Source organism: Wenzhouxiangella limi (assembly GCF_010499265.1).
In the GTDB taxonomy this organism is placed as follows: domain Bacteria; phylum Pseudomonadota; class Gammaproteobacteria; order Xanthomonadales; family Wenzhouxiangellaceae; genus Wenzhouxiangella; species Wenzhouxiangella limi.
The window spans coordinates 371,998-425,610 of record NZ_JAAGSC010000044.1; the positions used below are offsets into that span (position 1 = coordinate 371,998).

Annotated in this window: 66 protein-coding genes and 6 tRNA genes (2 of these 72 cut by a window edge); 52 read left to right on the forward strand and 20 right to left on the reverse strand. The window is 64.5% G+C overall.

Translation table 11 applies throughout. The features are described from left to right. From G3I74_RS15210 to G3I74_RS15295, 18 genes are all read left to right on the forward strand, one after another. Positions 1–175, forward strand: the end of a protein-coding gene (locus G3I74_RS15210) for an ATP synthase subunit C (protein WP_164212443.1). Its footprint begins 179 nt before the window's first position; 175 of the gene's 354 nt are visible here — the last part of the coding sequence; its start codon lies off the left edge, out of view; the stop codon is at positions 173–175. 33 nt (positions 176–208) lie between these two features. After that, on the forward strand, positions 209–490 hold the full coding sequence (locus G3I74_RS15215; protein ID WP_203594799.1) for a V-type ATP synthase subunit F: 282 nt from the start codon (positions 209–211) through the stop codon (positions 488–490). Beyond that, positions 487–1,098 carry a hypothetical protein gene (locus G3I74_RS15220; protein ID WP_164212445.1) on the forward strand — a complete coding sequence of 204 codons (612 nt, stop codon included), beginning with the start codon at positions 487–489 and terminating at the stop codon, positions 1,096–1,098. Before G3I74_RS15215 ends, G3I74_RS15220 begins: the two co-directional genes overlap by 4 nt. Next, on the forward strand, positions 1,095–2,852 hold the full coding sequence (locus G3I74_RS15225; RefSeq protein ID WP_164212446.1) for a V-type ATP synthase subunit A: 1,758 nt from the start codon (positions 1,095–1,097) through the stop codon (positions 2,850–2,852). The genes G3I74_RS15220 and G3I74_RS15225 overlap by 4 nt, the downstream gene beginning before the upstream one ends. After that, positions 2,842–4,233, forward strand: coding sequence for a V-type ATP synthase subunit B (locus G3I74_RS15230; RefSeq protein ID WP_164212447.1), 1,392 nt, complete (start codon positions 2,842–2,844; stop codon positions 4,231–4,233). The genes G3I74_RS15225 and G3I74_RS15230 overlap by 11 nt, the downstream gene beginning before the upstream one ends. 6 nt (positions 4,234–4,239) lie before the next feature. Next, entirely contained in the window at positions 4,240–4,851 is a 612-nt protein-coding gene (locus tag G3I74_RS15235; protein ID WP_164212448.1) for a V-type ATP synthase subunit D, read from the forward strand. A 41-nt stretch (positions 4,852–4,892) separates the two neighbouring features. Further along, positions 4,893–4,969, forward strand: a tRNA-Pro gene (locus G3I74_RS15240). A gap of 242 nt (positions 4,970–5,211) precedes the next feature. Next, on the forward strand, positions 5,212–5,622 hold the full coding sequence (locus tag G3I74_RS15245; protein WP_164212449.1) for a group I intron-associated PD-(D/E)XK endonuclease: 411 nt from the start codon (positions 5,212–5,214) through the stop codon (positions 5,620–5,622). Between the two features lie 190 nt (positions 5,623–5,812). Beyond that, positions 5,813–5,888: transfer RNA gene (locus tag G3I74_RS15250), tRNA-His, on the forward strand. Between the two features lie 6 nt (positions 5,889–5,894). After that, positions 5,895–5,970 (forward strand) — tRNA-Lys (locus G3I74_RS15255). Between the two features lie 40 nt (positions 5,971–6,010). After that, positions 6,011–7,294, forward strand: a complete 1,284-nt coding sequence (gene tig, locus G3I74_RS15260; RefSeq protein ID WP_164212450.1) for a trigger factor — start codon at positions 6,011–6,013, stop codon at positions 7,292–7,294. Continuing rightward, entirely contained in the window at positions 7,294–7,914 is a 621-nt protein-coding gene (gene clpP / locus G3I74_RS15265) for an ATP-dependent Clp endopeptidase proteolytic subunit ClpP (RefSeq protein WP_164212451.1), read from the forward strand. The genes tig and clpP overlap by 1 nt, the downstream gene beginning before the upstream one ends. A 115-nt stretch (positions 7,915–8,029) precedes the next feature. Continuing rightward, entirely contained in the window at positions 8,030–9,292 is a 1,263-nt protein-coding gene (gene clpX / locus G3I74_RS15270) for an ATP-dependent Clp protease ATP-binding subunit ClpX (protein WP_164212452.1), read from the forward strand. A gap of 157 nt (positions 9,293–9,449) precedes the next feature. Further along, a complete protein-coding gene (lon, locus tag G3I74_RS15275) occupies positions 9,450–11,873 on the forward strand; it encodes an endopeptidase La (protein WP_164212453.1) in 2,424 nt (807 codons plus the stop codon). 85 nt (positions 11,874–11,958) lie between these two features. Next, positions 11,959–12,351, forward strand: a complete 393-nt coding sequence (locus G3I74_RS15280) for an HU family DNA-binding protein (protein WP_275401571.1) — start codon at positions 11,959–11,961, stop codon at positions 12,349–12,351. A gap of 15 nt (positions 12,352–12,366) precedes the next feature. Next, positions 12,367–12,442: transfer RNA gene (locus G3I74_RS15285), tRNA-Val, on the forward strand. Positions 12,443–12,450: 8 nt separating this feature from the next. Then, a tRNA-Asp gene (locus G3I74_RS15290) sits at positions 12,451–12,527 on the forward strand. Positions 12,528–12,590: 63 nt separating this feature from the next. Next, positions 12,591–14,495, forward strand: a complete 1,905-nt coding sequence (locus tag G3I74_RS15295) for a SurA N-terminal domain-containing protein (protein WP_164212455.1) — start codon at positions 12,591–12,593, stop codon at positions 14,493–14,495. Positions 14,496–14,513: 18 nt separating this feature from the next. Here G3I74_RS15295 and G3I74_RS15300 read toward each other — a convergent pair whose 3' ends face one another. The 9 genes from G3I74_RS15300 to flgA all read right to left on the reverse strand — a co-directional run bounded on the left by G3I74_RS15300 (position 14,514) and on the right by flgA (position 21,207). After that, positions 14,514–15,299, reverse strand: a complete 786-nt coding sequence (locus tag G3I74_RS15300; protein ID WP_164212456.1) for an enoyl-ACP reductase FabI — start codon at positions 15,297–15,299, stop codon at positions 14,514–14,516. Positions 15,300–15,330: 31 nt separating this feature from the next. Then, positions 15,331–15,406: transfer RNA gene (locus tag G3I74_RS15305), tRNA-Arg, on the reverse strand. 349 nt (positions 15,407–15,755) lie between these two features. After that, positions 15,756–16,865 carry an HRDC domain-containing protein gene (locus G3I74_RS15310; RefSeq protein ID WP_164212457.1) on the reverse strand — a complete coding sequence of 370 codons (1,110 nt, stop codon included), beginning with the start codon at positions 16,863–16,865 and terminating at the stop codon, positions 15,756–15,758. A 35-nt stretch (positions 16,866–16,900) separates the two neighbouring features. Further along, on the reverse strand, positions 16,901–17,335 hold the full coding sequence (locus G3I74_RS15315) for a tetratricopeptide repeat protein (protein ID WP_164212458.1): 435 nt from the start codon (positions 17,333–17,335) through the stop codon (positions 16,901–16,903). Positions 17,336–17,343: 8 nt separating this feature from the next. Next, the gene (locus G3I74_RS15320; protein ID WP_164212459.1) at positions 17,344–18,615 is read right to left on the reverse strand and encodes an EAL and HDOD domain-containing protein; all 1,272 of its coding nucleotides are present in this window, start codon (positions 18,613–18,615) and stop codon (positions 17,344–17,346) included. Between the two features lie 39 nt (positions 18,616–18,654). Further along, positions 18,655–19,362: a flagellar brake protein gene (locus G3I74_RS15325; protein WP_164212460.1), complete on the reverse strand. Its 708-nt coding sequence runs from the start codon at positions 19,360–19,362 to the stop codon at positions 18,655–18,657. Continuing rightward, positions 19,359–19,850, reverse strand: a complete 492-nt coding sequence (locus G3I74_RS15330; protein ID WP_164212461.1) for a flagella synthesis protein FlgN — start codon at positions 19,848–19,850, stop codon at positions 19,359–19,361. The genes G3I74_RS15325 and G3I74_RS15330 overlap by 4 nt, the downstream gene beginning before the upstream one ends. 5 nt (positions 19,851–19,855) lie before the next feature. Further along, positions 19,856–20,182: a flagellar biosynthesis anti-sigma factor FlgM gene (flgM, locus tag G3I74_RS15335; protein WP_164212462.1), complete on the reverse strand. Its 327-nt coding sequence runs from the start codon at positions 20,180–20,182 to the stop codon at positions 19,856–19,858. A gap of 107 nt (positions 20,183–20,289) precedes the next feature. Next, positions 20,290–21,207: a flagellar basal body P-ring formation chaperone FlgA gene (flgA, locus tag G3I74_RS15340; protein ID WP_164212463.1), complete on the reverse strand. Its 918-nt coding sequence runs from the start codon at positions 21,205–21,207 to the stop codon at positions 20,290–20,292. 54 nt (positions 21,208–21,261) lie between these two features. Here flgA and flgB point away from each other — a divergent pair, with 54 nt between their 5' ends. The 17 genes from flgB (at position 21,262) to G3I74_RS15425 (ending at position 34,682) form a co-directional block, all read left to right on the forward strand. Beyond that, entirely contained in the window at positions 21,262–21,663 is a 402-nt protein-coding gene (gene flgB, locus G3I74_RS15345) for a flagellar basal body rod protein FlgB (RefSeq protein ID WP_164212464.1), read from the forward strand. After that, positions 21,660–22,076, forward strand: coding sequence for a flagellar basal body rod protein FlgC (gene flgC / locus G3I74_RS15350; RefSeq protein WP_164212465.1), 417 nt, complete (start codon positions 21,660–21,662; stop codon positions 22,074–22,076). Before flgB ends, flgC begins: the two co-directional genes overlap by 4 nt. 18 nt (positions 22,077–22,094) lie before the next feature. Then, positions 22,095–22,766, forward strand: coding sequence for a flagellar hook assembly protein FlgD (locus tag G3I74_RS15355; protein ID WP_164212466.1), 672 nt, complete (start codon positions 22,095–22,097; stop codon positions 22,764–22,766). Between the two features lie 40 nt (positions 22,767–22,806). Then, entirely contained in the window at positions 22,807–24,108 is a 1,302-nt protein-coding gene (gene flgE, locus G3I74_RS15360; RefSeq protein ID WP_164212467.1) for a flagellar hook protein FlgE, read from the forward strand. A 91-nt stretch (positions 24,109–24,199) separates the two neighbouring features. Beyond that, positions 24,200–24,940 carry a flagellar basal body rod protein FlgF gene (locus G3I74_RS15365; RefSeq protein ID WP_164212468.1) on the forward strand — a complete coding sequence of 247 codons (741 nt, stop codon included), beginning with the start codon at positions 24,200–24,202 and terminating at the stop codon, positions 24,938–24,940. An 80-nt stretch (positions 24,941–25,020) separates the two neighbouring features. After that, complete coding sequence (flgG, locus tag G3I74_RS15370; RefSeq protein ID WP_164212469.1) at positions 25,021–25,803, forward strand: flagellar basal-body rod protein FlgG; 783 nt, start codon at positions 25,021–25,023, stop codon at positions 25,801–25,803. 8 nt (positions 25,804–25,811) lie between these two features. Beyond that, entirely contained in the window at positions 25,812–26,504 is a 693-nt protein-coding gene (gene flgH / locus G3I74_RS15375; RefSeq protein ID WP_164212470.1) for a flagellar basal body L-ring protein FlgH, read from the forward strand. 52 nt (positions 26,505–26,556) lie between these two features. Beyond that, entirely contained in the window at positions 26,557–27,690 is a 1,134-nt protein-coding gene (locus G3I74_RS15380) for a flagellar basal body P-ring protein FlgI (protein WP_164212471.1), read from the forward strand. A gap of 16 nt (positions 27,691–27,706) precedes the next feature. Further along, positions 27,707–28,687 carry a flagellar assembly peptidoglycan hydrolase FlgJ gene (gene flgJ / locus G3I74_RS15385; protein WP_164212472.1) on the forward strand — a complete coding sequence of 327 codons (981 nt, stop codon included), beginning with the start codon at positions 27,707–27,709 and terminating at the stop codon, positions 28,685–28,687. A gap of 108 nt (positions 28,688–28,795) precedes the next feature. Continuing rightward, positions 28,796–30,679, forward strand: a complete 1,884-nt coding sequence (gene flgK, locus G3I74_RS15390; protein WP_164212473.1) for a flagellar hook-associated protein FlgK — start codon at positions 28,796–28,798, stop codon at positions 30,677–30,679. A 5-nt stretch (positions 30,680–30,684) separates the two neighbouring features. Beyond that, positions 30,685–32,205, forward strand: a complete 1,521-nt coding sequence (flgL, locus tag G3I74_RS15395; RefSeq protein ID WP_164212474.1) for a flagellar hook-associated protein FlgL — start codon at positions 30,685–30,687, stop codon at positions 32,203–32,205. Positions 32,206–32,354: 149 nt separating this feature from the next. Continuing rightward, entirely contained in the window at positions 32,355–32,798 is a 444-nt protein-coding gene (locus G3I74_RS15400; RefSeq protein ID WP_164212475.1) for a flagellar protein FlaG, read from the forward strand. A gap of 402 nt (positions 32,799–33,200) precedes the next feature. Further along, the gene (locus tag G3I74_RS15405; RefSeq protein WP_164212476.1) at positions 33,201–33,440 is read left to right on the forward strand and encodes a ribbon-helix-helix domain-containing protein; all 240 of its coding nucleotides are present in this window, start codon (positions 33,201–33,203) and stop codon (positions 33,438–33,440) included. 62 nt (positions 33,441–33,502) lie between these two features. Beyond that, complete coding sequence (locus G3I74_RS15410) at positions 33,503–33,733, forward strand: type II toxin-antitoxin system HicB family antitoxin (RefSeq protein ID WP_164212477.1); 231 nt, start codon at positions 33,503–33,505, stop codon at positions 33,731–33,733. Positions 33,734–33,739: 6 nt separating this feature from the next. Next, entirely contained in the window at positions 33,740–33,832 is a 93-nt protein-coding gene (locus G3I74_RS15415) for a type II toxin-antitoxin system HicA family toxin (RefSeq protein WP_164212548.1), read from the forward strand. 290 nt (positions 33,833–34,122) lie between these two features. Then, complete coding sequence (locus G3I74_RS15420) at positions 34,123–34,347, forward strand: DUF433 domain-containing protein (RefSeq protein WP_164212478.1); 225 nt, start codon at positions 34,123–34,125, stop codon at positions 34,345–34,347. Continuing rightward, positions 34,344–34,682, forward strand: a complete 339-nt coding sequence (locus G3I74_RS15425) for a DUF5615 family PIN-like protein (RefSeq protein ID WP_164212479.1) — start codon at positions 34,344–34,346, stop codon at positions 34,680–34,682. The genes G3I74_RS15420 and G3I74_RS15425 overlap by 4 nt, the downstream gene beginning before the upstream one ends. 6 nt (positions 34,683–34,688) lie before the next feature. On the opposite strand, the gene G3I74_RS15770 is transcribed toward G3I74_RS15425, so the two are convergent. Next, positions 34,689–34,865, reverse strand: coding sequence for a hypothetical protein (locus G3I74_RS15770; RefSeq protein ID WP_203594800.1), 177 nt, complete (start codon positions 34,863–34,865; stop codon positions 34,689–34,691). A 24-nt stretch (positions 34,866–34,889) separates the two neighbouring features. Beyond that, positions 34,890–35,120, reverse strand: a complete 231-nt coding sequence (locus tag G3I74_RS15430) for a type II toxin-antitoxin system ParD family antitoxin (RefSeq protein ID WP_164212480.1) — start codon at positions 35,118–35,120, stop codon at positions 34,890–34,892. Positions 35,121–35,420: 300 nt separating this feature from the next. Between G3I74_RS15430 and G3I74_RS15435 the strand changes: the two genes are divergently transcribed. Both G3I74_RS15435 and G3I74_RS15440 read left to right on the forward strand, forming a co-directional pair. Next, on the forward strand, positions 35,421–35,678 hold the full coding sequence (locus tag G3I74_RS15435; RefSeq protein WP_164212481.1) for an AbrB/MazE/SpoVT family DNA-binding domain-containing protein: 258 nt from the start codon (positions 35,421–35,423) through the stop codon (positions 35,676–35,678). Positions 35,679–35,684: 6 nt separating this feature from the next. Beyond that, positions 35,685–36,089, forward strand: coding sequence for a PIN domain-containing protein (locus G3I74_RS15440; protein WP_164212482.1), 405 nt, complete (start codon positions 35,685–35,687; stop codon positions 36,087–36,089). A gap of 320 nt (positions 36,090–36,409) precedes the next feature. On the opposite strand, the gene G3I74_RS16245 is transcribed toward G3I74_RS15440, so the two are convergent. Both G3I74_RS16245 and G3I74_RS15450 read right to left on the reverse strand, forming a co-directional pair. After that, positions 36,410–36,781, reverse strand: a complete 372-nt coding sequence (locus G3I74_RS16245; RefSeq protein ID WP_338063123.1) for a PIN domain-containing protein — start codon at positions 36,779–36,781, stop codon at positions 36,410–36,412. Then, positions 36,685–36,927, reverse strand: coding sequence for a hypothetical protein (locus G3I74_RS15450; protein ID WP_164212483.1), 243 nt, complete (start codon positions 36,925–36,927; stop codon positions 36,685–36,687). The genes G3I74_RS16245 and G3I74_RS15450 overlap by 97 nt, the downstream gene beginning before the upstream one ends. 427 nt (positions 36,928–37,354) lie before the next feature. Here G3I74_RS15450 and G3I74_RS16140 point away from each other — a divergent pair, with 427 nt between their 5' ends. The 5 genes from G3I74_RS16140 (at position 37,355) to G3I74_RS15475 (ending at position 42,218) form a co-directional block, all read left to right on the forward strand. Then, positions 37,355–39,148 carry a flagellin N-terminal helical domain-containing protein gene (locus G3I74_RS16140; protein ID WP_164212484.1) on the forward strand — a complete coding sequence of 598 codons (1,794 nt, stop codon included), beginning with the start codon at positions 37,355–37,357 and terminating at the stop codon, positions 39,146–39,148. Between the two features lie 111 nt (positions 39,149–39,259). After that, positions 39,260–39,652, forward strand: a complete 393-nt coding sequence (locus G3I74_RS15460; protein WP_164212485.1) for a flagellar protein FlaG — start codon at positions 39,260–39,262, stop codon at positions 39,650–39,652. Between the two features lie 62 nt (positions 39,653–39,714). Then, on the forward strand, positions 39,715–41,097 hold the full coding sequence (gene fliD, locus G3I74_RS15465) for a flagellar filament capping protein FliD (RefSeq protein ID WP_164212486.1): 1,383 nt from the start codon (positions 39,715–39,717) through the stop codon (positions 41,095–41,097). 72 nt (positions 41,098–41,169) lie between these two features. Beyond that, positions 41,170–41,577 (forward strand): flagellar export chaperone FliS, encoded by a 408-nt coding sequence (gene fliS / locus G3I74_RS15470; protein WP_164212487.1) that lies wholly within the window; start codon positions 41,170–41,172, stop codon positions 41,575–41,577. Between the two features lie 311 nt (positions 41,578–41,888). Beyond that, positions 41,889–42,218 (forward strand): flagellar protein FliT, encoded by a 330-nt coding sequence (locus G3I74_RS15475; protein WP_164212488.1) that lies wholly within the window; start codon positions 41,889–41,891, stop codon positions 42,216–42,218. A 19-nt stretch (positions 42,219–42,237) separates the two neighbouring features. Here G3I74_RS15475 and G3I74_RS15480 read toward each other — a convergent pair whose 3' ends face one another. The 6 genes from G3I74_RS15480 to G3I74_RS15505 form a co-directional block, all read right to left on the reverse strand. After that, positions 42,238–42,513: a CopG family antitoxin gene (locus tag G3I74_RS15480; RefSeq protein WP_164212489.1), complete on the reverse strand. Its 276-nt coding sequence runs from the start codon at positions 42,511–42,513 to the stop codon at positions 42,238–42,240. Continuing rightward, positions 42,510–42,788: a BrnT family toxin gene (locus G3I74_RS15485; RefSeq protein ID WP_164212490.1), complete on the reverse strand. Its 279-nt coding sequence runs from the start codon at positions 42,786–42,788 to the stop codon at positions 42,510–42,512. Before G3I74_RS15485 ends, G3I74_RS15480 begins: the two co-directional genes overlap by 4 nt. Positions 42,789–42,867: 79 nt before the next feature. Further along, the gene (locus G3I74_RS15490) at positions 42,868–43,287 is read right to left on the reverse strand and encodes a PIN domain-containing protein (protein ID WP_164212491.1); all 420 of its coding nucleotides are present in this window, start codon (positions 43,285–43,287) and stop codon (positions 42,868–42,870) included. Further along, positions 43,284–43,526, reverse strand: a complete 243-nt coding sequence (locus G3I74_RS15495) for an antitoxin (RefSeq protein ID WP_164212492.1) — start codon at positions 43,524–43,526, stop codon at positions 43,284–43,286. The genes G3I74_RS15490 and G3I74_RS15495 overlap by 4 nt, the downstream gene beginning before the upstream one ends. A 93-nt stretch (positions 43,527–43,619) precedes the next feature. Then, the gene (locus tag G3I74_RS15500) at positions 43,620–43,958 is read right to left on the reverse strand and encodes a type II toxin-antitoxin system PemK/MazF family toxin (protein WP_338063124.1); all 339 of its coding nucleotides are present in this window, start codon (positions 43,956–43,958) and stop codon (positions 43,620–43,622) included. Further along, complete coding sequence (locus G3I74_RS15505; protein WP_164212494.1) at positions 43,955–44,206, reverse strand: AbrB/MazE/SpoVT family DNA-binding domain-containing protein; 252 nt, start codon at positions 44,204–44,206, stop codon at positions 43,955–43,957. Before G3I74_RS15505 ends, G3I74_RS15500 begins: the two co-directional genes overlap by 4 nt. A gap of 84 nt (positions 44,207–44,290) precedes the next feature. Between G3I74_RS15505 and G3I74_RS15510 the strand changes: the two genes are divergently transcribed. The 3 genes from G3I74_RS15510 to G3I74_RS15520 are packed head-to-tail and all read left to right on the forward strand — an operon-like array spanning position 44,291 to position 45,619. Beyond that, entirely contained in the window at positions 44,291–44,590 is a 300-nt protein-coding gene (locus G3I74_RS15510) for a nucleotidyltransferase domain-containing protein (protein WP_164212495.1), read from the forward strand. Further along, complete coding sequence (locus tag G3I74_RS15515) at positions 44,587–45,081, forward strand: hypothetical protein (protein ID WP_164212496.1); 495 nt, start codon at positions 44,587–44,589, stop codon at positions 45,079–45,081. Before G3I74_RS15510 ends, G3I74_RS15515 begins: the two co-directional genes overlap by 4 nt. Further along, positions 45,074–45,619, forward strand: coding sequence for a PilZ domain-containing protein (locus G3I74_RS15520; protein WP_164212497.1), 546 nt, complete (start codon positions 45,074–45,076; stop codon positions 45,617–45,619). The genes G3I74_RS15515 and G3I74_RS15520 overlap by 8 nt, the downstream gene beginning before the upstream one ends. Positions 45,620–45,685: 66 nt before the next feature. On the opposite strand, the gene G3I74_RS15775 is transcribed toward G3I74_RS15520, so the two are convergent. Then, positions 45,686–45,919: a hypothetical protein gene (locus tag G3I74_RS15775; RefSeq protein WP_203594802.1), complete on the reverse strand. Its 234-nt coding sequence runs from the start codon at positions 45,917–45,919 to the stop codon at positions 45,686–45,688. A gap of 68 nt (positions 45,920–45,987) precedes the next feature. Between G3I74_RS15775 and rpoN the strand changes: the two genes are divergently transcribed. From rpoN to fliG, 7 genes are all read left to right on the forward strand, one after another. Then, positions 45,988–47,364, forward strand: coding sequence for an RNA polymerase factor sigma-54 (rpoN, locus tag G3I74_RS15525; protein ID WP_239056937.1), 1,377 nt, complete (start codon positions 45,988–45,990; stop codon positions 47,362–47,364). Further along, positions 47,361–48,455, forward strand: coding sequence for a sigma 54-interacting transcriptional regulator (locus tag G3I74_RS15530; protein WP_164212498.1), 1,095 nt, complete (start codon positions 47,361–47,363; stop codon positions 48,453–48,455). The genes rpoN and G3I74_RS15530 overlap by 4 nt, the downstream gene beginning before the upstream one ends. A 163-nt stretch (positions 48,456–48,618) precedes the next feature. Beyond that, on the forward strand, positions 48,619–49,839 hold the full coding sequence (locus G3I74_RS15535; RefSeq protein WP_164212499.1) for a sensor histidine kinase: 1,221 nt from the start codon (positions 48,619–48,621) through the stop codon (positions 49,837–49,839). After that, positions 49,836–51,212 carry a sigma-54-dependent transcriptional regulator gene (locus G3I74_RS15540; protein WP_164212500.1) on the forward strand — a complete coding sequence of 459 codons (1,377 nt, stop codon included), beginning with the start codon at positions 49,836–49,838 and terminating at the stop codon, positions 51,210–51,212. The genes G3I74_RS15535 and G3I74_RS15540 overlap by 4 nt, the downstream gene beginning before the upstream one ends. A gap of 41 nt (positions 51,213–51,253) precedes the next feature. Beyond that, a complete protein-coding gene (gene fliE, locus G3I74_RS15545; RefSeq protein ID WP_164212501.1) occupies positions 51,254–51,574 on the forward strand; it encodes a flagellar hook-basal body complex protein FliE in 321 nt (106 codons plus the stop codon). A gap of 34 nt (positions 51,575–51,608) precedes the next feature. Next, positions 51,609–53,234: a flagellar basal-body MS-ring/collar protein FliF gene (fliF, locus tag G3I74_RS15550; RefSeq protein ID WP_164212502.1), complete on the forward strand. Its 1,626-nt coding sequence runs from the start codon at positions 51,609–51,611 to the stop codon at positions 53,232–53,234. After that, positions 53,227–53,613 carry the 5' portion of a flagellar motor switch protein FliG gene (gene fliG / locus G3I74_RS15555; RefSeq protein WP_164212503.1) on the forward strand. The gene runs 618 nt beyond the window's last position, so the window shows 387 of its 1,005 coding nt (coding positions 1–387); its start codon is at positions 53,227–53,229; the stop codon falls past the right edge of the window. Before fliF ends, fliG begins: the two co-directional genes overlap by 8 nt.

Below are 53,613 nucleotides of genomic sequence, written 5' to 3' on the forward strand. Positions count from 1 at the left end.
CGGTCTGGCCGCGGCCGGGGCCGGCTATGCCGTGGCTCACGTCGGCAGCGCCGCGGTCGGTGCCCTGGCCGAGAAGCCGGACCTGATGGGCCGGGTGCTGGTCATCGTCGGCCTGGCCGAAGGCGTGGCCATCTACGGCCTGATCATCGCCATCCTGATTCTCAACCAGCTCTAGACGATGGACCGTCCGGCCGTCACTCGCCCCGTCGTGATCAGCGACCGCTTGACCGCCGCCGGCTTCCGGTTGGCGGGTCTGGAAACCGCGGTGGCCACGCCCGAAGACGTGCGCGAGCAGCTGCGCGCTGCCCTGCGCGGTCACCGTCCCATCCTGCTGACCGCCGACCTGGCCGAGCACCTGCCGCCCGACGAACTCGCCGGCATCATCCGCCGGGCGCGGCCACCGCTGGCCGTGGTGCCTGACGTCAGCGGCCACGGGCGCAGTCCGGATCTGGCCGGCAGGGTGCATCGAGCGCTCGGAGTCGAGACATGAACAAGAACGGATTACTGAATCTGCTTGAAACGTCCGGCGAACAGCAGTGCCGCGACCTGCGCTCGGAAGGGGCAACAAAGGTCGCCGAGCTGCGCCGCAAGGCTTTCGCCCGGGCGCGACAGCGGGTCAGCGCGGCCATTGCCGAGGAGCGCAAGCGCATGGACCAGGCGATCGGCCGGGTCGAGGCAGAAGTCGAGACCACCCTGCGCCAGCGCCTGCTCGCCCACGATGCCGCACTGGTCGAGCAAGGCCGCCGCGTGCTGATCGAGAATCTGCAGCGGCGCTGGCAGGATCCCGACGCGCGCAGCGCCTGGGCCGCCACCCTGGTGGACGAGGCGGCGAACGTGGTGATTGCGCGCGATTGGCGGGTCGAATGTCCAAACGGCTGGCCCGGAGAAGAGCAGGCCGAGCTCGCTCGACGCGCGGCCGAGGCGCACGGTGCGCGCGTCGAGATCGTTCCCTCCGACTCGCTCGAGGCCGGACTGAAGCTGGTCAGCGGTGGCCTGGTCGTGGACATGAGCCTGGCTGGCCTGCTGGTCGATGAGGATTTCATCGACGGCGCCCTGCTCGATCTGGTCGGACGGGCGAGTGCGGGAGAAGCGTCATGACGCAAGCGGTGATTCAGTGGATCGGCGGGCCGGTCCTCAAGGCCCGGGTCAGCGAGCCGTTCCAGATCCACGAAGCGCTGGCGGTCGGTGAACAACGCCTGCTGGGCGAGGTCATCCAGCTGTCAGGCGATCTGCTCACCGCCCAGGTCTACGAGGACACCACGGGCTTAAAGCCGGGCGATCCGGTGGTCGGTAGTGGTCTGCCGCTGTCGGTGGCGCTGGGTCCCGGAATCCTGGGCAATATCTTCGACGGCCTGCTGCGGCCGCTGAGCGAGGCCAGCGGGCACTGGTTCCAGCCCGGTCTGGCCGCCGCCCGCAGCGGCCAGTTCCGGTTCGAGCCCGGCGTAGGCGAGGGCGACGAGCTTGCCGGCGGCCAGGTCTTCGGCCAGGTCGACGGCCCGGGCCCGGGCCGAGCCTGCCTGGTCCCGCCGCTGCTGTCCGGACGGGTGCGCTCGATTCGGCCGGCCGGAACCTATGCCGAAGACGAGCCCGTTCTCGAAATCGAAGACGCCGGCGGCCGGGTCCACCGCGTGGCCATGCAGCACGACTGGCCGGTACGCCGGCCGCGGCCGGCCGCCGAGCGCCTGAGCGCCGATGCGCCCATGGTCACGGGTCAGCGCATTCTCGACACCCTGTTTCCGGTCGCCCGCGGCGGTCGCGCGGCCCTGCCGGGCGGTTTCGGGACCGGCAAGACCGTGCTGCAGGAAAGCCTGGCCAAGTGGTGCGATGCCGATGTCATCGTCTACGTCGGCTGCGGCGAGCGCGGCAACGAGATGGCCGACGTGCTCGACGAGTTCCCGCACCTGGAAGACCCGCGCACCGGCCGCCCGCTGATGGAGCGCACGGTCATCATCGCCAACACCTCCAACATGCCGGTGGCCGCGCGCGAGGCCTCGATCTACACCGCCATCACCGTGGCCGAGTATTTCCGCGACCAGGGCCTGCACGTGGCCCTGATGGCCGACTCCACCAGCCGCTGGGCCGAGGCCCTGCGCGAAGTTTCGGGTCGGCTGGGCGAGCTGCCGGGCGAGTCGGGCTACCCGGCCTACCTGGCCTCGCGCCTGGCCGATTTCTACGAGCGCGCCTCGCGCGTCAAGGCGCTCAACGGCGAGGAAGGCTCGGTCACCGTGATCGGCGCGGTCAGCCCGCCGGCCGGGGATTTTTCCGAGCCGGTCACCAGCCACACCAAGCGTTATGTGCGAAGCTTCTGGGCGCTGGACCGCGGCCGGGCGCAGGCGCGCTCCTACCCGGCCATCCACCCGCTCAAAAGCTACGCCGAGGACGTCGACACCCTGGCGCGCTGGTGGCAGCTGCAGGGCAACAGCGAGTGGCGCGAGTACCGCCGTCGCCTGCTCGGCCTGCTCGAGTCCCAGGCGCGGCTGGAACGCATGGCGCGGATCGTCGGCAAGGACTCGCTGCCGCCCGAGCAGCAGCTGACCCTGCTGGCCGCCGACCTGATGAACGAAGGTTTCCTGCGCCAGAGCGCGTTCTCCGAGGTCGACCGCTTCTGCTCGCCCAAGCGCCAGACCGCGATGCTGCGCCTGATGATGCAGTTCATCGATTTGGCCGGCGAGGCGGTGGCCGCCGGCACGCCGCCGGCCGAGATCGCCGCCATGCCCATCCTGCGCACCCTGCAGCGGCTGGGCGAGGAGTTCGGCGAAGACGACCTCGAGCGGCAGTCGGAGGTTGCGAGCGAGATCGGTGCGGCCTTCAACGCACTCAATGACCACAAGGAGGCCGCCGATGTCGGCTGATGTCATCCTCAGCGGCGCCCTGACCGGGCTGGAAGGCCCGTTGCTGTTTGCCCGCCGCGAAGCCAACGTGGCCTTGAACGACGCCGTCGAGGTCATCGGTCGCGAGGGCCGGGGGCGGGTCGGCCGGGTATCGGCGCTGGACGAGGAAGCCATGGTCATCGAGGTGCTTGAATCGACCACCGGGCTGGACCTGGACGGGACCCGCATCCGCATCCGCCAGCGGCCGCTGGAAATGGCGCTGGGCCCCGGTCTGCTGGGTCGGGTGTTCAACAGCGTCGGGGCGCCGATCGACGGCGGTCCGGCGCTGCCGGCCGAGCGCCGCCAGCGCGTCGACGGCATGGCCATCAACCCGGCCGCGCGCGACCTGCCGCGCGATTTCATCGAGACCACGGTCTCGACCATCGATTTGATGAACAGCCTGGTCCGGGGCCAGAAGCTGCCGCTGTTTTCCTGCGGCGGCCTGCCGCACGATCGCCTGGCCACCCAGATCGCCCAGCGTGCCCGGCTGCGCGACGCCCAGGCCGGCGAGTTCTGCGTGGTCTTCGTCGGCATCGGTGTGCCCTACGACACCGCCGAGAACTTCCGCTACGCGATGGAGAAATCCGGCGCCCTGGCGCACACGGCGATGTTTCTCAACCACGCCGACGAGCCGTCCACCCAGCGCCTGCTGACCCCCAGGTTCGCGCTGACCGCGGCCGAGTACCTGGCCTTTGTCGAAGACCGGCACGTGCTGGTGGTGATGACCGACATGACCAACTACTGCGAAGCCCTGCGCGAGGTCTCGGCCAGCCACGGCGAGATCCCCAGCCGCAAGGGCTATCCCGGCTACATGTACTCCGACCTGGCGACCATTTTCGAGCGCGCCGGCTGCATCAAGGGCCTGCCGGGAACCCTGACCCAGCTGCCCATTCTGACCATGCCCGGCGACGATATCGGCCACCCCATCCCGGACCTGACCGGCTACATCACCGAGGGCCAGATCGTGCTCGGGCGCGAGCTCGACCGCAAGGGCGTCTACCCGCCGGTCGAGGTGCTGCCCAGCCTGTCGCGTCTGATGGACGCCGGCACCGGCAAGGGCTATACCCATCCCGACCACCCGGCGCTTTCGAATCAGCTGTTCGCCTGCTACGCGCGCGCCAGCCGGGCGCGCGTGCTGGCTTCGGTCATGGGCGTCGACGGACTGCCGGAAACCGACCGCCGCTTTCTCGAATTCGGCGATGCTTTTGAGGAACGCCTGGTCAGCCAGCAATACCCGCGCACGCTCGAAGAAAGCATGGCGCTGGGCTGGGAGCTTCTGCGCGCTCTGCCGGTGTCAGAGCTGACGCGGCTGTCGGGCGAGCAGCTGGCCTGCTACATTGAAGCCCCGGCCGAGGCCGGCTAGCGCGCCGTGGCCGGGACCGAGACCAGCCCGACCCGCAGCGCCTTTCTCGAGCTGCAGGACGAGCGCCAGGTCGTGCGCGAGGGCTTCGAGTTCCTCGACGAGAAGCGCGTCATCCTGGCCCAGGAAATGCTGCACCGGCTGGAAGTCTTTCAGCTTGATCGAGGCCGCTACCAGGCCCTGCACGCCGAGGCCGTGGTCGCCGTGGCCCGCGCCCTGGGCCGACACGGGCTCGATGGGCTGGAAGTCCAGCCGCCGCAGGTGCTCAAGTCAGCCAGGCTTGATCTGCGCGAGCAGCCTTTTCTCGGCGTGAGTCTGGTCGATGCCGAACTGGACCTGGAGCCGGGTGCGGCTGAACCGGCAGTCAATCCCTCGCCGGAGGCCAGGCGCTGTGCCGCAGCCTTTGGCGAACTCACCCGGCTGGCGCTGGCCATGGCGGTCCAGCGATCCTGCCTCGAGCGCCTGATTGACGAATACATCCGCACCGAGCGCCGCGCCCGCGCGCTGGAAAACGTGGTCCTGCCTGAAATCACCGAATCGCTGGAATTCATCAACGAGCAGCTCGAAGCGGTTGACCAGGAAGAAGCCATCCGCGTCAGGACCGCGCGCAAAAGCGATTGACCGGAACCAGGCCAGCGCCTACAATCGACCGGCTATATGTTCGGGGTGTAGCGCAGCCTGGTAGCGCAACTGCTTTGGGAGCAGTAGGTCGCAGGTTCAAATCCTGCCACCCCGACCAAAAATGACTTGATTTTGCGCCCGTAGCTCAACTGGATAGAGCATCGGCCTTTGAGCAGCGCAGCCTTCGGGTTGCGTGACAAAAGGAGCCCCTGTCGGGAAACGGAACCGGCAGGGTGGACTGCACTGTAACGGGGAAACCTTAGCGGCGGCCGCGGCCGGCCGATGGCAATCCCGTGGAAACCGTCGGTTGCCCTATCCGATGGAGTAAGATGTGTGGCGGGTTGGTTTTGGCCTTCTGCCATGCATCACACCAAGGAAAAAGGTGACCTGGGAGTCTTGAAGGCTCAGGTGGATTTGTTCGAGCAGGGATTTACGATCCTGCAGCCGCTGACCGAGCACGCCCCGTTTGATCTGGTGGCGTATCGAGGAGGACGCTTCGTTCGGATACAGGTCAAATATCGCAGATTGGACCGCACGGGAAAATTGGAAGTCAAGTTCTGGACTTCCTGGGCCGACAGAAATGGAACCCATAGCGTGCCAGTCGACAAGAACGAGGTCGACGTCTACTGTGTTTATTGCCCGGATACGGATGAATGCTATTACCTTGATCCTGGTCAATTTGGCTACTCGGCCTGCCTGAGGGTAAGGGCGACCAAGAATCGTCAATCGCGCGGCGTTCGTTTCGCGAGCGACTTTCGACGGGTTCCGTAGAGACTATACGTGCAGCACCTGAGAAGGTGAAGAGATAGTCCAGACCACAAACCCGGCCCAGGGCCGGGGCCGCGAAAGCGGTAGTTGGTAAGCTAAGCCGGCGGTTGCAGGTTCGAGTCCTGCCGGGCGCGCCATGACATTCGGTCCGGGTTACAATACCGGGCTCGGAAAAATAAAAGTTTTGCCTGTGGTGGGCGTAGCTCAGTTGGTAGAGCACTGGATTGTGGCTCCAGAGGTCGCGGGTTCAACCCCCGTCGCTCACCCCACCCATCGGGCCATTAGCTCAATTGGTAGAGCAGCTGACTCTTAATCAGTAGGTTCAAGGTTCGAGTCCTTGATGGCCCACCAAATTCCCTTATCGATTCACGGATACACGAGACGATCGAGCATGCAGGTAAGCGTAGAGAAAACCGGTGACCTCGAGCGCCGGATGACCGTCCAGGTGCCCGGCGACGACATCACCTCGAAGGTGAACAGCCGGCTCAGCGAGTTGCGCCGCCAGGTGCGCCTTAAAGGTTTCCGGCCGGGCAAGGTGCCGCTGAACGTCGTGCGTCAGCGCTACGGCAAGCAGGTGCGCGAAGAGGTTCTCGGCCAGGTCATGGAATCCAGCCTGCAGGAAGCCATCGGACAGGAAGAAATGCGCGTAGCCGGCGTTTCGCGGCTGGAGCCCGCCAGCGGTCCGGACTTCGAGGGCGATTTCGAGTTCATCGCCGAACTCGAGGTCTTTCCCGAAATGCCCGAAATCGAGATCGCCGACCTGGCCTTCGAGCGCCCGGTGGCCGAGGTGGCCGATTCCGACGTCGACGACATGATCGACACCCTGCGCCAGCAGCGCCGCGAATGGGAGACGGTCGAACGGCCCGCGGCCATGGACGACCGGGTGCGTTTGACTTACGTCGCCGACGCCGAGGGTGAGCGCGTGCCGGAAGTCGGTCACCACGAACTCGCGCCCACGCTCGGCAACATGACGACCTTCCCCCAGCTCGAGGAAGCGCTCACGGGCATGTCGGCAGGTGAAAGCAAGGAGGTCGAGCTGACCTTCCCCGAGGATTACCGCTACCAGGCCCTGGCCGGCAAGACCGCCAAGGTCGAACTCAGCGTCCAGGAAGTCCAGGCCTCGGAGATGCCCGAGGTCGACGATGCCTTCGCCGATTCTTTCGGCGTCGATGGCGGGGTGGAACAACTGCGCGCCGACGTGCGCCGCAACCTCGAGCGTGAGCTGCGCCAGGCGGTTACCAACCGCCTCAAGACCGCGGTGACCGACGCACTGAGCGAGAAATACGCCGATCTTGCGCTGCCGCGTTCCAGCGTCACCCAGGAGGCGCGTCAGATGGTCCAGCAGATGCAGCAGCAGTCCGGCCAGCAGGCCGACCTGCCGCTGGAGCAGTTCATGCCGATGGCTGAACGACGTCTGCGCCTCGGCCTGCTGATGGGCGAACTGGCCCGCCAGAACGAAATCAGCATCGATCAGGGCCGGGTCCAGCAAAAGCTCGAGGAGGTCGCCGATACCTACGAAGATCCCTCGCAGATCATTGAAATTTACCGCGCCGACAAAAACTTGATGGACCAGCTGGAGAATCTGGTGCTTGAAGAGCAGGTGATCGATCTCGTGCTGGACAAGGCCGAGGTCGCCGACAAGACAATGAGCTTCAAGGAAGCGCTGGAGACGTAATGGACGAAAAAGCCCTCAATCTGGTGCCGATGGTGGTCGAGCAGTCGGCCCGCGGCGAACGTGCCTACGATATCTACTCGCGCCTGCTCAAGGAGCGGGTCATTTTCGTGGTCGGACCGATCGAGGACTACTCGGCCAACCTGATCGTCGCCCAGCTGCTGTTTCTGGAGTCGGAGAATCCGGAAAAAGACATCAATATCTACATCAACTCGCCGGGTGGTTCGGTCACCGCGGGGATGGCGATCTACGACACCATGCAGTTCGTCAAGCCCGATGTGGCCACGATGTGCATCGGCCAGGCCGCCAGCATGGGCGCGCTGCTGCTCGCCGCCGGCGCGGCCGGCAAGCGCTACTGTCTGCCCAATTCACGGGTGATGATTCATCAGCCGCTGGGCGGATTCCAGGGCCAGGCCTCCGACATCGATATCCACGCCCGCGAAATCCTCAAGCTCAAGGACAAGCTCAACCGGATTCTGCAGCACCACACCGGGCAGGATCTCGAGGTCATCGAGCGCGACACCGATCGCGACAAGTTCATGTCCGGCGAGGACGCCTGCGAGTATGGCCTGATCGACGAAGTCCTGAGCTCGCGTCAGCCGCCCAAGGCAGTCTCCGAATAAAACCGGGGGAAGCCGGCCATCCGGGCCGGCGCCGGGCTCTGACGTTTTCCTCGGCTTTCATGCTTTCGGGTACACTGTTTTCCTCAACGAATCAGCGGAAACCCCAGACAGTCCCATGAGCGATTCGAGCAGCGACGGCAAGATCCTGTACTGTTCCTTCTGCGGCAAGAGCCAGCACGAGGTCCGCAAGCTGATTGCCGGTCCCAGCGTCTACATCTGCGACGAATGCGTCGAGTTGTGCAACGACATCATTCGCGAGGAACTGGAGGAATCCAGCCTGGCCGAGCGCGAAGAATTGCCGACCCCGCGTGAAATCCATTCCTTCCTCGACAACTACGTCATCGGTCAGCAGCCGGCCAAGAAGGTGCTGTCGGTGGCCGTCTATAACCACTACAAGCGGCTGGAATCGCACAAGCATCGCGATGACGTCGAGCTCAACAAGTCCAATATCCTGCTGATTGGTCCGACCGGTTCGGGCAAGACGCTGCTGGCCGAGACGCTGGCGCGCATGCTCAATGTCCCGTTCACCATCGCCGACGCCACCACGCTGACCGAGGCTGGCTACGTCGGCGAGGATGTTGAAAACATCATCCAGAAGCTGCTGCAGAAGTGCGATTACGACGTCGAAAAGGCCCAGAGCGGCATCGTCTACATCGACGAAATCGACAAGATCTCGCGCAAGGCCGAAAACCCGTCGATTACCCGGGATGTCTCGGGTGAAGGGGTACAGCAGGCGCTGCTGAAACTCATCGAGGGCACTTCCGCCTCGGTTCCGCCCCAGGGCGGGCGCAAGCATCCGCAGCAGGAGTTCCTGCAGGTCGACACGCGCAACATCCTGTTCATTTGCGGCGGTGCCTTCGCCGGGCTTGAAAAGGTCATCCAGGCGCGTTCAGAGTCGGCCGGTATCGGTTTCCGGGCCGAGGTGCGCTCAGCGGAAACGGACAACACCTCCGAACTGCTGGCCCGCGTCGAGCCGGAAGATTTGATCCGCTTCGGTCTGATCCCGGAATTTGTCGGCCGCATGCCGGTCATCGCCACCCTGGGCGAGCTCGACGAGGAAGCGCTGGTGCGCATTCTCATCGAGCCCAAGAACGCGGTCGTCAAGCAGTTCCAGAAGCTGTTCGAAATGGACCACTGCGAGCTCGAGGTCCGCGAGGACGCGTTGCACGCCATCGCCCAGAAGGCCATGGCCCGCAAGACCGGCGCCCGCGGTCTGCGCACCATCCTTGAAAACGTGCTGCTGGAGAGCATGTATGACCTGCCGTCGCTCGACGATGTCTCCAAGGTGGTCGTGGACGAGGCGGTGATCAACGGCGAATCCGAGCCCTATCTGATGTACGAAAGCAGCCGCAAGCAGCGCGCCGGGGCCGAAAACTGAGCGCGTCCTGATCCCCGTGGGCCGGTTTTTCACGCCGGCCCGGCTTGCCTTGCTATCCTCCCCGGGGTGCCAGCCGCCCGGGCCGCGCTTGAATCCGGTACCGGCAAGGCCAATATCTCTGGCCAGCAACCCTTCTTTCTTCAATATTCAGGAATCTATGGCTACGCAAGCATCAAGCAGCGCTTCAGACATCACCCCACGTCAGCCCACGCCGGTCTTGAGCCTGCGCGACGTGGTGGTCTTCCCGCACATGGTGATCCCGCTATTCGTCGGCCGCGAGCGTTCGGTTCGCGCGCTGGAAGAAACCATGAACGTCGACAAGCAGATCCTCCTGGTAACCCAGAAAAACCCGGAAACCGAGTCGCCGGACGCCGAGGATCTTTTCGACTGCGGAACCCTGGCGACCATTTTGCAGATGCTGCGCCTGCCGGACGGCACCACCAAGGTGCTGGTCGAAGGCGTCGAACGGGTCAGCATCGACGAGATGTCCGAGACCGACGGCTATCTGGCAGGGCGCTGGCATTATCTCGAGCCGGCCGAGGCCGAAGACGAGCGCGTGCTCGAAGTCACCATGCGCAGCCTGGTTGGACTGTTCGAGCAGTACGTCAAGCTCAGCCGCAAGATTCCGCCCGAACTGCTCACCACGCTGGCCGGTATCGAGGATCCCAGCCGGCTGGCCGATACCATCGCCGCCCACCTGGGAATCCGGATCGAAGACAAGCAGCAAATCCTGGAAACCGCCTCGATCCTGGAGCGCATGGAGCGACTGATGGCGCTCGTGGAAGGCGAGATCGACGTACTCAAGCTCGAAAAGCGCATCCGCGGCCGGGTCAAGACCCAGATGGAAAAAAGCCAGCGCGAGTACTACCTCAACGAGCAGATGAAGGCCATCCAGAAAGAACTGGGCGATCTCGACGAGTCGGGCAACGACCTGGGCGACCTGGAAGCCAAGATCGAGAAATCCGGGATGCCGGCCGAGGCCATGGAAAAGGCCAAGACCGAGTTCAACAAGCTCAAGATGATGTCGCCGATGTCGGCCGAGGCCACGGTGGTGCGCAACTACCTCGACTGGATGCTGATGATGCCGTGGAAAAAGCGCAGTCGCATCCGCAACGACATCCGTGCTGCCGAGGAAATTCTCGAGGCCGATCACTTTGGCCTGGAACGGGTCAAGGAACGGATTCTCGAGTACCTGGCCGTCCAGCAGCGGGTCAAGAAGCTTAAAGGTCCGATCCTGTGCCTGGTCGGACCGCCGGGCGTGGGCAAGACCTCGCTGGGTCGCTCGATTGCGCGCTCCACCAACCGCGAGTTCATCCGCATGAGCCTGGGCGGGGTGCGCGACGAGGCCGAAATCCGCGGTCATCGCCGCACCTATATCGGCTCCATGCCGGGTCGGGTGCTGCAGAACCTGGGCAAGATCGGTACCCGCAACCCGCTGTTCATGCTCGACGAGCTCGACAAGATGTCGATGGATTTCCGCGGCGATCCGTCCTCGGCCCTGCTCGAGGTGCTCGATCCCGAGCAGAACAACACCTTCGGCGATCACTACCTGGAAGTCGATTTCGACCTCTCGGAGGTGATGTTCGTGGCCACGGCCAACTCGCTCAACATCCCGCCGGCGCTGCTGGACCGGATGGAGATCATCCGCATCCCCGGCTACACCGAAGATGAAAAGCTCAATATCGCCACGCGCTACCTGCTGTCCAAGCAGATCAAGCAGCACGGCCTCAAGGAAGACGAGATCTCGATCAGCGAGGGCGCGATCACCGACATTATCCGCTACTACACCCGCGAGGCCGGGGTCCGCAACCTGGAGCGCGAGCTGGCCAAGATCTGCCGCAAGGTGGTCAAGGAGCTCAGCGTGGACAAGGCGCTTGAATCGCGCCAGGTCACGGTGCGCAATCTCGACAAGTACCTGGGCGTGCGTCGTTTCCGCTACGGCCGGGCCGAGGAAGAAAACGAGATCGGCCAGGTGACCGGGCTGGCCTGGACCGAGGTCGGCGGCGAGCTGCTGCAGATCGAGGCCGCGGCCGTGCCGGGCAAGGGCAAGCTGACCCATACCGGCCAGCTCGGCAACGTGATGCAGGAATCGGTCCAGGCTGGGCTGTCGGTTGTCCGCTCCCGGGCCAAGGCGCTGGGCATTGCCGAAGATTTCCACCAGAACCGCGACATCCACATCCACGTGCCCGAAGGCGCCACCCCCAAGGACGGTCCAAGCGCCGGTGTGGCCATGGTCACCGCGCTGGTCTCGGTGCTGACCGGCGTCGCCGTGCGCGCCGATGTGGCCATGACCGGCGAGATCACTCTGCGCGGCAAGGTATTGCCCATCGGCGGACTGAAGGAGAAACTGCTGGCGGCCCTGCGAGGCGGCATCCGTCTGGTGCTGATCCCGCAGGAAAACGAAAAGGACCTGGCCGAAATCCCGCAGCGCATCAAAAAAGGCCTGGACATCCGGCCGGTGCAGTGGATCGATGAGGTGCTCGAACTTGCTCTGGAGCACCTGCCCGAAGCCAGTCCGGACGACGATGCGGCCCCGGCCACGAAAGGCGAGAGCAACGAGGCGGCGATCCGGGCACATTGAGCCCCAGCCGGTCCGCGAATGCGTTTAAAATAATGTCAATTCGCGGTCTCGGCCTTCGCCGGGCGCCTTTTCGAGTTGCCGGCGGATGTCGGCTGAGATAGTATCAACAAGGCACGCTTTGCCGTCCGCTGGCACTTTCGGTACCGAGGGGGATGCAGACCGACAGGGCGGTTTCTTTTCACTGGAATCTTTGGAGCAAGACAGAATGAATAAATCGGAATTGGTTGACGCGGTCGCTGAGGAAGCGGGACTGACCAAGGCGGACGCGCAGCGCGCGCTGGACGCGACCACCACGAGCATTGCCAAGGCGCTCAAGAGCGGGGACACCGTTTCTCTGGTTGGTTTTGGCACCTTCTCGGTCAAGGAGCGGGCCGCCCGCAGCGGCCGGAACCCGGCAACGGGCGAGACCATCAAGATCAAGGCGTCGAAATCGCCCTCCTTCAAGGCTGGTAAAGGTTTCAAAGACGCGATAAAATAGCGGGCTTGTTGCCCGGGGTGCTTAGCTCAGCTGGGAGAGCATCGCCCTTACAAGGCGAGGGTCGGCGGTTCGAGCCCGTCAGCACCCACCAGGTTTTTAGGAGTGGTAGTTCAGTTGGTTAGAATACCGGCCTGTCACGCCGGGGGTCGCGGGTTCGAGTCCCGTCCACTCCGCCACCACGCTGCAGGGCGCCTTCGGGGCGCCCTGTTTGTTTTGAGAATAGGGTATTCTAATACGTCATGCTTCAGGCCATTCGCGAACGCGTTACCGGAATCGTCGCCATCTTCATCCTGGGTCTGCTGGCCATTCCTTTCCTGTTTTTCGGCATGGAGAGCTACATCAGCGCCGTCCCCCAGGACGCCGTGGCCACCGTGGCTGATGAAGAGATCACCACCACCGAATTCCAGTCCAGCTTCGCCCGCCATCGCGCCGAGCTGCGCCAGCAGCAGGGCGATGACTACGACGAGATTGCCACCAACCAGCCCGCCGCCCGTCGCCAGCATCTCGAGCAAATGATCGACGAGCGCCTGCTGCGACACCACGCCGAGTCCATGGGCCTGACCATCAGCGCCACCATGCTGCGCGACATCATCGCCCAGATTCCCGCGTTTCAGATCGACGGAAACTTCGACGGTGAGTCCTACCGTCAGGCGCTGCGCGCATCCGGGCGCACGCCGCGCGGGTTCGAGCAGGAACTGCGCGAGGATCTGCTCACGCGCATGCTGCCGACCACGCTCTCGTTCTCGACCGTCGTGACCGAAGCAGAAATCGACCGCATGCTCAGTCTCGAGAATGAAACCCGCCAGATCAGCCTGGTCGATGTGCCGGTCGCGCCCTACCGCGACCAGGTCGAGGTCACCGAACAGGCCGTGGCCGAGTATTACGAGGCCAACCAGGATGACTTCCTGACCACCGAGGAAGTCAGCATCCGCTACATCGAGCTCGACGCCCAGGCGCTGACCAGCGACCTGACCCTGACCGAGGACGAATTGCGCCAGCGCTACGAGGCTGCCAGCCAGCGCTACCTCACACCCGAGGCGCGCCAGGCGTCGCATATCCTGATCGAAACCGACCACGAAGGCAGCGACGAGGAGGCCCGGGCGCTGGCAACCCAGCTCTACGAGCGTGCGCTGGAAGGCGAGGCCTTCGAAGACCTGGCCCGGGAGTTTTCGGACGATCCCGGCTCGGCCGAGATCGGCGGCGAGCTCGGCTGGATCGAGCCCGGCGACATGGTCGAAGCGTTCGAAGATGCGCTGTTTGACCTGACCTTCAGCGGAGAAATCGGCGAGCCGGTCCGCAGCCCCTTCGGGTGGCACGTGATTCGCCTGGATGAAATCCGCGAGCCCGAGGGTAAGAGTTTTGAAGAAGCTCGCGAGGAGATCCTGGCCGAGTACCGCGAGCGCGAGGCCGAGGCGCTGTACATCGAACTGTCCGACCGGCTCGTGGATCTCGTGTTTGCCGACGACAGCAGCCTGGACCCGCTCGCCGAAGAGCTGGCGCTTGAGATCGAGCGCACCGAGCCTTTTTCGCGCGCCGGAAGCGAAGAAGGAGTGGCCTCGAACCAGAGGGTCGTTGACGCCGCGTTTTCAGACAGGGTGTTGCTCGATGGCACGGTGTCGGATCCGATCGAGCTGGATCGCAATCAGCTGGTGGTGGTCGAGGTCGAGGAGCATTTCCCCGCCGAACCCCAGCCGCTGGAAGCGGTGGCCGACCGGATTCGCGAACGTCTGATCGCCGATGGGGCTCGCGAAATGGCGCGTGAGCGGGCCGAATCGCTGAAGGAACAGGCCGCCGGTTCAAGCGACCTGGCCGAGTTGGTCGCCGGCGATGAAAACCTGTCCTTGAACGAATATCCCGCCGTGGGCCGCTACGATTTCCAGCACGGTCCGCAGCTGCTCGACGAGCTGTTCCGTCTGCCGGCCCCGGGTGACGAGCCCACCCTGCACGTGCTGCCGCGCGCCCAGGGCTTCGCGCTGGTGCGGCTGGAAGGCGTGCAGCCGGGCAACCCGGTCGAGGCTGCGCAAGAAGAGCGCGATCTCATGCGCCAGCAGATCCGTTTCCGGCAGTCCAACGAAGAGGTGCTGGGGCTGCTCGCCTACCTGCGGGAAAACACCGACATTCAGGTGGTCGAAGACCGGCTTTGAGCTTGAACCGGGGGTCGGTCAGTCGATCCCGGCCATGCCGACGATGCTGTAGCCGCCGTCCACGTAGGTGATTTCGCCGGTGATCCCGGCTGCGAGGTCCGAGCACAGGAAGGCGGCGGCGTTGCCGACATCCTCGATGCTGACGCTGCGCCGCAGCGGTGCGGTGTGCTCGACGTGGTCCAGCATCGCCCGGAACCTTGGAATGCCGGCTGCGGCCAGGGTCTTGATCGGACCGGCCGAAATCCCGTTGACGCGAATGCCTTCCGGCCCCAGCCCGTGGGCCAGGTAGCGCACGGCGGCTTCCAGCGAGGCTTTGGCCAGTCCCATGACGTTGTAGCTGGGCATGGCCCGGACCGCGCCCAGGTAGCTCAGCGTCAGCAGGGCGCCGTTGCGTCCTTTCATCAGCGAGCGCCCGGCCCGCGCCAGCGCGGCGAAGCTGTAGGCCGAGATGTCGTGGGCAATGCGGAACCCCTCGCGATCGACGACGTCGGCAAACTCGCCCTCCAGCTGCTCGCGCGGGGCAAAGCCCACGGCGTGGACGATGATGTCCAGGCCGTCCCAGTGCTCGGAGATTTCATCGAAAACGGCGGTGATCTGCTCGTCGCTGGTCACGTCCAGCGGCATCACCAGCTTCGAGCCCGTTTGCTGGGCGATCTTGTCGACCCGGCTTTTGAGCTTTTCATTCTGGTAGGTAAATGCCAGTTCGGCGCCTTCCCGCGCCATGGCTTCGGCAATGCCCCAGGCGATGGAACGCGGGCTGGCGACGCCGACGATGAGGGCTTTTTTTCCGGTAAGCATTCCCATTTTGGAAATCCTGATTGAGTGGTTATGGTTTTGGTGCCCCGGGCAGGATTCGAACCTGCGACCTGCCGCTTAGGAGGCGGCTGCTCTATCCCCTGAGCTACCGAGGCGACTTCAAGCTCAAGATGGTAGCAGACGGGGGGCCGGGCAGGATTGCTGCGCAGCCTGCGGCTGCTTGCCCTTCGGGCTGTCGCAAAGAGCGACAGCGAGCTCCGCTCTTCGAGCTCCGGTTGCTGCGCAGCCTGCGGCTGCTTGCCCTTCGGGCTGTCGCAAAGAGCGACAGCGAGCTCCGCTCTTCGAGCTCCGGTTGCTGCGCAGCCTGCGGCTGCTTGCCCTTCGGGCTGTCGCTTACGCTCCAGCGATTGTGCGCGGCCGCGCACAATTCGAACCTGCGACCTGCCGCTTGAGGTGAGCGGCTGCTCTATCCCCTGAGCTACCGAGGCCATAGTCTGGCTTGGGTCAGGATTCTAGCAGTTCGGACAGCAGCGGGCCGCGCCAGCCTTGCAGCCAGTCAGGACGCTCACCGCGGGCAATGCGGGTCAGCTCGCGCTTGCTGGCGATCAGGGCGGGCTCGATGTTGAGCGCTTCGGCGATCCTGCGCACGGCCTGCTGGGCGTTGCCGATCCAGTCGCGCTGATCGGGGCTCAGCGCCGTCAGCGCGGCCGGGCGGTTGAAATCGCGGCTTCCATCGACGGCCAGCATCTCGACCAGTTGGTCGCGGTAGCGTCTGCGGACCGGGTCGGGCAGGGCGCGCAGGGCGTCATCCAGGCGCCCCTTGACGGCGCTTTCGGCCAGCCGCAGCAAGTCTTCGTCGCGAATTACGAAGCTGCGCGGCAGGTCGCGATCGCGGGCCGTCTGCTCGCGCCATTGCGCCAGATCCGCCAGCGCTGCGAGCGCGTCGTCCGAGAGCCGGCCGGCGCCCTTGACCCGCAGCAACGCGGGTGCCGCATCGTCGGCGCGCGCGGACTCGACGAGGCGCGCGCAGTCCTCCAGCAGCCACGCCAGCCGGCCCGCCTTGTCCAGGCGTTCGGCCAGGTGCTGCTGCAGTCGCGGCAGCCAGATCACGTCCTGGGCGGCATAGCTGAGCAGGTCGCGGGTGAGCGGGCGCTTGCACCAGTTCGAGCGGGCTTTTCCTCCGGCCAGCTCGACGCCCAGCGTATCGGCCACCAGCTGTTCATAGCGAACCTGCAGGGGCTGGCCCAGCATGGCCGCGGCAATCTGGGTGTCGAACAGCGGATCCGGCACCGTGCCGGTCAGGATGCGGAAGATCTCCATGTCCTCGCCGACGCTGTGCAGGATCTTGATTCGTTCGCGGTCGTCGAGCAGCCCGGCCAGCGGTGCCATTTGCGGCAGCGCCACGGCATCGAGCAGCCAGACCTGGCGTCCCTCGCTGGCCTGGACCAGGCCGGGACGGGGAAAGAAGGTTCGTTCGCGCACGAATTCGGTATCCAGGCCGACGGTCGCCGCGTGCTGCCACTGGGCGCTTGCTGATTCCAGTTCGTCTGCGCGCGAGATCAGGGCCGCCTGCGATACCGCCTGATCGGCGCGTTCGCGCTCGGCCTGGGGCACCGATTGGGCTTTGGTTGAATCAGACGGATCCAAGGTCAACGCTGGGGCCCGTCCTTATCGGGGTCCTGCCCGCTGAGTTCTTCGCGGGGCGTGGGCAGATCCGCGGCGTCCAGCGAGAACTCCGCGACGCTATGGCTGGCCGCCAGCGTGCCCGGATCTACCGTGAGCAGGCCCAGGCGCCGGCCTTCCTCGAGGACCTTGGCGGCATCATCGGCATAGCCGGCCTGCATCAGGGCCTGGACCAGGTTCTTCCAGATCGCCGGATCTTCGGGCTGGCGCTGCAGGGCCTGGTGCAGGAGCCGCGCGGCATCCTCGAAGTGGCCGGTGCGATAGGCGATATCGCCGAGACGTCCATGCACCTCGGCGTGGTCCGGGTCGTCGGCCAGGATGGCGCGATAGAGCGTTTCTGCCTCGGGCAGGCGGCCGTCCTGGTGCTGTTCGATCGCTTCTTTCAGTCGCGGGTCGGGCATGGTGTTCCTTATTCAGTCAGGGCCAGGTACTGGTCGGTGGCCCAGGCAACGGCCTCCAGGTAACTGCGGCGCAGGTCTTTGACCGCAAACAGCCCGTCCTGGATCTGCTCCCATTCGCCGCGTTCGTAGCTGACCACGGTCTGCAGCAGACGTCCGTAGGGGCCTTCGCGCTCGACCAGCGCGCTGACCAGGTCGTCCTCAAGGGGAAGCAGGGCGATGACCTCTTTCATGGGTGCGTCCATGAGCGCGTCGAGCAGCGAAAACAGGCCGGCGGTGAACGCCATGTCCCGGGTTTCCTTGGCCATCTCCCCGGTCATCAGTTCGCACATGCGCGCCCGGATCAGGGCCAGTCGCATGAGTTCGCTGGGACGATCATCCACGCCGGCCATGACCTGCAGCCGGGCCCAGCTGCGGATCGTCGGGATCCCCAGGTAGACAATCGCGTGCTGGATTGACTTGATCTTGACCGACAGCCCGTAATAGGCCGAATTGACGGTCCGCAGCAGCCGATAGTGCAGGGCGACGTCGTTGCGGATGATCGCTTCGAGTTCTTCGGGCGTCACGTCCGGATCCTGCAGCTGCTTGACCAGGCGCATGACGTTGATCTTGCTTTCCGGCAGCCGCTTGGCCGTCATGGTGGTGGGACGGCACAGGAAGAACCCCTGGAAATACTTGAAGCCCAGGCGGCGGCACTGCTCGAACTGGGCCCGGGTTTCCACCGATTTGGCCACCATGATGATGTCGTGGTCCTGAAGCTTCTTGATGATTTCGATCTGGGCCATGACATCGTGGGCGAGGATGTCGATCTTGACCAGGCGGGCGTGCTCCAGAAAGCGTTCGACGCTGTCCCGCCAGGTGAAATTGTCGAGCGCAATGGTGTAGCCGAGCATGTTCAGCTGGGCCACGGCGGCGACGGTCTCGTCGTTGACGGGCACGTCTTCCATGATCTCGATGCCGACGTGTTCGCTGCCGAAGGGCAGGTCGGTGCCGGCGAGCAGGAACTGGTGGTCGAGATTGAAAAACGCGAGCCGATCACCGACCAGCCGGCCGAGATCGAGTTCCATCATGGTGTTGAGCATGACCTTGGAGGTCGCGCTGGCGCCGTCGGTGTCGAGATCGGCGCGGTTTTGACGGGAGTCACGAAACAGCAGTTCGTAGCCGTAAATCCCCTGCTCGTCGTCGAAGATGGGCTGACGAGCCAGATAGATCAGGGCCTCGGGGCCGTTCTCGTGGTCAGCGGGCTCGCCGGGGGGCGTTGCCGCCGGATACTTTGTCATCATTCCTGACCAGCCTGCCGTAGAAGTCGTTTTACCCTCCGACTAAAGTCCCCGGCTGTGCTGGATCGATTGCCGCTCCAATTCCAGCACGAGTTTGCTCAGTCGGCGTTCCTGCACGGGCTCCAGCTCGGTGAATCGCGCGCCCAGCCGCCAGAACCTCGTTTCGGGTAGATCGTCGAAACTCTGAACGGCCGCCTTGACGACCAGCTGCTGACCCTGCAGGTCCAGCAGGCAGTCTAGCACCTCGCCCGGGCTCAGTTGCGCCTCCGGGCCGATGAGCGCCCCGAAGCCGCCGACGGACAGGTCAACGAGTCGAGCACGATGGCGTTCGCCGGCATCCTCGAGTTCCAGCGTGACGTCGGCCTGTCCGCCGGTCATCCGGACGCGAAAGGCCATGCGCCGCTCGTAGTGGTGTACTTCGTCGGGCCACTCGCACAGCAGCGCCGGGTAGCTGTCGTAGCGGCTGTGCAACTGCAGGCGGGTACGGAAGCGGACTTCGGTGCCGTCGAGCTGCGAGCGCACCTGCAGCGCATCGCCCGGTCGATACAGGTCGATCACCGATGCCGGCGGTGCATCGAGATAGATGCCGCTGACCGGTTTGAGCCCGACGATGGTCGAGAGATGGCCTTCCTGGCCGTTGGGGTGCCAGAGGTTGATCAGCGATCGGGCCTCGATCAGCCGGCGCAGCAGGGCCTGAACCCGCTTGGGTTCCCGAATCGGTTCCGGGGTGGAATCTGGTTCGGGCGTCAACCCGAGGCCAGCAGGCGTGAGGAAGAGGGATTGCTGGTCCGGCCGTCGGGGCCGTAGACTCCGCCGGTACCGGCGGGCTGCCCGTTGAGGACATCCAGGGCGCGCCGAACATAGCCCAGTCGATACTGGACGGTCAGACCGTTGCGCTCGTTGAGTTCGCGGCAGCGCTGGAGGCGCTGGCCGATGCGCTGCTGTTCGCTTTCGAGTTCGGCGCCGGGATCGCACCAGGCCAGGGCCTGCTGCATGCCGCTGTCGTTGACGTCGAACTGAAGTTCCGACAGCAGGCGGATCTGGTCGCGACCGAGATCGTCGAGCTTGCGCAACAGGTCGGTCTTTTCCCGGGTCAGGAGGTCGAGCCGATCGGCATCACCGGATTCCAGCGCCGAGCGCTCGGATTCCAGCGTGCCGAGCAGCTCGCTTGCGCACTCGCCCTGGGTGTGCAGCAAGCGTTTCAGCGCGTCACGAAACTGTCCCGGGCCCTGAAGCATGCGGTCTAGCCTTCTCCGAGGCCGTCATCCAGGGCCAGCAAACGCTCGGCGATCTGGCGCGGATCGATTTCGTAGACACCCTCTTCGAGCGCCTGGCGCGCGGATTCGACGCGGCCGATGTCGACGGCTTCGCCGGCTGCGGCCTCGCTGGCGAGTTCGCTCAGGCGCCGCGCCGACTCGGTCAGGCTGACCGAATCCGTCGGCTGCGTGCCCGAAGATCTCGCTTCGGTGTCTGTCGAAGACGCTTGGCCCGGCGACGTTTCCTGCCGACCGATGCGCGAATCGGACTGGGTGTTGGGTGGCCTGATCAAGCCGTCAATTCTTTCAGGCATGGTGCCTTCTCCGCTATAAGCGTGTGTCCAGTATAAGGGATAGCGACCGTCGCGCCCAATTCTTGAGCCCCGGCGGTACAAAAATATGCTTCAGGTCACGTTTCGGCTCAGGGCACATGAACCGCAACCTCTCCGGGGCCCCGCACGACCCCTTCCACGACTGTTTCCGACGACAGGTTTCGAACCTGGATGATATCGCCGATCTGCGCATCCTTCAGCGCTCGCCCGGGTGCGCGGATGGCGATACCGGCGCGCTCGGCCAGCAGCGTGACCTGTTCGTCCTTGCGGATCGTCGGTGGGACCGCCACCAGCGCCGGCGTGATCACGGTCCCGGCGGCCGCCGCTCGACGCAGGGTCTGACCGGTCACCCGTTCCAGGTCTTCGTAGTAGCCAAACCCCAGCGTACTGGTGTCCAGGCGCTGCATGCGAACCGCCTTTGAGTCCAGCGCCGCGCCGCGCGGGAGGCTGCGCGCCAGCACCGCGACCTCGACTTCCCGACTGACCTTGACCGGCACGTAGATCTTCCACGGCCGCTGACCGGTGCAGCGGATGCCCACGCTGGTATTGCCGCCAAGCCGGCTGCCGGCCGCGTTGAAGGCTTCCAGCGGCTGTTCGCATGCCGACAGGCGCAGCCGCCGGTCCAGCCGGCCGGCTTCGGCCACGACCCCGGGCCCTTTGGCCTCGAGCTGGGCCAGCACGAACGATTCGGCCGCCTCGCGAATGCTGTCCAGCGACTGGGTGGCTTGCTGACCGGCCGCGAGCGGGCCGATCAAAAGTAGCACTAGCGCGGCCACGGCCGCTGGCACGCACTTTGCCGGTTTCACGATGGTTGGATACTGCTTGGAAGTGGCGGTGATCGAGTTCATGGCCAGCAACGGCAGCAAAAACGATGCCACCCCGTCAGCGAACGCCAAAGCGGCAAGACTTTGCCGCCCCGCTGGTGTGGCGACCCGACCGGCGGGCAGGGCATTGCCGGCCGAGGCGTGGATTGCAAGGGTTTCGGCCGATCGCCATGCAGCTGGCACAGACTTTGCTGCAGTCCTCACGACCAATTCGCGGCAAGCAAAGAGGTGCCGTCCATGAGTCTGAATATCGACAAACATTTCGGGGTTCACGCCCAGGCGGTGCAGCTGCGCAGCCAGCGTAACGAGGTGCTGGCCGCCAACATCGCCAACGCCGATACCCCCGACTACAAGGCGCGCGACGTGGATTTTGACGCTGTCTTGCGTCGCACGGCCGAGTCCGGCGAGGGCCTGCGGGTCACGCACGAACGCCACATGCTGGCCAACGGCGCCGCCCCCGGGCAGGCGCCGACGGTCTATCGCGTCCCGACCCAGCCGTCGCAGGACGGCAACACGGTTGACGTCCAGCAAGAGCAGGCGGCCTTTGCCGAAAACGCCGTGCGCTACCAGGCCAGCCTGGAGTTCCTAAGCGGTCGCGTACGCGGCCTGATCACCGCCATCAAGGGTCAGAGTCAATGAGTCTGTTTAAAGTCTTTGATATCGCCGGATCCGGCATGAGCGCCCAGTCGGTGCGCCTGAACACCACCGCTTCGAACCTGGCCAACGCCAACTCGGTGTCCACCACCGAGGAAGGCGCCTACCGTTCGCGCCAGCCCCTGTTCCAGGCCGCGCTCGACCGCGCGGCCGGCGGCAACGACGCGACGGTGGGCGTGCGCGTGCTCGGCATCATGGAATCCAGTGCCGAGCCGCAGCGGCTGTTCGAGCCCGGCAACCCGCAGGCCGACGAAGAAGGTTACGTCTACAAGAGCAACGTCAATATCGCCGAGGAGATGGCCAACATGATCTCGGCCTCGCGCTCGTTCCAGAACAACATCGAAGTGCTCAACACCTCGAAGGATCTGATGATGCGCACCCTCAATCTCGGCCGATAGCCAAGGAGCCCCAACCACATGGATATCAGCAGCATTTCCGGCATTCGCCAGTTCGACGACGGATCCAAGGTACCGACCAACCCGAACAATGAGCTGGGCCAGGAAGAGTTCCTGAGCCTGATGATCGCGCAGCTGCAGAACCAGGACCCGTTCAAGCCGATGGAAAACGGTGATTTCCTCGGCCAGATGGCGCAGTTCTCGACGGTCTCGGGGATCGGCGAGCTCAAGGAAAGCTTCGAGGCCACGGCCCAGTCACTGCAGGGCGGCCAGGCCTTGCAGGCGGCCTCGCTGGTCGATCGCTCGGCGCTGGTCGAAAGTGACCAGGTGGCGTTCGACGGCGAGAACCCGGTCCGTGGCGCGTTCGAAGTGCCGGGGGGTGCGACCGAAGCCCAGGTCGACATTCGCGACGGAACGGGCGCCTTGATCCAGCGGGTACCGGCGGTGATTGGCGCCGACGGCCGTGCCAGCTTTGCCTGGGACGGCTTTGACAGCGATGGCCTCCAGCGCGCGCCGGGCAGCTACTCGATCTCGGCCAGCGTGCGCGTCGGCAGCGAAATGCAGGCCGCCGACACGCTGGTCTGGGGCCGCATTGAAAGCGTCACCCTGGGCACGTCAAAAGACGGCAGCGCCCTGCTCAATATCGCGGGCCTGGGGTCCGTGCCTCTTGGCCAGGCCAAGGAAATTTCCTAAAGAAACCACCGCCTACTGATTCGACAAGGAGTCAAACACCATGCCTTTCCAGATTGCACTTTCCGGCCTGAACGCGGCTTCGACCAGCCTCAATACGACGGCCAACAATATCTCCAACGTCAACACCACGGGTTTCAAGAGTTCCAGGGCGAACTTCGTGGAGTTGTTCGCCACTGGGCTTCAGAACGTTCAAGAAAGTGCAACCGGGCTTGGTGCCCGAACGTCTTCTATCCAGCAGCTGTTTTCGCAAGGCTCGCTCGAGTTTACTGATAACAATCTTGATCTGGCTCTGATCGGAGAGGGCTTTTTTACTTTGTCTGACGATCAAGGAGCGCTTTCGTATACTCGAGCCGGCAACTTTGGTGTCAATGCAGATGGGGAAATCGTGAATGATCAGGGGCTTAAATTACAAGGTTTTCCCGCCTTGGATAATGGAAGCTTTAATACTGGGGATCCACAAGATTTAGCGCTAAATACGACAAATGCAAGACCGCAAGCGACTGGAAACATAAATCTTGGGCTCAACCTACCGTCAGAAGCGCCAATCCCAAAGGATCCAAATTTTGATATTTCTGAGCCCGATTCTTATAACAGCACAACCGCTGTGACGATTTTTGACTCTTTGGGTAATGCGAAGTCAGCTTCTTATTACTTTGTTAAAGATTCTGAAAATTCATGGACGGTTTATCTTGCTATAGATGGCACGGTTGTCGAGGATCCCGCTAACCCCGGAACGGAATTAACTGCTCAGTTGGGTTTTACAAACGACGGTGAACTCGAAACTATTAACGGAAATAACATTAGCTCAGACGGGACTGAATTTTCGTTCATTGATCCAAATGCCGCGGATCCTGATAATCCAGTGAATGGGGAAGGCTTCCCGGTGCCTGGTTCGAACGATCTTTTTATAACAGCTGATTTTGCGAACGTTACCCAGTTTGGAGGTAGCTTTACTGTCAACAACCTGACGCAAGATGGGTTTGCCAGTGGGCGATTAGCGTCAATCCAGATTACCGATGAAGGCGTTGTATCAGCTCGTTTCACCAATGGAGTATCTCAACCTTTAGGTCAATTGGCGATTACCAACTTTGCCAATCCGGAAGGGCTGGAGAATGTTAGCGACACGCGTTGGGCTGAAACTGCTGATTCCGGGCAGGCACTCCGAGGTGCTGCGGGCACCGGCAACTTTGGAGAGATTCAGTCCGGTGCCATTGAGACCGCCAATGTCGATCTGGCTAAAGAACTGGTCAACATGATCACCGCGCAGCGGACCTATCAGGCCAACGCGCAGATGATCACTACCGCTGACCAGATCACCCAGACAGTGCTGAATATCCGATGAGCAGTAATGGCCATCCTGTCGATTGGGACAACTCCGACAGCCAGCGCGTGCACTAGCGCGCTGGTCTGACGACGCTGCAAGGAGATAAGTCATGGACCGACTTCTATATGTCAGCATGACCGGGGCCAACCAGGTCATGAAAGGCCAGGCGGTCACCGCCCACAACATCGCCAACGTTTCGACCACCGGTTTCAAGGCCAGCCTGCAGGAAGCGGTCGGTCAGGAAATCCAGGGCCGCGGCCTGCCAACGCGGGTCAACGTGCTGTCCGATCACAGCCGGGTGGATTTCGCGCCCGGCACGCTGCAGGCCACGGGCCGGGACCTTGATGTCGCCCTGCGCGGTGATGCCTGGATGGTGGTGCAGGGCCCGGACGGCGACGAGGCGCTCACCCGCCGCGGCGACCTCCAGGTCGATGCCACGGGTCTGATCACAACCGGCGCCGGTCACCCGGTGCTCGGCGACGGCGGCCCGATTGCCGTGCCGCCCAACAGCAAGCTCACCGTCGGCCAGGACGGCACGATCTCGGTCGTGCCGCTGGGGCAGGGCGCCGAAGTCCAGGCCATCGTCGACCGCATCCGGCTTGTCATTCCCGAGTCCGACAACCTCGATCGCGGGGCCGATGGCCTGTTCCGCCCGCGCGAGGGCGAAATTCCACCGGCCGATGCCGCCGCCAGCCTGATCTCGGGCCACCTGGAGACCAGCAACGTCAACATGGCCCAGGCCATGGTCGACATGATCGAGCAGTCGCGCCAGTTCGAGCTGCACGTGAAGATGATGCGCACCGCAGACGACAACGGCGCCCGCGCCGCTGAACTGATGCGGATGAGCTAGCTCTCGGTGCTGCTGGCACCCATTTTGCTGCGTTTGTGCCCAGCGCTCGACGCCCAAGCACTTTTTCAAGGATGTGAAGCATGAAGGCACTCTGGATCGCCAAGACCGGGCTTGATGCCCAGCAGACCAAGATGGCCGTGGTTTCGAACAACCTGGCCAACGTCGGCACGACCGGTTTCAAGAAGGGCCGGGCGGCGTTCGAAGACCTGGTTTACCAGAATGTCCGCCAGGCCGGCGGGCAGCAGGCCCAGGACGCAGAGATGCCTTCGGGTCTGTATCTGGGCACCGGCGCGCGCGTGGTATCAACCGAAAAGCTGTTCGGCCAGGGCAACCTGCAGCAGACCGAGAACGCTTTCGATGTCGCCATTCTCGGGCGCGGTTTCTTCCAGATCCAGCAGCCCGACGGCACCGTGGCCTACAGCCGCGACGGCTCGTTCCAGGTCAACTCCCAGGGCCAGATGGTGACCTCCAGCGGCTACCAGGTCCAGCCCAACATCAACATTCCGCAGGGCGCCCAGAGCGTGACCATCGGCCGCGACGGCACGGTCACGGTGCGCCTGGCCGGACAGGCCGAGCCGGTCCAGGTCGGGCTGATGCAGCTGGCCGACTTCATCAACCCGGCCGGTCTCGAGCCGCTGGGCGAGAACCTGTTTGTCGAGACCGGCGCCAGCGGTCCGCCGCTGCAGGGCAACCCGGGCATCAACGGACTCGGCAGCCTGTCGCAGGGCTCGCTGGAAAGCTCCAACGTCAACGTGGTCGAGGAGCTGGTCAACATGATCGAGACCCAGCGCGCCTACGAAATGAATTCCAAGGCCATCTCCAGCTCCGACGAGATGCTGCGTTACATCAACAACAACCTCTAGGTGACCGCATGAAAACGTTCTTGCAGTCTGCTTGCGTTCTCGCCGTCATCGGTGCACTGGCCGCCTGCGCTTCGCCGCAGCCCATCCCCGACTGGGAGCCGGCGTTTCCCGAAGCCCCGCCGGTCGAGGACTTCGGGCCGCCCAACGGCGCGATCTTCCAGCAGCAGGTGGGTGCTGCCCTGTTCAGCGACCTCAAGGCGCGTCAGGTGGGCGATACGCTGACCGTGCGCCTGGTCGAAAACACCACGGCGTCGACCAGCGCCAGCACCAACACCTCCAAGGAAACCAACGCCGAAATCGTCAACCCCACGGTGTTTGGCCGCGCGCCGACCCGCCGCGACGACTCTGGCGCCCTGCCGCTGTTCGGCGGGTCGATGGATTCCACCACCGAGTTCGATGGGACCGGCAGTTCCAGCCAGTCCAACAGCATGCAGGGCAGCATGACCGTGACCGTCTACCAGCGCCTGCCCAACGGCAACCTCATGGTCAAGGGCGAGCGCTGGATCACGGTCAACCAGGGTCGCGAGTTCCTGCGCATCGCCGGCATCGTGCGCCCGGCCGATATCGGCACCGACAACTCCGTGCCCAGCTTCAAGATCGCCGACGCCCGCATCGACTACCGCGGCACCGGCGCAATCGACGACGCCAACCGCCAGGGCTGGCTGGCGCGCTTCTTCCAGTCCCCCTGGATGCCGTTTTAAACCCGAACCCGTAACCCGTAACCCGTAACCCTGAACCCCAAGGCCTTTAGAAATGAAAACGCTCCCGGTCCTGCTGATCCCCCTCCTGGCTCTGATCCTGGCCGCTGCGGGCGTCTCTTCGGTGCCCGCCCAGGAGTTCGAGGGCGAGCGCCTGAAAGACCTGGTCTCGGTGGCCGGCGTTCGTTCCAACCAGCTGGTCGGGTTCGGCCTGGTGGTGGGCCTGGACGGGACCGGCGACCAGACCAGCCAGGTGCCCTACGCGGTCCAGTCGATCAACAACATGCTCCAGCAATTCGGTATCACCGTGCCCGAAAACATCAACCCGCAGCTGCAGAACGTGGCCGCGGTGACGGTGCATGCCGACCTGCCGCCGTTCGTCAAGCCCGGCACGTCCATCGACGTGACCGTCAGCTCGATCGGCAACGCCGACAGCCTGCGCGGCGGCAGCCTGCTGATGACCCCCTTGCGCGGCGCCGACGGCGAGATCTACGCCATCGCCCAGGGCAATCTCACGGTCAGCGGTTTCGGCGTGTCCGGGCAGGACGGCTCGAGCATTACCGTCAACGTGCCGTCCACCGGCCGCATTCCCAGCGGGGCGACGGTGGAGCGCGAAGTGCCGACCAGTTTCCTGGCCAGGGAGACGCTGCTGCTCAACCTGCACACGCCCGACTTCACCACCGCCCACCGCGTGGTCGAGGCGATCAACAAGGTCATGGGGCAGGGCATGGCGCGGCCGCTGGATTCGGTCTCGATCGAAGTCCAGGCCCCCAGCGATCCGTCGCAGCGGATTTCGTATGTCTCCACGCTGGAGAACCTGGAAGTCCATCCGGGCACGGCGCCGGCGCGGGTGATCGTCAACTCGCGCACCGGCACCGTGGTCATCGGCCGCAACGTGCGCGTGCTGCCGGCGGCCGTGACCCACGGCTCGCTGTCGGTCACCATCACCGAACGGGCCCAGGTCTCCCAGCCCGGCGCTTTCTCCGAAGGCGAGACCGTGGTCACGCCGCAGACCGGCATCGAGGTCGAGGAAGAAAGTCCGCGCATGTTCCTGTTCGATCCCGGGGTCGAGCTCAACGACATCGTCCAGGCCGTCAACCAGGTCGGGGCCGCGCCCGGTGACCTGGTCGCGATCATGGAAGCGCTGAGCCAGGCCGGCGCCCTGCGCGCCGAGCTGATAGTGATCTGATCCGTATCGAGTCGCCATGAGCATCGCGCCCACGCAGTCGACCTTTTTTGCCGATACCGGCGATATGGCCGAGCTGCGCCTGGCCGCGCAGAAAAACGACCCCCAGGCCACCCGCGAGACCGCGCAGCAGTTCGAGGCCCTGTTCATCCAGCTGATGCTCAAGTCCATGCGCGATGCCGGCATCAAGAGCGAACTGTTCGACTCCAGCCAGATGGACCGCTACATGGAGCTCTACGACCGCCAGATCGCGCTGGACATGGCCCAAAGCGGCGGTATCGGCCTGGCCGACGTGATGGTCGAGCAGATGCAGCCGGCCGGGCAGGGTGCGGCGCCGGTGCCCGAGGGCGGGTTCGCGGTCCCGCCGCGGGTCGATATCCGCCCCGCACCGAGTTTTGCGCCGGCACCGGACAGCGGCGTCACAACCGAGCCGGCGGCGACCCCGGTTTCCGTGCCGGCCGAGACAGCCGCGCTCCCCACGCCCGACCGCGCCCCGGTACCCGGACCGGACCCGACCCGCGCCCCGGCCTTCGAGGGACGCGAGGACTTCATTGCCAACATGCTGCCGCTGGCGCGCCGGGCCGCCGCGCGGCTGGGTGTGCCGGCCGAGGCCATCGTCGCCCAGTCCGCGCTCGAGACCGGCTGGGGCCGACACGTCATGCAGCGGCCCGACGGCTCGCCGGCCTGGGCGATGTTCGGCATCAAGGCCGGCTCGGACTGGACCGGCGACAGCGTCTCGGTGACCACGCTGGAGGTTCGCGACGGCGAGGCCGTGCGCGAGCGCGCCCGATTCCGGGCCTATGCCTCGCCCGAAGCGGCGGTCAACGACTACGTCAACTTCCTGACCTCGCGGCCCAGATACGCCGAGGTGCTGCAGGCCGGTTCCGACCCGGCCGCCTTCGCCACCGGCCTGCAGCGGGCGGGCTACGCGACCGACCCGCACTACGCCAGCAAGATCGAACGCCTGGTCGATACCGTCCGTCAGCGCGGAGAGGGCTAAAGAAATGTCGACTATGGCCGCTAACAGAGCATCAACGGCACACAGGGTCAACCGGGAATTGCCCTGCCTGCCGAACACCGGCCAAGCGCCGGCAGGAGAGAGTAAGTCATGCTGAAGATCGGAACTTCCGGGCTGCTGGCCACCCAGCGCGCTCTGGCGACCACCGCCAACAACATCACCAACGCCTCGACCGAAGGCTACAACCGCCAGCGGGTCAATTTCTCGACGCGCCCGCCGGAGTTTCTCGGCGGCAGCTTCCAGGGCACCGGCGTCCAGACCAGCAGCGTCAGCCGCATTTACGACAGCTTCCTGACCGGCGAAATCCGCTCGGGGCTGTCGGGCGAGGGCCGTCTTTCGACCTTCGCCAGCCTGGCCGGCCGCGTCGGCGACATCGTCGGCAGCGAGGCCAGCGGTCTGTCCGGCGGCCTGCAGTCGTTCGTTGCCAGTCTTGAAGGCCTGGCCAACGACCCCTCGTCCACACCGGTGCGCCAGGTGGCTATTTCCGAGGCCGAGTCGCTGGCGCGTCGCTTCACTACGCTCGATTCACGGCTGGACTCGGTGGCGCGCGAAGTTGACGCCCGGGTCGCCGGGACCGTGGACGAAATCAACGGCCTGGCCCGCTCCATCGGCGAGCTCAACGAACGCATCGCCCGGGCCCAGGGCGCGTCGGGCGGGGCCGGCCCCAACGACCTGCTCGACCAGCGCGATCAGCTGATCAACGAGCTGTCGAGCAAGATCGAGGTCAACACCATCGACCAGGGCGATGGCGTCATCAACGTCTTTGTCGGCAACGGCCAGAACCTGGTGCTCGGCGGCAACGTCAACACCCTGAGCACGGGTGCCGGCGCGTTCGGGGCGCAGACCCAAGAGGTGTTCGTCGGCAATACGCCGGTGACCAACCAGCTCACCGGCGGTGAACTGGGCGGCCTGCTGGACTTCAAACGCGAGATCCTCGAGCCGACGCAAAATGAACTGGGCCGCACGGCCGTCGCCCTGTCGCAGGAATTCAATCGTCTGCAGAACGAGGGGCTGGATCTGAATGGTGACCTCGGTGCCGACTTGTTTGCCGTTGGCGGGCCGGAGGTGCTGGGTTCAGGGAGTGAGTCGGTCGATGTATCGATAGGCGATCCGAACCAGCTGACCGGTAACGATTACCGTCTGAGTTTCGACGGTACGGATTTCACGTTGACCAACACTGCCACGGGTCAGAACGTCGGCCTCAGTGGTAGCGGGACTGCCGCTGATCCATTTTCGGCCGATGGGTTAGAGATTGTGGCCGATCCGGCTGACTTCTCCGACGGCGACCGCCTTCTGATCCAGCCCACGCGCACTGCCGCCGGCGAAATGCGCACCTTGTTCAGCGATCCGGCGCTGCTGGCGGCCGCGGCCCCGGTTCGGGAAAGTGCGAGTATCGACAACACCGGAAACGCCACGATTTCCTACGTGGGTACCGCTAACCCAACGGATCCGCCGCTGCTTAACGACGTGACCATCACCTTTGATGACCCGCCTGACACCTTCAGCGTGGTCGACAACAGCACCAACACCACCCTGGCGTCCGGCGAGCCCTACACCAGCGGTGAGCCCATTGAATTCAACGGCTGGACCGTCCAGATCGACGGCGAGCCCGATGCCGGCGATGTGTTCACGGTTGAAGCCAACACCAACGGCTCCGGCGACAACCGCAACGCCCTGCGCCTGTCCGGCATGTTCGACGACAACCTGCTCGACGACGGCAATACCACGCTGTTCGGCCAGGTTGATGCGCTGGTCTCGCGGGTGGGTAGCGCAACGGCTTCGGCCAATACCGCGCTCCAGGCCCAGGAAGGCCTGCTGGCCCAGTCGCAGGCCGCGCGCGAATCGGTCAGCGGCGTCAACCTGGAAGAAGAGGCCGCCAACCTGGTCCGCTTCCAGCAGGCCTACGAGGCCAACGCCCAGGTCATCCGGGTGGCCGACACGGTCTTCCAGACCCTGATCAACGCGGTGAGGTAAGCGAGATGCGCATTTCCACAGCCCAGATTTACCAGCAGGGTCTCTCGGGGATTCTGCGCCAGCAGAGCAGCCTCAACCAGACCCAGCTGCAGCTGTCCACGGGACGCAAGATCAACAGCCCGTCCGATGATCCGGTCGGCGCCGCCCGGCTGCAGACCCTCGAGCGCGGCGTGCAGTCCCAGGAGGTCTACGACCGCAACGTCAGCCGTACCCGCCAGCGCCTGCAGGTCGAGGAATCGGCCATCCAGTCCGCCGGCGAGCTCATCCAGCGCGTGCGCGAACTCACCGTCCAGGCCTCCAACGCGCCCTTGAGCGACGGCGACCGCGGCCAGATCGCGGTCGAGCTGCGCCAGCGCCTGGACCAGATGGTGGCCATCGCCAACACCCGCGACGGCGACGGCGAGTTCATCTTTGCCGGTGCCCAGGCCGGCACCCAGCCTTTCGTTCGCGAGGGCGGGGATATCGAGTACAAAGGCGACAGCATCCAGCGCGAACTCAGCATCGGCCCCGGCATCACCATGCGCGACGGCGATACCGGCGACAAGGTGTTCATGGGCATCCGCGACGGCAACGGTGTGGTCAGCGCCGGCCAGGCGGACGGCAATACCGGCACCGGGTTCGTGGCGGTGGAAAATGCGATTTCTGTCGCCGACTACCCCTCCGAGCGCTATACGGTCGACTTCATCAACGGCACTCAGTTCAATGTGCTCGACGGAAACGGCGCCCAAATCGGCCCGTCCCAGAGCTACGTTGACGGCGATACGATCAGCTTGCCACCCGGCCCCGGTGGCGCCGAAATCACGCTGACCGGGCCTGCAACGGACGATGACAGTTTCGCGGTCACGCTCCGCACCGATAACAACGAAGTGGTTCAGGCCGGGCTCGGTCCGGATAACACCGGCAACATGGAATTCAGCGTCACCAGCGCGATCTCCCCGGCGAGCTACGATCGCGCCGACTACAGCATTGAGTTCGTGAATGAGGATTCGTTTGTCGTTCTTGATAATGAGGGTTTCCGATTATTGCCTACTACCGGAACGGATCCTCTCGACGATGGTGAGCGCGCCTTTGCATCCGGCGAAACAATTTCGTTCAACGGCGTCAACTTGACCCTGCGGGGCAACCCTGAAGTCGGTGACCAGTTCACCGTCGAGCCGGCCGCCAACCAGAGCGTGTTCGCCACCCTCGACGATCTGATCGTTGCGCTGGAAAGCGGCAGCGGCACCCCGGCCGAGGCGGCCGTGCAGCGCCAGGGTATCGACGACGCGCTGGCGCGCCTGGACCGCATCGAAACTCGTTTCCTGGAAGTGCGCTCCGACATCGGCGGGCGCCTGAACACCCTCGACAGCGTCGAAGAAAGCATCGCCGAGCAGAGCCTGAGCCTCGAGACCCTGGTCTCGGAGGTCCGCGACCTGGACTACGCCGAAGCCATCACCCGCCTGCAGCAGGAGCTCGTCACCCTGCAGGCCGCCCAGCAGAGCTTCGTGCGCATCCAGGGCCTGAGCCTGTTCCAGTTCCTGCGCTAGATCGACCGCCTCTCCGGGTCCTTTAGCGCATCCTACCGCCGCCCGGCACCCGGTCCGGGCGGCGGCCCTATCGCATTTGCGGAACCCTGTCAACACCCTCCGGCCAGATTGTGTACAATTAAGTCACGAAACCCGTCGCGGAGGTCATCATGGACAACGGAATTGCAGGCGCTGCCGCCATGCCCCGGCCCATGCCTCTACCCACTCGTCCTGCCGTGGCGGATTCGCTTTCGCAAGACCGCGACCGGCCCCAGAACAACGCGACCCGTCCGGATCCGGAAAACCCCTCGACCACGCCGGCCCAGCCCGACCCGGTACCGGAACCCGTATCCACCCAGGCGCCCTCCGGCGAGACCCGCAATCCCTTCGTCGACCAGCTGCAGGGGATGGCCGAGCAGATGACCGAGCGCGTCCAGTCCCAGGGCCGCTCGCTGGAGTTCGTGGTCAACGGTCAGGAAGGCGAAGACGTCGTCGTGCTGATCCGCTCGTCCGACACCGGCGAAGTCGTCCGCACCATTCCGCCCGAGGAACTCGCCAACCTCTCCCAGCAGGTCCGCAACGGCGGCCTGAACACGGTCGACGCCCGGGTCTGATACTCGAGGCTTGAGCCTGCCTGTCGAGGAAGGCTGCAAGGCAGGCAGACAGCCTGTCATCGCGGCTCAACGTATCCTCTGGTCGCGGCTCTACTCATCCTGTCGTCCCGGCCCCACTCATCCTGTCGTCCCGGCTCCACTCATCCGGTCGTCCCGGCCCCACTCATCCGGTCGTCCCGGCCGAAGAGCCGGGACCTCCAGCGCGCAACTGTCACAACGCGGTGGCGGTCGATGACGGATGATGCCGGCTCGAGGCCGGCATGACAGAGTGTTGGGGCCGGAATGACGAAGTGTTTGGATCGGCATAACAGAGCGTTGGGGCCGGAATGACAGAGCATTCGGCCCGGCATGCCAGCCCCATCTACCGCTCCCCCAACGTCAACACCTAAGAGCGCCGATGCCATGACAACCGTACGCTGGAATATCGCCGTGTCCGCCGAAACCGATCGCGCCCTTCGTATGTTGTTGGCGCGCCAGGGCGGGCGCAAAGGTGACCTTTCGCGATTTATCGAAGACGCCGTCCGCGAACGGCTCTTTGAGCAAACCGCCAGCATGATCAAGGATGCCAACGCCAACTACACGCCTGAACAGATCGACAGCGCCGTTGAGGAGGTGCTCGACTGGGCTCGGCGTGGCGAATGACGACCTATATCCCAGCCGAATTCGATTGTTCACTGGCCTTGCAAGTCCGTACAATCTGCAGAATGGAACGAATGATCAACCTGCACATTGAAAAATTGCCCGAAGGGTTCTACCTGGCCACCAGTGATGACTTGCCGGGTCTTGTGGCCCAGGGCCGTACCATTCAGGAAACCCTTGAGATCGCCCGCGATGTAGGCAAGAAGTTGCTGGAAGCCCGCGAGGAGCGGGCTGGTGCGCCGATTTTGCCAGTCATAGCGGACAAATTTGATTACCCACTGGTCATTAGCGGCTGAACAACAATTCCAAATCACCCTGGTGACTTGCCCGAAGGAACGCTACGCGCGATCCTCAAGCAAGCCGGGGTGACTCCGGAGGCATTTTTGCAGGCCTGAACTTGATGAGCAGGCCCCTCCGCTGGCCAGAAGCCTTGCGGCAGAGAGCGCCCGCGTGTCTGGCCGACGGCCATGCTACCGCTCCCCCAACGTCCCATGCACGTATTTGTGCAGAACGCTGGCCATGAGCGTCTGGCAGGGGATGCCCTCGCGCAGAGGGCGCGTTTGCAGGAGTTCCTTAGTCTGGGCTACAGACGGGACCATTTACAGGCTTGTCCTGCGCGGTGGCGCATGAAATATTCAGGCTGACGGGCTAAACTCTAGAGTTACTGCACCTGAGGCTCCCTGAGATGAATCTCGAGAACAAAATCACGATTGATCCGCAAATCCGTTCCGGCAAGCCCTGCATCAAGGGCACGCGTATCACCGTTTATGACGTGCTCGAATATCTGGCCGGTGGAAACAGCGAGGCGGAGCTTCTAGAGGATTTCCCCGACCTCTCGCATGAAGACGTTCTGGCCGTTCTGGCCTTTGCCGCCGCCCGCGAGCGCAGGTTGGCCGCCTCTGCTGCGTGAGATTTCTGTTTGACGAAAATCTGAGTCACCGGCTGGTTCATTTGCTGGCCGATGTTGTCCCCGGCAGCCAGCATCCCCGAGGGGTGGATCTGCTGGGCGCTACAGACGATAATATCTGGCGATATGCAGCCGGCACGGGCTTGGTCATCGTGTCGAAAGATGATGACTTCCGCCAGCGAGCGCTGCTTTACGGCCCTCCGCCAAAGGTTGTGTGGTTGGCTGTCGGTAACGCTGGCACTCGTGCGATTGCCCAGCATATTCGCCAAAATCTACTTGCCATTTCCGGCTTCGTTCAAGATCCAGAAGCTGCCGTCCTGATCTTGCCGCGCCGGTAGGCACGCCTACCGCTCCGCCAACGTCCCATGCACGTATTTGTGCAGCACGCTGGCCATGAGCGTCTGGTAGGGGATGCCCTCGCGGTAGCGGTCGAGCAGTTCGGCATCCGCCACGGACTGCCATTCGCCCTGCTCCCAAGAGTGCAGCAGCTCGCGTTCTTCTGTGGAGAGTTCATCTTTCATCGTTGCTTTCCAGATACTGGCGCATCACGTCCATCCGCGCGCATCCTCAAAAGCATCGCCGTCGTAAATGCCACTGTCGAGCCCGTCCTGTACGGCCTGTCTGAGGCCTAACGCGCTGGTGTGACGCTCTTGATCGCGTCGGACCAGGTCGCGGATGTACTCGCTGTCGTTGGTAAAGCGGCCAGCGCTGATTTGGGCTTTGACCCACTGGTCTTGCTGTTTGGTCAGCGTGACGGTCTTGCGAATGGCGGTCATAGCGTGCCTCATGCGCGAATAATCATACGATGCATGCATATTAGCGCATTTTCTAGCGAGCGGCAGTGTCGGTTTACCTCCCGGCCGCAGAGCCGGGACCGCAGACCCGGCGCCCGGACCAAAAGTCGGCTTACCGCTCCGTCAACGTCCCATGCACATACTTGTGCAGAACGCTGGCCATGAGCGTCTGGTAGGGGATGCCTCGCTGCAGTTCGGCAAGTCTTGTGCAGCGTTCGGAGGATCAACACTTGCCCGAATGTTGTAAAATATTGCAGAAATTCAGATATACGGATATTCTGCATGCCCAAAGAAACCTTGACGATCTCCTCGCGCGGCCAGATCACGCTGCCGGCTTCCCTGCGCAAGCGTCTGGGCCTGGAAGCGAACGCCGTGCTGACCGCTGAAGTGGTCGATGGTCGCGTCGTGCTGACGCCTGCTGTCGTTCTCGAACTGGAGGCCTACGATGACAAACAGATCAAAGCCTGGGAGCGGGCCGATGAGTTTTCCCCTGGCGAACTAGCCACGCTGGAAGCCAAATTGAACCGCGATCCGATCTGAACCACAGTGGATTTGCGACTATTTCTGGATGCCAACGTCCTGTTCACTGCGGCGCATCGGCCGCAGGGCAAGGCCGCTTTCCTGTTTCACTATCCCCAGCGCTGGACACTGCTGTCCAGCGAATACGCGCTGGAGGAGTGCCGGCGCAATCTGGCAGTGAAATTCCCCGATGCTGTGGGCCCGATGCGAAAACTTGCCCTGCAACTGGACCGCGCGCCGCAGGTTTTTGGTGTGTCTCCACTGGCAGGCCTGGCTGGAAAAGACCAGCCGATCTTCCAGGCGGCGGTGGCGGGGCGCTGCACCCATTTGCTGACCGGAGACCTGCGGGATTTCGGACCTTTCATGAACCAGCCGGAGCAAACCCGCGGCCTCATCATTCAAACCGTCGCCGATTTTCTGGCCGATTGCTGAAAGCGCACGCCCCATGCGTCCCAGGCCTCGCATTTGTGCACGAATGCTCTGTGCTGCCATTGTCGAGCACTTCAAGGCCCTGGCCGGTGAGCGGGGCTACCAGATCCTGATCAACGACAATCTAAGTCTGCCGCTCCCCCAAGATCTCAAGCGCATATTTGTGCAGGCTGCTGGCCATGAGCGTCCGGGAGGGAATGCCCTCGCGCACCGTATTCCGGGCGGCAAGTCAGCAGCGATTGTTCTACAAATCCGCTTCCGGCAGCATCCGAACATAGCGTGCGTAGGGCACTCCCTTCGCCCGGACCTAGCGGCCTTGTTTGTCATGGCTTGGCAGCTTCAATCCTGGCTAGCGCATGGCTGGCGGTGACGATGTCTATTCCCTGGAAGCGTTCCAGCACCAGCAGGTCTTTGTCGCCGGAGACAATGAGGTCGGCTTTGGCGGAGAGCGCGCAGGCGAGCACATGGTCATCGTCCGGATCGGGTGATACGCGAGGCGGTGCTACAAGCCAACTCGATGCGCTGCCCGACGGCGGCATCCAACAGCTTACCTGGCGGCCCTTCCGGCCATAGCAGACCGGATAGTGCGGTATTGGTATCAAGAATAAGTCGCACACCGCTGCTCCGCGCGGTAGGCGCGGATTTCGGCTTGAATTTCGTCGGCGGTCATGGTCGGCAGCGGGTCGGCGGCGCATTTGGCGCGGGCGGTGCGCAGATGGCTGAGACGGGCGCTTCGCAGTTCTTCGCGTAACAGCGCCTCGAGTCGGTCTGCTGCAAGCAGTCCTGCCCTGGTGGCTTCCTCGGCGAGCTCGTCCGGCAAGGTGATCTGGACGGTGGTCATCGGTGTTTCTCCTAACGATTCCGCTCAACACTCCTCTCAGTATACCGTGCGGTTTGTTGACCCCAAAGCCATTGTTTTGGCAGGGACATCGGCGGAAGTTCTCCCTCGGGTCGGTTGACTTCACAGCCACATCGGCTGGTCGGGAATCCCGTCCGTCAAGGCGCAAGTTTGCCGTCCGCCCAGCCACCCCCAAAGCCGGGCGCGAAACGAGACGGGCGTCACAGGCGCTGATTTTCTTCGAAAAGTTCTGAAATTTTCTCTAAAGTTTCCGCTCCCCGAACCGCTAATGTCAGTGAACGCAGCGAGTGCGCTTGAGCCCCAGGCCGGGAGTCCGGTCACCGGAAGTTAACCAAATCAGGGGCTTGCAGGCGATCGCCGCGGGAGTCAAAATCAAACTGAAGCAGTCTGGACGACAAAGGAGCACACCATGTCCCAGGTCATTAACACCAACGTACTTTCGCTGACCGCTCAGCGGAACCTGCAGACCTCCCAGAGCGAGCTGGCCACGTCGCTGCAGCGCCTGTCTTCCGGTCTGCGCATCAACTCGGCCAAGGACGACGCCGCCGGCCTTGCCATTTCCGAGCGGTTCACCACCCAGATCCGTGGTCTGAACCAGGCCATCCGCAACTCCAACGACGGCATCTCGCTGGCCCAGACCGGTGAAGCCGCGCTGGCCACGGTGACCGAAAACCTGCAGCGCGTTCGTGAACTGGCCGTGCAGTCGGTCAACGCCACCAACTCCGACACCGATCGCGCCACCCTGCAGCAGGAAGTGACCCAGCGCCTGAACGAAATCGACCGGATCGCCGGTCAGACCTCGTTCAACGGCCGCAACGTGCTCGACGGCACCTTCGGCAACGCCCTGTTCCAGGTCGGCGCCAACGTCGGTCAAACCATCGCTCTGGATCTTGAGTCCAGCGTTCGTAGCAGTGATATCGGTTCGGTTGCTACGGCTTCTTCGGTTGATTTGACGACTTTGATCAATGAAGGCACCGACGACACGGCAGCCTCTTTCACCACGGGGGATGTCAGTTCATTGGTCGGCGTGGATCTGAGTTCAGCGGGAACCGGCGGCTCTTTTGAAACCGACGCCGCAATCACCGAATTTGACTTCGGCGCAAACAATGTGACGTTTGACGTAAATGGTGAGGAGATTTCGCTCACTAGCGATGTTAGCACCATCGGTGGCTTAGTTACCGAAATTCAAGGCCAGTTAGACACCGCCTTTGGGGCGGGTGTAGTCACGGTTACAGAGGATACCGGGGTTCTGACTTTTACGGATACTTTGTCAGCGGAAGCCGTTGTGGTAGACAACCAGAGTGCCGTAATTGCTAATGCAGCTTTCGACACGGGCACGGGTTCACCCGGGACGCTCGGCACCATCAGCTTTGAGGTGGATGGCAACGCGATAACGCTCGATGGTGACGCCACAGACAACGCCACCCTGCAAGCCATTGCCGATGACATCGGTGCGCAACTGGAAACAGCCGCGGCGGGTACTTATTCGGTCAGTGTCGATGGTAGCGGCATCGCAATTTCGACGGTTGCCACAGGCTCAGCTGAGTCAGCGCCTGTCATTTCGGCCCTTAGCGGCGTTGGTGCAGCCCTGTTTGATGACGCCGCGGGCACCTCCGTAGACGGCGCCGATGGTGACCCGGCAGCTGAACTGACGACTTCCGGCCTGACCATTCAGTTCGGCGACAACGACGCGATCGAAGTTGAAGACAACACCTTCACAACGGTCCAAAGCTTCGTCGATGCGGTCAACACGGCGTTGGGCAGCAATGGCACCGCCTTGTTGAATGCTGACAACGAACTGACCATCACGTCTGGTGAAGCCATCACGATTGCCGGTGACTCTGAAAACGTGTTCGATGGCACCACCGAGTTCGCGGTCGATACCGCGACCGCTTTGGCGGATACCTCGGTGAGCAGCGTGGACAATGCCAACAACGCCATTGCACGTGTCGATGCGGCGCTGTCGTCGGTCTCCGAGCTGCGCTCCACCTTCGGTGCGATCCAGAACCGGTTCGAGTCAACGATCGAGAACCTGACGACCACGACCGAGAACCTGCAAGCCTCGCGGTCGCGCATCCTCGACGCCGACTTCGCCGCTGAAACGGCCAACCTGACCAGGGTTCAGATCCTGCAGCAGGCCGGTATCTCGGTGCTGTCGCAGGCCAACGTCCAGCCGCAGAACGTGCTGGCCCTGTTGCAGTAAGCCGCTTGATCGACAACTAGAGCAAGGTAACGGGGCCGGGCGGACAACGTCCGGCCCCTTTTCGCTTGCAGGAAAGCTTTTCTGGAATAGGTTTTTTAGGAGTAGGGCGTGATGGATAACAGTATTTCCATGACCCGGGTGCCGCCGGCTTCGACCTCGCTGGTCGAGACCGCGCCGCGCCAGCCCGCTGCCTCCCCGCCGTCGGTTTCGGGCAATGCCCCCCAGCCGCCGTCTGCCGCCCCACCGGCCGCCGCGCCGGACGAGGTGCAGCGGGTGGACCTGGAGGAAGTGCTGGAACGCGTCGGTGAGCAGATCAGCGAATATTCGAGCCAGATCGGTCGGGCGCTGGAGTTCCAGGTGGAACGACAGGACGATCGTGTGGTCATCCTGGTAACCAACAGCGACACCGGCGAGCTGGTGCGTTCGATTCCGTCCGAAGAGGTGCAGCGTCTGTCCGAGGTGCTGGCCGACGGCGATCCGCTGTTGCTGGACCTGCGGGCATGAGCTTTGCATCCCGCGTAGACTGGATCGACAACCGCAAGAACCGAGCGTAATCGAGGATTGATATGGCCATTTCTGCACTGGGCACCGGCTCCGGCCTGGACCTGAACTCGCTGGTCGAGCAGCTGTTGCAGGCCGAGCGGGAACCCGTTGAAAACCGCCTGAACACCCGCGAAGAACGCTTCGAGACCCAGCTGTCGGCCTTGGGCCTGTTCTCCGGCGCCCTGTCGGGGCTGCGCGATGCCGCCAGTGGCCTGGAAAATGGCACGGGGCTGGCCCAGCGCCAGGCCGTCAGCGGGGATGAAAGCCTGTTTACCGCCACGGTCGAAGAGGGCACACCACCCGGGCGCTTCGATATCCGCGTGCTGGGCCTGGCCCAGGCCGACAAGCGCGCCAGCGCGGCGTTTGCCGACGGTGCTTCGGCCGAGGTCGGCACCGGCACGCTCAACTTTACCGTCGGCGATGACGCGTTCAGCATCAACGTCGACCAGGACAACAACACCCTGGGCGGGATTCGCGACGCGATCAATCGTGCTACCGACAACACCGGGGTGTCGGCCGGCATCATCAACGAGGCCGGCGGCGCACGCCTGATCCTGACCGGACGCGATACCGGCGCCGAGAATGCTATCAACTTGACCGCCAGCGGTGGCGATGGGGGTCTGGATACACTCGTTTCCGGCTTTGCCGTGCTGACCGAGGCCGCCGACGCCGAGGTGGAAATCGACGGCTTTACCGTCAACAGCAGCTCCAACCGCATCGATGGGGCCATCGACGGGGTCACCATCGACCTGGCCGGGGTCTCCGCCGGGGTGGCCGAAGGCGAGCTGAACGTACCCACCACCTCGCTGAGCATCAACGAAAACCGCTCGGCGACGCTGGAGCAGGTGCGCACCTTCGTCGACCGCTACAACGCGCTCAACGACGTGTTGAACGGCGTGGCCAGCTACGACCCGGAAACCGAAGTCGCCGGCCCGCTGCAGGGTAACGCCACGGTGCGTGCGATTGCCTCGCAGGTTCGCCGCGAACTGACCGAGGCGGTGCCGGGCGCCGCGCTGGGCGCCAACACCCTGGCCGGCATCGGCATCACCACCGCCGAAGGCGGCGCGCTGCGCATCGACGAGGGCCGCTTGAACGAGGTCATCGACCAGCGCCCACAGGCGCTGGAAGAACTGTTTGGCGGCGAAAACGGCGTCGGCGGGCGGCTGAACAGCTACCTGTCGCAGGTGGTCGGTTCCAACAGCCTGCTCGAAGGCCAGACCGAGAACCTGCAGAACCGTATTGACGATATCGGTCGCCAGCGCGAGGCCCTGGAGGCCCGGCTGGAGCGGACCGAAGAGCGCCTGGTGCGGCAGTTTTCCGCGCTGGATTCGCTGGTCGCCGAGCTGAACCAGACCAGCAGTTTCATCGAGCAGCAGTTTGCCAACCTGCAGGGCGGGCGGTCATAGCGCTCGCGCCGGCCGCCTCGTCCTGATTAATACCGCACCGACAACGGATTCAGCCAGAGGATTCCCACGCCCATGAACGCCAACATCAACGCCTACAACCAGAACGCCGCCATCGGCGCCGAAGAAACCAGCCCCCACCGCCTGGTGGCCATGCTCTACCAGGGCGCCATCGACCGCATGTCGCGCGCCATCGGCCACTGCGTGCGCGGTGAAGTCGCCAAGAAAGGCGAGTGCCTGTCGCGCGCCGCCGCCATCGTCGACCAGCTGCGCGACAGCCTCGACATGGAAGCCGGAGACGGCACCCTCTCGCAGCGCCTGGACGACCTGTACGAGTACATGATCCGCCGCATCACCGAGGCCAACTTCCGCAACGACACCACGATGATGAAAGAAGTCCACGACCTGCTGGCCCAGCTGGCCGAGGGCTGGAACGCGATCCCGCCCGAGCAGCGCGAAGTGCAGGGCGCCCGGCCGGCTTAAGCCATGAGGTTGCTGGCAACAACCCCTTGTCGTCCCGGCCGAAGCGCCGGGACCTCCAGTGTTGACGCGGCACTTTGTTTAAGCAGGCTGCGTTCGGGCTGGAGATGCCGGGTCAAGCCCGGCATGACAGGCGGTGTTGGCGGCATGACAGTTCATGCTGCCGGCATGACAGGCGGTGTTGGCGGCATGACAGTTCATGCTGCCGGCATGGCAGGCGGTGTTGGCGGCATGACACCAGCGTTCTGTCGTCCCGGCCGAAGCGCCGGGACCTCCAGCCTCCCACCGGCACCCCACCTAACCCTGCAGCACCCATGAACGCCAGCGCCACGCCACCGCCGGAACTCGACCACATCCGCGCCCTGGGCCGCGAGATGCGCGAGTGCGTTCAAAACGCCGACCTGGAAGCCGCCGGCGAGCTGGCCGCCGAGCGCCACCGCCGGGTCGTCGCCCTGTTCGACGACGGCCCCGAACCGGCCGGCGACGAGCAGGTGGCCGAACAACTGCGCGAACTGCTGGATGCCGACAAGGAACTGTTGAGCGTGCTCGCCGCCCTGCGCGACCAGCTGGCCAGCGAACTGGGTGAGGCCCGCGCCGGCGCCCGCGGGGTCAGGGCGTATATGGATACGGCAGAAGAGGCCTGAAGCCCTGGCTGTCGGCGAATTAGTTTTCGACCTCCTGAAGCCTGCCCTCGGCATATTTGTGCAGAATGCTCCCGATCAGCGTCTGATACGGAATACCCTCGCTTAGAGCTTTTTTCTGCAGGGCACGTAAGTCCTTGCTGGGTAGCCGAATGCTAATGCGCTGATCCTTGCGCACGGTCGCTTCGGCATAGGTGGCATGCCGCTGCTGAATGTCTTCAGCATTTTTCGATCGCTTGAGCTTTCCCTGTTCGTAGGCCTCAAGAATATCGCGCTCTTCCTGATCAAGATGGCTCATTTTTTGCGGTCCTGATACTGTTTGGTCGCTTTGCGGCTTGGAATGATGGTCTTCAGGAAAACCTCGTCTTCAGTTTCGATAAACGGCACAAGATAGACGTAGTCCTCCAGTCGAATTGCATGGATTTTCTGGTCTGGATATCGCGATGGCTTCGGATGATCAAATGTATCCAGAATGTCGTCGGTCAGGAGGTGGAGCAACACGTCCTCAAACCGGATTCCGCGTTCAGACTGCAGCTGTTTGTTCTTGTCCGGATTCCAGTTGATCTTCTTCAAATCAAGCGATTATGACGCTGTACTTACGTTGAGCATACTTTGCAGGTTCTCAGTTGGCAAGTTCAAGGTAGGGCGTGCCTTATGAAGTCGCATCCAGCCAGTTTTCCAGCGCCAGGCCGGGGATGCGGCCGAATTCCGAGACGTTTGCCGTCACCACGACGAGGCCCTCGGCGAGGGCCTGGGCTGCGATCAGCAGGTCGTTCGGGCCGATCGGAGTCCCGCGGCTGGTCAGATGATGACGAGTCTCGGCATAGTGGTGGTCGGTGGGTGCTTCCAGTGGCAGGATGTCAATGGCCGACAGCACAAGATCCAGCCGATCGGTAATTTTTCCGGATTGCGATTTCGCCGCACCGTAGCGCAGTTCGGCGGCTGCGATCAGGCTGGTGCAAATGCTCTTTTCGCCGACTCTGGTGATGTGCCCAGCGACGCTGCCGCCGGGATTTTTAACCAGGTCGGACAGCATGTTGGTGTCCAGCAGATATCGCCGACGGCCGCTCACAACAGGTCTTCGTCCAGCGCTTGCAGATCCTCATCGATGTCCGGGAAAGTGTCTTCCAGCGGTTCGAGCGTCGACAGTACGGCCAGCAGCTTGCCGCGGCGCACGGGTTCGATAATGAGCCGGTCGCCCTCCTTGTGCACAATGGCTTCGTCGCCGTCGATTTCGAACTCGCGCGGAATCCGCAGCGCCTGATTGCGCCCGTTGCGGAACAGGCGGACATTTCTTTGCGATATCGACATGGCCAAACTCTATTAAATAAACATATGGCGTAGCATATGCCAAGCTTAACAGGTTTTCAAGTTGCTTTACCGAGCGGGGTTCCATCAGCAGGCTCAGAAGGCGAACATCTCTGTCAGCGTGCTTGCGATTGCTCTGGCCCGGCTTTCGGTCAGGGCTCCCAGGCGCTTGACCAGGCGGGATTGGTCGACGGCTCTGATCTGATCCAGCACGATCTGGCCTTTCTGGCCCTGGAAGCTCAGGTCGATCCGGCTGGGGTAGTTGCGACGGGTGGAGGTCAAGGGAGCGATGACGACGGTGTTGAGATGCCGGTTCATCTCGTCGGGTGAAATGACGACGCAGGGGCGGGTCTTTCGGATTTCCGAGCCGGTTGTCGGGTTGAGGTTGATCAGGTAGATCTCGTAGCGCGTGATTTCCGGCCGCGACGGGTTCACCACTGCCACGCCTGTTCGTCGAAATCGTTGGCCAGGGTGTCATCGATCAGCAGCGCATCGGCGCTCTCGCCAGCCGCCGCGGCGAACGCATCGTCCCAACCCTCGCGCAGGTGTCGGGCGGGTCTGATTTTCAGGCCGTCCTGTTCGACCCGCAGGTCGAGCTCGTACTCCAGTCCGGCCTCGCGGATCATCGCGGCTGGAATACGCACGCCTTTCGAGTTGCCGATGGCGATCAGTTTGGTTTTCATGTTTCTCACCTCGTGATGTAGGCACATTGTAGATACGTCTGATCACCGTCGCAAGCCCTGGCGCGCTGCTCTACAATTGAGCGCATGCGGCTGACCAGCGAACAGATCCATACCATCAAGCAGGCGACCGCCGAGATTTTCGGTGAGGCCGCGCGCGTGCGGCTGTTTGGGTCGCGCACGGATGACCGCAAGCGCGGCGGGGATGTGGATTTGCTGGTCGAAGCCGACAGCCCGATCGAAGACGAGACCTGGCTGGCCGCGCGCTTGTCGGCCCGGGTGTCTCGCAGCATGCAGGGGCGGCGGGTCGATGTGCTAGTCCAGGCCCCGGGCATCAGGGAACAGCCGATTCACCGCATTGCGCGTCGTGAGGGCATTGCGTTATGAATCTGGACGCCCGCGATCTTGAGCGTCTGGCTTTTTTGGTCCGGGTCGTCAACGGCGAGCGGCGCAATCTGAAAGCGACCGATGAGCGGCTTTTTGCCGAACCCTTTACGGCGCAGAAAGCCGGCCTGCTTGAGGAAGACTCGGAACTTGCAGAGCGCGTTGATGCGTTTGTCGCCCGCTTCAGTCGTCTGCAGGATACGCTCGGTGACAAATTGTTGCCGGCGCTTCTCGCGGCTGTCGGTGAAGAGCGCCGGACGCTGGTGGACAGGCTGGATGTGGCTGAAAAGCTGGGCTGGATCGAGTCCAGCGAGGAATGGATGGCGATTCGAAAGTTGCGCAACCGCATGGTTCACGAGTACATCGAAGATGCCGAGGTACTGGCTCTTGCGCTTCAGACCGGCCACGCGCGTGTGCTGACCTTGCTGAATGCGGCGGACCGTATGCTTGCCGAAGTCCGCGAACGGGATTGGCTAGGAGGGCGGCATGATTGACTATGAAGACCGTCTGGTCGCGATCTGGGAGGCCGATGAAGGGGCCGATGAGCGCGAGATGGATCGGCTGGAGGCCGGCAACGTTGCGGTGCTGCAGGGTGTGGCCGCGGTGGAGGAGGGTGCGTCGCACCGCCTGCGTGAGGAGCAGCCCGAGCTGTACCAGGAAATCGAGCGTCTCAACGCCCGGCTGGACTTGCTGGTCGACATGGTCGGGCGGTTGCTGGCCGAGCAGCGCGAGAGCGGGCCGACGCGGCGGGTGCGGCTGGCGGTGGAGGAGATCGAGTTCGTGGCCCCGGCCGAAGAGGCCGCGCCCGGCCAGGCGGGCAGGCTCAGCCTGCGGCTGCACGCGTCCGTGCCCGAGCCGCTGACGCTGCCGGGAAAAATCACGGCCGAGCGCCGGGACACGGAGAACCGGCGCTGGGTGTGCTTCCAGCCTCTGGCGATGAGCGGGCGGCTGCGCGATGCGCTGGATCAGCTGGTTTTCCGCCACCACCGGCGCATGATCGCCGAGCAGCGTAGCCGCCGCGCGCACGGGTAGATCGCCTCAGCGTTCTGATCCGCCGCCGCCGGCGGTCTTGCGCGATCGGGGCGGGCCGGGGAGGGATCAGGGGTTGACGGGTCGCTGCCCGGTTGCCGGATAACGGTCCGCGCCTGCACCCGGCATAAATTTTGCTACCGTGACCTTGTGCCCGGTGGCGGCGCTGATGGAATACCGCCCGACCGACGGCGCACCAGCCGGGCAAGGTCGCGAAGCCAGGATTTGATCCGGATCAAAAATGCTTCTAAAACGATAGTTTGTGTTTACTTTCTGGAAAAGTTCTATTATCTTGACCGCCATGACCTGGGTGACGCAATTTCGGCACGACGACAGCGGGCTGTCGATAAACTGACGCGAGGGAGCAGATCATGATGCACGCGGGCTTACAGCTTCGACAGGGACAGCAACTGACGGTCACACCGCAGCTGCAGCAGGCCATCCGGCTGTTGCAGCTGTCTTCCATGGAGCTGGAGGGCGAGCTGCGCGAGGCCCTGGAGACCAACGTTTTCCTCGAGCAGGAAGAGCCCGCCGAGACCGGCCCGATCAGCGCCGAGCTGCCGGTGTCCGGCCCCACCCCCGCGCTGTCGCGCCCGGAAGAGCACGAGGCGCGCGAGCAGGCCGCGCCCGGCACCAGCCTGACCGATCACCTGGCCTGGCAGCTGGACATGAGCGAGATCAGCGCGCGCGACCGCATGATCGCCGCGGTCATCATCGACGCGCTCAACGCCAACGGCTACCTGGCCGAAAGCCGCGCCGACCTGCTCGAGGTGCTGGCCGACGAGGACGTGAGCCGGGATGAGTTCGAAGCGGTTCGGGCCCGGGTGATGCACCTGGACCCGGTCGGCTGCGGCGCGGTCGGCCTGCAGGAGTGCCTGCTGACCCAGCTCAAGGTGCTCGATCCGGGCTTGAGCGTCGGCTGTCGCGGCCTGGCCGAGCGCCTGATCGGGCAGGACCTGGCCCTGCTGGCCGAGGCCGACGTCGACCGCCTGGCCGAGCGTCTGGGCTGCGAGCCGTCCGGCGTGGCCGACGCGCTCGACCTGCTGCGCTCGCTGCACCCCAACCCCGGCGCGGTGATGGCGCCGGCCGAGACCGCCTACATCGTCCCCGACGTGCTGGTCAGCCGGCGCGAGGGCCGCTGGGTGGTCGAGCTCAACCCCGAGCTGCTGCCGCGGGTGCGGGTCAACCGCACTTATGAGTCGATGATGGGCCAGGGCGGGGCCGCGGCCGGGCATGCCGTCATGCAGACCCAGCTGCAGGAAGCGCGCTGGCTGGTCAAAAGCCTGCAGATGCGCAACGAGACCCTGCTCAAAGTCGCCGGCGCGATCGTGCGCCACCAGCGCGGTTTCCTCGACCACGGCGATATCGCCATGCGGCCGATGGTGTTGAGCGACATCGCCGAAGCCGTGGAGATGCACGAGTCCACGGTCTCGCGCGTGACCACCCAGAAGTTCATCCACACCCCGCGCGGCAGCTTCGAGCTCAAGTACTTCTTCTCCAGCCGCCTGGCCACCAGCGGCGGCGGGCGCTGCTCGTCGACGGCGGTTCGGGCGCTGACGCGCACCCTGGTCGAGAGCGAGAACCCGGCCCAGCCGCTCAGCGACAGCGAGATCGCCCGTCTGCTGGCCGAAAAAGGCGTGCGCATCGCCCGGCGCACGGTCGCCAAGTACCGCGATTCGCTGGGCATTCCGCCGCTGGCCGAGCGCCAGGCGGCGGCCGCCCGCGACGAGGCCCGCCGGGTGGCATGAGCGGGTCGATCGAAATCCCGATGGAAGACGAGCCCGGCGGACCGGGCTTTGCCGCCGACCCGCCGCCGGACTCGGCCACCGCCGGGCTGGTTGGCGACTCGCGCGGCATGCGCCAGGTCAAGCAGCTGATCGGTCAGGTCGCGAACTTCGATACCAGCGTGCTCATCCTGGGCGAGTCCGGCACCGGCAAGGAGCTGGTCGCCCAGGCCGTGCATGCGGTGTCCGAGCGCGCGCGGCGGCCGTTCGTGCCGGTCAACTGCGGCGCCATCCCCGGCGAGCTGCTGGAAAGCGAGCTGTTCGGCCACGAAAAGGGCGCGTTTACCGGCGCGCTGACCCGGCGCCGCGGCCGCTTCGAGCTGGCCGAGGGCGGGACGCTGTTCCTCGACGAGATCGGCGACATGCCGGTGGGGATGCAGGTCAAGCTGTTGCGGGTGCTGCAGGAGCGCTCGTTCGAGCGCGTCGGCAGCAGCGAGACCCTCAGATGCAACGTGCGCGTGATCGCCGCCACCCACCGCGATATCGAGCGCCGGATCGACGACGGCGTGTTCCGCGAAGACCTCTACTACCGCTTGAACGTCTTTCCGATCCAGATCCCGCCGCTGGCCGAGCGCATCGACGATCTGCCGGTCCTGGTCGATCACTTCTGCGCCGACATGGCCCGGCGCGGGGTGGGGCAGGTGCGCTTTTCCGCCGGCGCCCTGGCCGCCCTGGCCGGCTATCCGTGGCCGGGCAACGTGCGCGAGCTGGCCAACCTGGTCGAGCGCATGACCATCGTCAGCAACGGCCGCGAGGTCAAGGTCGACGACCTGCCCGGGCGCTACCGGCCCGACCGCGAGCGCATCCCCGAGCCCGAAGAGGACCTGGCCGAGCTGACCGGCCGCGAGGCGCCCGTGATCCCCTTCGAAGAACGCAGCCTGCCCGGGTTGCCGGCCGAGGGCGTCGACCTCAAGGCGTATCTGGCCAACATCGAGTCCAGCCTGATCCGCCAGGCGCTGGAGCGCACCGACCACACCGTCGCCCATGCAGCGGAAATGCTGGGTTTGCGGCGCACGACGTTGGTCGAAAAGATCCGGAAGTACGGGCTGGACTGATTTTTTTACCGCAGATGAACGCAGATTAACGCGGATAAAAATCGGCTGGTCGTTGCTTGCTGGCGGCGTGAGTCTTGCTGCATCTGCGGTCGAGTTGCCGGCTTACGGCACCGGGTGGCACAAATTTTGCCGCTTCTCCCCCGGATTCATCGGGCACCAACCCATGACGAAACATCCGGAATCAGACCAGGCGCGGCTGGAATCGGCGTTTGCTGCCTTCAATCAGCTCTCCGAGCAGCTCTCGGGCGCGTATCGCGACCTCGAGCAGCGCGCGGCGGGGCTGGCCGAGGAGCTGGCCCGTTCACGCCGCGAGAAAGAGCGCCAGCGGGCCGAGAAAGAGCGCCTGGCCGAGCGCCTGGCGGCCCTGCTGGACTCGCTGCCCGGCGGGGTGGTGGTGCTCGACCGCAGCGGCGCCATCCGCCAGTCCAACGCTCCGGCCCGGGAATGGCTGGGGCGGGCACTGGACGGCAGCCGCTGGGACGAGGTGCTGGCCGAGACCGACCTGGATTTGAGCGACGACGGCAGCGAGCTGACCGTGGCCGGGCGCACCCAGTTGACGGTGGCGCGCAGCCGCGTGGCCGATCGCGGCGAGACCATCATTCTTTTGACCGATGTGACCGAGCAGCGCCGCCTGGCCGCCGAGCTGGACCAGAATCGGCGCCTGGCGGCGATGGGCGAGATGGCCGCGCGCCTGGCCCACCAGGTCCGCACCCCGCTGTCGGCTGCACTGCTCTACGCCGATCACCTGACCACCCGCGAACTCGACACTGAGCAGCGCGAGCGCTTCGGCGAGCGCCTGCTGGGTCGGCTGCGCGATCTGGAGCGCATGACCCGCGACATGCTGGGTTTCGTGCGCGGCGGCTGCCGCCAGTCCGATCCGGTGGCGCTGGCGGACCTGCTCGGGCGCCTCGACGAGACCCTGGCCGGCACGGTGCCGGAGGGTTCGCGCCTGAAGATCGACCACGGCGGCGTGCGTGGCGTGATCCAGGGCGACGCCCAGGCCCTGCTGGGCGCGCTGTGCAACCTGGTCGAAAACGCCTGGAACGCCGGCGGGCCCGGCGTTGCGGTGACCGTGCAACTGCGCCTGAGCGGCGCTTCGGCGGTGGAGATCTGGGTGATCGATGACGGCCCCGGCGTGCCGGACGAGCTCGCCGGGCGCCTGTTCGAGCCGTTTGTGTCCGGCCGTCCCGGCGGCACCGGGCTGGGCCTGGCGGTGGCGGCTTCGGTGGCCGAGGCCCACGGCGGCAACCTGCGCCTGTCTGAATCGTCAAGACACTCGTCAAGACAATCGTCAAAACAGGCGTCAAGCCCGGGCGCGCGCTTCGTGCTGCGCCTGCCGCTGGTCGGGCGCCGCGTTGAACAAGCATCGGAGGCCATGGCATGAGCAATTCCAGAACCGATTTTTCCATTCTGCTGGTCGAGGACGACGAGCCGCTGCGCGAGGCGCTGGCCGATACCCTGGAGCTGGAAGGCTTCCGGGTCACGGCGGTCGCCGACGGCCCGGCGGCGATGGATGCGCTCACCGACAGCCCGGCCGGGCTGGTCATTTCCGATATCCAGATGCAGCCGTGGACCGGGCTGGAGCTGCTCGGCCGCCTGCGCCAGGCCCACCCCGACGTGCCGGTGGTGCTGATGACGGCCTTCGGCTCGGTGCCGCAGGCCGTCCAGGCCATCCGCGAGGGGGCGATGAACTACCTGGTCAAACCGGTCGAGGCGGCCGACCTGATCGCCCTGGCGCGGCGCTTTGCCGAGCAGCCGGCGGCGACCGCCGAGCTGGTGGCCGAGGATCCGCGCTCGCGCACCCTGGCCGCACTGGCCCGCAGAGTGGCCGAAAGCGAGGTCACGGTCCTGCTGACCGGCCCGTCGGGCAGCGGCAAGGAGGCCTACGCGCGCTATATTCACCGCCACTCGCCGCGCGCGCAAAAACCCTTCGTGGCCCTGAACTGTGCGGCGATTCCGGAGTCCATGCTGGAGGCAGAGCTGTTCGGCCACGACAAGGGCGCGTTTACCGGCGCGACCAGGGCACGCACCGGCAAGTTCGAGGCTGCCCAGGGCGGCACCCTGCTGCTCGACGAGATCTCGGAAATGGAGCCCGGGCTGCAGGCCAAGCTGTTGCGCGTGCTCCAGGAGCGCGAACTGCAGCGCCTGGGCAGCAACCAGACCGTGGACCTGGACGTGCGCGTGATCGCCACCACCAACGTGGATTTGAAGGCCGCGGTCGCCGAAGGACGATTCCGCGAGGACCTGTACTACCGCCTGAACGTGTTTCCGCTGGACCTGCCGCGCCTGGCCGAGCGCCCGGGCGATATCCGCGCCCTGGCCGAGCGCGCGATTGCCCGCCACTGGCGCGGCAAGGGCGCCCCGCCGGTGCTGTCGACGGCGGCCGGCCAGGCGCTGGCCGCGCATCCGTGGCCGGGCAACGTGCGCGAGCTGGAAAACGTGGTGCAGCGGGCGCTGGTGCTGCTGGGCGAGGGCCGTGAGATCGGTCCCGGCGAGCTGTTTTTCGAGCAGGCCGAGCCCGGCGGGCAGCAGTCCGAGCCCGGCCCGACGGATGCGCGCACGCTGGAGGAAACCGTCGCCGAGCGCGAGTCCAGCGCCATTGTCGCCGCGCTTGAAGCCGAGCGCGGCCACCGCGGCAAGGCGGCGCGGCGGCTGGGCATCAGCCCGCGCACGCTGCGCTACAAGCTCTCACGCCTGCGCGAGGCCGGCGTCGAGATACCGGGCGAGGCTGGCCCGAAGTTTGCAGAAGCCCGGTAGCCGGTGATTTTCGCGGTTGATTTTTTCAGGAGCGATTTGCGATGAGTGACATGGCCATCCAGCAAGTACTGGCCCAGATGCGGGCGCTGCAGGTGCAGGCCGGCGGGACGCCCGAGCAGGCGGCGCCGGCGGCCGAGCAGAACCGTTTTTCCGACCTGCTGCACCAGTCCATCAACAAGGTGGCAGAGAACCAGAGCGTGGCCGGCGAGCTGTCGACTTCGTTCTCCAGCGGCGATCCCGATACCGACCTGACCAGCGTGATGATCGCGATGCAGAAGTCGCGGGTCTCGTTCGAAGCCATGGTCGAGGTGCGCAACAAACTGGTCGAGGCGTACAATGAAATTCGGCGTATGCCGATCTGACCGGCACTGACCGGTCGTCCGGAGATTCAAGCGAATGGCAGCACAAAACCCCGTTCAGTCCAACTCACCGCTGGCCCTGCTTGATACGGTTCCGGGCCTGCGCCCGCTGGTGCTGCTGATTGGCCTGGCGGCGGCCGTGGCGGCCGGTGTCGGGATCGTGCTGTGGTCGCAGGAGGGCAGCGAGCGGGTGCTGTTCAGCAACCTGACCGAGCGCGATGCCGCCGAGGTGGTGGGCGCGCTGGATACTTCGGCAATCCCGTATTCCTACGAACCCGGCAGCGGCGTGATCACCGTGCCGTCGGACCAGGTGCATTCGGCCCGGCTGATGCTGTCGGCCGAAGGCCTGCCGAACGGGGCCGGCGTCGGCCTGGAAATGCTGCAGGAATCCGACGGGCTGGCCAACAGCCAGTTCATCGAAAGCGCCCGCTACCAGCGCGCGCTGGAAATCGAGCTGCAGCGCACCATATCGAGCATCAATGCCGTCAGCGGCGCGCGCGTGCACCTGGCCATCCCGCGCCAGACCGTGTTCGTGCGCGAGCGCACGCCGGCCAGCGCCTCGGTGCTGCTGGAACTGCACGCCGGTCGGCGGCTGGAGCCGGGGCAGGTCGAGGCCATCGTCAACCTGGTGGCCTCTTCGGTGCCGGACATGGAGCGCTCGCAGATCTCGGTGATCGACCAGCAGGGCACGCTGCTGTCGGCCGACCGCTCCGGCGGCGACGATGGCGCCGCCGACGGCGCCGACCGCCAGGTGCAGCGGCTGGAAGATCGCCTGGCCCGCCGGGTGGAGGATCTGCTCTCGCCCATGGTCGGCATGGGGCGGGTCCGGGCCCAGGTCGCGGTGGACATGGACTTCACCAGTTCCCAGGAAACCCAGGAACTCTACGATCCGGACAACCCGGTGCTGCGCAGCGAGCAGAGCAGCGAGGAAATCCGGTCGATCTTCGATCCGGCCGTCGGGGTGCCGGGTGCGGTGGCCAACCAGCCGCTGCTCGAAGACCTGGCCGGCGTCCTCGACGAGGACAACGAACAGGAATCGGTCCCGCTGTCGCGCCAGAACCTGCGCAATTTCGAGATCAGCCGGACCATCCGCCACATCCAGTCCGGACCGGGCGAGGTCGATCGCCTGTCGGTGGCCGTGGTGGTCGATCAGCCGCGCGCGGCCGATGACGGCGACAACCAGGTCGAGGCCTACAGCGACGAAGAGATGGAGCGCATGACCGGTCTGGTGCGCGAGGCCGTGGGCTTTGACGCCGAGCGCGGGGATTCGGTCAGCGTGGTCCAGGCGCCGTTCCGCGCCCTGGAGATGGGGGACGAGGTGGAGTTTGACAGTCCCGGTTTGCTGGATCGGGTTGATTTCATGGGCATTTTCCGCATCATGGCCAGCGTGGTAATGGTCTTGATGCTGATCTTGCTGGTGGTGCGGCCGCTGATGAAGACGCTGTCCTCGCCACCGCCACTGCGCACCCTGAGCCTGCCGGGCGCGGCCCAGGGCCAGGCCAGCCTGCCGGCCGCCGAGCAGGCCTACGAACCCGACAGCGGGGGCGGCGGCCAGCGCCGGGCCGGCTACCAGGAAAGCCTGAATACCGCCCGGTCGGTGGCCAGCCAGGACCCCAAGCGGGTCGCCAGCGTGGTCAAACAGTGGGTCAACGAAGGTGGCTGAACGGCAAGCCGATTTGAGCGGCGCCGATCGCGCGGCGATCCTGCTGATGTCGCTGGGCGAGGAGCAGGCCTCCGAGGTGCTCAAGCACATGGGCGCCAAGGACGTGCAGCGCATCGGCGCGGCGATGGCCGCCATGCAGGCGGTCAACCGCGACCAGGCCGAGGAGGTGCTGGAGGCGTTCGTCACCACGGTCGAGGACCAGACCGCGCTCGGCGTCGGGTCGCACGATTACGTGCGCCGGGTGCTCAACCAGGCCCTGGGCGACAAGGGGGCCAACCTGATCGACCGCATCCTCATCGGGCGCGACAGCAAGGGCCTGGAAAACCTCAAGTGGATGGATCCGCGCAGCGTGGCCGAGCTGATCCGCATGGAGCATCCG

Coding starts and splice junctions, on each gene's coding strand:
- G3I74_RS15220 (WP_164212445.1), top strand. CDS start 487: ATGAACAAGAACGGATTACTGAATCTGCTTGAAACGTCCGGCGAACAG.
- G3I74_RS15225 (WP_164212446.1), top strand. CDS start 1,095: ATGACGCAAGCGGTGATTCAGTGGATCGGCGGGCCGGTCCTCAAGGCC.
- G3I74_RS15230 (WP_164212447.1), top strand. CDS start 2,842: ATGTCGGCTGATGTCATCCTCAGCGGCGCCCTGACCGGGCTGGAAGGC.
- G3I74_RS15245 (WP_164212449.1), top strand. CDS start 5,212: ATGCATCACACCAAGGAAAAAGGTGACCTGGGAGTCTTGAAGGCTCAG.
- tig (WP_164212450.1), top strand. CDS start 6,011: ATGCAGGTAAGCGTAGAGAAAACCGGTGACCTCGAGCGCCGGATGACC.
- clpP (WP_164212451.1), top strand. CDS start 7,294: ATGGACGAAAAAGCCCTCAATCTGGTGCCGATGGTGGTCGAGCAGTCG.
- clpX (WP_164212452.1), top strand. CDS start 8,030: ATGAGCGATTCGAGCAGCGACGGCAAGATCCTGTACTGTTCCTTCTGC.
- lon (WP_164212453.1), top strand. CDS start 9,450: ATGGCTACGCAAGCATCAAGCAGCGCTTCAGACATCACCCCACGTCAG.
- G3I74_RS15280 (WP_275401571.1), top strand. CDS start 11,959: ATGTCGGCTGAGATAGTATCAACAAGGCACGCTTTGCCGTCCGCTGGC.
- G3I74_RS15295 (WP_164212455.1), top strand. CDS start 12,591: ATGCTTCAGGCCATTCGCGAACGCGTTACCGGAATCGTCGCCATCTTC.
- G3I74_RS15300 (WP_164212456.1), bottom strand. CDS start 15,299: ATGGGAATGCTTACCGGAAAAAAAGCCCTCATCGTCGGCGTCGCCAGC.
- G3I74_RS15315 (WP_164212458.1), bottom strand. CDS start 17,335: ATGCCCGACCCGCGACTGAAAGAAGCGATCGAACAGCACCAGGACGGC.
- G3I74_RS15320 (WP_164212459.1), bottom strand. CDS start 18,615: ATGATGACAAAGTATCCGGCGGCAACGCCCCCCGGCGAGCCCGCTGAC.
- G3I74_RS15330 (WP_164212461.1), bottom strand. CDS start 19,850: ATGCTTCAGGGCCCGGGACAGTTTCGTGACGCGCTGAAACGCTTGCTG.
- flgM (WP_164212462.1), bottom strand. CDS start 20,182: ATGCCTGAAAGAATTGACGGCTTGATCAGGCCACCCAACACCCAGTCC.
- flgB (WP_164212464.1), top strand. CDS start 21,262: ATGAGTCTGAATATCGACAAACATTTCGGGGTTCACGCCCAGGCGGTG.
- flgC (WP_164212465.1), top strand. CDS start 21,660: ATGAGTCTGTTTAAAGTCTTTGATATCGCCGGATCCGGCATGAGCGCC.
- G3I74_RS15355 (WP_164212466.1), top strand. CDS start 22,095: ATGGATATCAGCAGCATTTCCGGCATTCGCCAGTTCGACGACGGATCC.
- flgE (WP_164212467.1), top strand. CDS start 22,807: ATGCCTTTCCAGATTGCACTTTCCGGCCTGAACGCGGCTTCGACCAGC.
- G3I74_RS15365 (WP_164212468.1), top strand. CDS start 24,200: ATGGACCGACTTCTATATGTCAGCATGACCGGGGCCAACCAGGTCATG.
- flgG (WP_164212469.1), top strand. CDS start 25,021: ATGAAGGCACTCTGGATCGCCAAGACCGGGCTTGATGCCCAGCAGACC.
- flgH (WP_164212470.1), top strand. CDS start 25,812: ATGAAAACGTTCTTGCAGTCTGCTTGCGTTCTCGCCGTCATCGGTGCA.
- G3I74_RS15380 (WP_164212471.1), top strand. CDS start 26,557: ATGAAAACGCTCCCGGTCCTGCTGATCCCCCTCCTGGCTCTGATCCTG.
- flgJ (WP_164212472.1), top strand. CDS start 27,707: ATGAGCATCGCGCCCACGCAGTCGACCTTTTTTGCCGATACCGGCGAT.
- flgK (WP_164212473.1), top strand. CDS start 28,796: ATGCTGAAGATCGGAACTTCCGGGCTGCTGGCCACCCAGCGCGCTCTG.
- flgL (WP_164212474.1), top strand. CDS start 30,685: ATGCGCATTTCCACAGCCCAGATTTACCAGCAGGGTCTCTCGGGGATT.
- G3I74_RS15400 (WP_164212475.1), top strand. CDS start 32,355: ATGGACAACGGAATTGCAGGCGCTGCCGCCATGCCCCGGCCCATGCCT.
- G3I74_RS15405 (WP_164212476.1), top strand. CDS start 33,201: ATGACAACCGTACGCTGGAATATCGCCGTGTCCGCCGAAACCGATCGC.
- G3I74_RS15410 (WP_164212477.1), top strand. CDS start 33,503: ATGGAACGAATGATCAACCTGCACATTGAAAAATTGCCCGAAGGGTTC.
- G3I74_RS15420 (WP_164212478.1), top strand. CDS start 34,123: ATGAATCTCGAGAACAAAATCACGATTGATCCGCAAATCCGTTCCGGC.
- G3I74_RS15770 (WP_203594800.1), bottom strand. CDS start 34,865: ATGAAAGATGAACTCTCCACAGAAGAACGCGAGCTGCTGCACTCTTGG.
- G3I74_RS15430 (WP_164212480.1), bottom strand. CDS start 35,120: ATGACCGCCATTCGCAAGACCGTCACGCTGACCAAACAGCAAGACCAG.
- G3I74_RS15435 (WP_164212481.1), top strand. CDS start 35,421: ATGCCCAAAGAAACCTTGACGATCTCCTCGCGCGGCCAGATCACGCTG.
- G3I74_RS16245 (WP_338063123.1), bottom strand. CDS start 36,781: ATGCGCCGCCGACCCGCTGCCGACCATGACCGCCGACGAAATTCAAGC.
- G3I74_RS15450 (WP_164212483.1), bottom strand. CDS start 36,927: ATGACCACCGTCCAGATCACCTTGCCGGACGAGCTCGCCGAGGAAGCC.
- G3I74_RS16140 (WP_164212484.1), top strand. CDS start 37,355: ATGTCCCAGGTCATTAACACCAACGTACTTTCGCTGACCGCTCAGCGG.
- G3I74_RS15460 (WP_164212485.1), top strand. CDS start 39,260: ATGGATAACAGTATTTCCATGACCCGGGTGCCGCCGGCTTCGACCTCG.
- fliD (WP_164212486.1), top strand. CDS start 39,715: ATGGCCATTTCTGCACTGGGCACCGGCTCCGGCCTGGACCTGAACTCG.
- fliS (WP_164212487.1), top strand. CDS start 41,170: ATGAACGCCAACATCAACGCCTACAACCAGAACGCCGCCATCGGCGCC.
- G3I74_RS15475 (WP_164212488.1), top strand. CDS start 41,889: ATGAACGCCAGCGCCACGCCACCGCCGGAACTCGACCACATCCGCGCC.
- G3I74_RS15480 (WP_164212489.1), bottom strand. CDS start 42,513: ATGAGCCATCTTGATCAGGAAGAGCGCGATATTCTTGAGGCCTACGAA.
- G3I74_RS15495 (WP_164212492.1), bottom strand. CDS start 43,526: ATGTCGATATCGCAAAGAAATGTCCGCCTGTTCCGCAACGGGCGCAAT.
- G3I74_RS15505 (WP_164212494.1), bottom strand. CDS start 44,206: ATGAAAACCAAACTGATCGCCATCGGCAACTCGAAAGGCGTGCGTATT.
- G3I74_RS15510 (WP_164212495.1), top strand. CDS start 44,291: ATGCGGCTGACCAGCGAACAGATCCATACCATCAAGCAGGCGACCGCC.
- G3I74_RS15515 (WP_164212496.1), top strand. CDS start 44,587: ATGAATCTGGACGCCCGCGATCTTGAGCGTCTGGCTTTTTTGGTCCGG.
- G3I74_RS15520 (WP_164212497.1), top strand. CDS start 45,074: ATGATTGACTATGAAGACCGTCTGGTCGCGATCTGGGAGGCCGATGAA.
- G3I74_RS15775 (WP_203594802.1), bottom strand. CDS start 45,919: ATGGCGGTCAAGATAATAGAACTTTTCCAGAAAGTAAACACAAACTAT.
- rpoN (WP_239056937.1), top strand. CDS start 45,988: ATGATGCACGCGGGCTTACAGCTTCGACAGGGACAGCAACTGACGGTC.
- G3I74_RS15530 (WP_164212498.1), top strand. CDS start 47,361: ATGAGCGGGTCGATCGAAATCCCGATGGAAGACGAGCCCGGCGGACCG.
- G3I74_RS15535 (WP_164212499.1), top strand. CDS start 48,619: ATGACGAAACATCCGGAATCAGACCAGGCGCGGCTGGAATCGGCGTTT.
- G3I74_RS15540 (WP_164212500.1), top strand. CDS start 49,836: ATGAGCAATTCCAGAACCGATTTTTCCATTCTGCTGGTCGAGGACGAC.
- fliE (WP_164212501.1), top strand. CDS start 51,254: ATGAGTGACATGGCCATCCAGCAAGTACTGGCCCAGATGCGGGCGCTG.
- fliF (WP_164212502.1), top strand. CDS start 51,609: ATGGCAGCACAAAACCCCGTTCAGTCCAACTCACCGCTGGCCCTGCTT.